Source organism: Crossiella sp. S99.2 (assembly GCF_023094165.1).
In the GTDB taxonomy this organism is placed as follows: Bacteria; Actinomycetota; Actinomycetes; order Mycobacteriales; family Pseudonocardiaceae; genus Crossiella.
This window is the reverse complement of the sequence record NZ_JALMDK010000014.1, coordinates 115,343-173,013: the sequence shown is the minus strand read 5'-3', so window position 1 is coordinate 173,013 and position 57,671 is coordinate 115,343. Positions and strand designations below refer to the sequence as shown.

Annotated in this window: 45 protein-coding genes and 1 riboswitch (2 of these 46 running past the window's edge); of the genes, 32 read left to right on the top strand and 13 right to left on the bottom strand. The window is 71.1% G+C overall.

From position 1 onward, the window contains the following. Nucleotides 1-289: the 3' end of a glycoside hydrolase N-terminal domain-containing protein gene (locus MZC64_RS38695; protein WP_247764644.1), read on the top strand. The gene continues 2,096 nt to the left of window position 1, outside the view; only the last 289 of its 2,385 coding nucleotides appear in the window; its start codon lies beyond the left edge, outside the window; its stop codon occupies nucleotides 287-289. A 79-nt stretch (nucleotides 290-368) separates the two neighbouring features. Then, a complete protein-coding gene (locus tag MZC64_RS38690; protein ID WP_374205844.1) occupies nucleotides 369-1,115 on the top strand; it encodes a cobalt-precorrin-6A reductase in 747 nt (248 codons plus the stop codon). Here MZC64_RS38690 and MZC64_RS38685 read toward each other — a convergent pair. The 3 genes from MZC64_RS38685 to MZC64_RS38675 are packed head-to-tail and all read right to left on the bottom strand — an operon-like array spanning nucleotide 1,090 to nucleotide 4,324. Then, complete coding sequence (locus MZC64_RS38685; RefSeq protein ID WP_247764643.1) at nucleotides 1,090-2,589, bottom strand: precorrin-2 C(20)-methyltransferase; 1,500 nt, start codon at nucleotides 2,587-2,589, stop codon at nucleotides 1,090-1,092. The genes MZC64_RS38690 and MZC64_RS38685 overlap by 26 nt on opposite strands. Next, nucleotides 2,586-3,212, bottom strand: coding sequence for a precorrin-8X methylmutase (locus MZC64_RS38680; protein WP_247764642.1), 627 nt, complete (start codon nucleotides 3,210-3,212; stop codon nucleotides 2,586-2,588). The genes MZC64_RS38685 and MZC64_RS38680 overlap by 4 nt, the downstream gene beginning before the upstream one ends. Then, complete coding sequence (locus MZC64_RS38675; RefSeq protein WP_247764641.1) at nucleotides 3,209-4,324, bottom strand: hypothetical protein; 1,116 nt, start codon at nucleotides 4,322-4,324, stop codon at nucleotides 3,209-3,211. Before MZC64_RS38675 ends, MZC64_RS38680 begins: the two co-directional genes overlap by 4 nt. Before the next feature lie 49 nt (nucleotides 4,325-4,373). Continuing rightward, a riboswitch (cobalamin riboswitch) is annotated at nucleotides 4,374-4,443 on the top strand. Nucleotides 4,444-4,499: 56 nt separating this feature from the next. Here MZC64_RS38675 and cobN point away from each other — a divergent pair. Both cobN and MZC64_RS38665 read left to right on the top strand, forming a co-directional pair. Beyond that, nucleotides 4,500-8,105, top strand: coding sequence for a cobaltochelatase subunit CobN (cobN, locus tag MZC64_RS38670; RefSeq protein ID WP_247764640.1), 3,606 nt, complete (start codon nucleotides 4,500-4,502; stop codon nucleotides 8,103-8,105). A 91-nt stretch (nucleotides 8,106-8,196) separates the two neighbouring features. Then, a complete protein-coding gene (locus MZC64_RS38665) occupies nucleotides 8,197-10,140 on the top strand; it encodes a PIG-L family deacetylase (RefSeq protein WP_247797776.1) in 1,944 nt (647 codons plus the stop codon). 4 nt (nucleotides 10,141-10,144) lie between these two features. On the opposite strand, the gene MZC64_RS38660 is transcribed toward MZC64_RS38665, so the two are convergent. Next, nucleotides 10,145-11,158, bottom strand: a complete 1,014-nt coding sequence (locus tag MZC64_RS38660; protein WP_247764638.1) for a helix-turn-helix domain-containing protein — start codon at nucleotides 11,156-11,158, stop codon at nucleotides 10,145-10,147. A gap of 92 nt (nucleotides 11,159-11,250) precedes the next feature. Between MZC64_RS38660 and MZC64_RS38655 the strand changes: the two genes are divergently transcribed. The 3 genes from MZC64_RS38655 (at nucleotide 11,251) to MZC64_RS38645 (ending at nucleotide 14,524) form a co-directional block, all read left to right on the top strand. Next, nucleotides 11,251-12,201, top strand: coding sequence for an alpha/beta hydrolase (locus MZC64_RS38655; protein WP_247764637.1), 951 nt, complete (start codon nucleotides 11,251-11,253; stop codon nucleotides 12,199-12,201). Between the two features lie 96 nt (nucleotides 12,202-12,297). Then, nucleotides 12,298-13,761, top strand: coding sequence for an NADP-dependent phosphogluconate dehydrogenase (gene gndA / locus MZC64_RS38650; RefSeq protein ID WP_247764636.1), 1,464 nt, complete (start codon nucleotides 12,298-12,300; stop codon nucleotides 13,759-13,761). Nucleotides 13,762-13,918: 157 nt separating this feature from the next. Then, nucleotides 13,919-14,524: a lytic polysaccharide monooxygenase gene (locus MZC64_RS38645; protein ID WP_282106563.1), complete on the top strand. Its 606-nt coding sequence runs from the start codon at nucleotides 13,919-13,921 to the stop codon at nucleotides 14,522-14,524. Here the strand turns inward: MZC64_RS38645 and MZC64_RS38640 are convergent, their stop codons facing one another. Further along, a complete protein-coding gene (locus tag MZC64_RS38640; RefSeq protein WP_247764635.1) occupies nucleotides 14,525-15,358 on the bottom strand; it encodes a hypothetical protein in 834 nt (277 codons plus the stop codon). It abuts the gene before it with no gap. A 158-nt stretch (nucleotides 15,359-15,516) separates the two neighbouring features. Between MZC64_RS38640 and MZC64_RS38635 the strand changes: the two genes are divergently transcribed. Further along, the gene (locus MZC64_RS38635; RefSeq protein ID WP_247764634.1) at nucleotides 15,517-18,696 is read left to right on the top strand and encodes an alpha-L-rhamnosidase; all 3,180 of its coding nucleotides are present in this window, start codon (nucleotides 15,517-15,519) and stop codon (nucleotides 18,694-18,696) included. Between the two features lie 118 nt (nucleotides 18,697-18,814). Here MZC64_RS38635 and MZC64_RS38630 read toward each other — a convergent pair whose 3' ends face one another. Continuing rightward, on the bottom strand, nucleotides 18,815-19,165 hold the full coding sequence (locus MZC64_RS38630) for a hypothetical protein (protein ID WP_247764633.1): 351 nt from the start codon (nucleotides 19,163-19,165) through the stop codon (nucleotides 18,815-18,817). Nucleotides 19,166-19,354: 189 nt separating this feature from the next. Between MZC64_RS38630 and MZC64_RS48315 the strand changes: the two genes are divergently transcribed. Then, the gene (locus MZC64_RS48315; protein ID WP_308301116.1) at nucleotides 19,355-20,566 is read left to right on the top strand and encodes a helix-turn-helix domain-containing protein; all 1,212 of its coding nucleotides are present in this window, start codon (nucleotides 19,355-19,357) and stop codon (nucleotides 20,564-20,566) included. 2 nt (nucleotides 20,567-20,568) lie between these two features. On the opposite strand, the gene MZC64_RS38610 is transcribed toward MZC64_RS48315, so the two are convergent. Beyond that, the gene (locus MZC64_RS38610) at nucleotides 20,569-21,579 is read right to left on the bottom strand and encodes a LacI family DNA-binding transcriptional regulator (protein ID WP_247764632.1); all 1,011 of its coding nucleotides are present in this window, start codon (nucleotides 21,577-21,579) and stop codon (nucleotides 20,569-20,571) included. 160 nt (nucleotides 21,580-21,739) lie between these two features. Here MZC64_RS38610 and MZC64_RS38605 point away from each other — a divergent pair, with 160 nt between their 5' ends. The 8 genes from MZC64_RS38605 to MZC64_RS38570 are packed head-to-tail and all read left to right on the top strand — an operon-like array spanning nucleotide 21,740 to nucleotide 31,070. After that, complete coding sequence (locus MZC64_RS38605; protein WP_247764631.1) at nucleotides 21,740-23,254, top strand: sugar ABC transporter ATP-binding protein; 1,515 nt, start codon at nucleotides 21,740-21,742, stop codon at nucleotides 23,252-23,254. Beyond that, entirely contained in the window at nucleotides 23,251-24,243 is a 993-nt protein-coding gene (locus tag MZC64_RS38600; protein WP_247764630.1) for an ABC transporter permease, read from the top strand. The genes MZC64_RS38605 and MZC64_RS38600 overlap by 4 nt, the downstream gene beginning before the upstream one ends. After that, entirely contained in the window at nucleotides 24,240-25,166 is a 927-nt protein-coding gene (locus tag MZC64_RS38595; RefSeq protein ID WP_247764629.1) for an ABC transporter permease, read from the top strand. Before MZC64_RS38600 ends, MZC64_RS38595 begins: the two co-directional genes overlap by 4 nt. Beyond that, a complete protein-coding gene (gene rhaS, locus MZC64_RS38590; protein ID WP_247764628.1) occupies nucleotides 25,163-26,224 on the top strand; it encodes a rhamnose ABC transporter substrate-binding protein in 1,062 nt (353 codons plus the stop codon). The genes MZC64_RS38595 and rhaS overlap by 4 nt, the downstream gene beginning before the upstream one ends. Before the next feature lie 16 nt (nucleotides 26,225-26,240). Then, nucleotides 26,241-27,413: an L-rhamnose isomerase gene (gene rhaI, locus MZC64_RS38585; protein WP_247764627.1), complete on the top strand. Its 1,173-nt coding sequence runs from the start codon at nucleotides 26,241-26,243 to the stop codon at nucleotides 27,411-27,413. Next, nucleotides 27,410-29,437 carry a bifunctional aldolase/short-chain dehydrogenase gene (locus tag MZC64_RS38580; protein WP_247764626.1) on the top strand — a complete coding sequence of 676 codons (2,028 nt, stop codon included), beginning with the start codon at nucleotides 27,410-27,412 and terminating at the stop codon, nucleotides 29,435-29,437. Before rhaI ends, MZC64_RS38580 begins: the two co-directional genes overlap by 4 nt. A 38-nt stretch (nucleotides 29,438-29,475) precedes the next feature. Continuing rightward, nucleotides 29,476-29,697, top strand: coding sequence for a LuxR C-terminal-related transcriptional regulator (locus tag MZC64_RS38575; protein ID WP_185008067.1), 222 nt, complete (start codon nucleotides 29,476-29,478; stop codon nucleotides 29,695-29,697). Continuing rightward, nucleotides 29,694-31,070 (top strand): rhamnulokinase family protein, encoded by a 1,377-nt coding sequence (locus tag MZC64_RS38570; RefSeq protein ID WP_247764625.1) that lies wholly within the window; start codon nucleotides 29,694-29,696, stop codon nucleotides 31,068-31,070. Before MZC64_RS38575 ends, MZC64_RS38570 begins: the two co-directional genes overlap by 4 nt. A 146-nt stretch (nucleotides 31,071-31,216) precedes the next feature. On the opposite strand, the gene MZC64_RS38565 is transcribed toward MZC64_RS38570, so the two are convergent. Both MZC64_RS38565 and MZC64_RS38560 read right to left on the bottom strand, forming a co-directional pair. Further along, nucleotides 31,217-31,804 carry a TetR/AcrR family transcriptional regulator gene (locus MZC64_RS38565; RefSeq protein WP_247764624.1) on the bottom strand — a complete coding sequence of 196 codons (588 nt, stop codon included), beginning with the start codon at nucleotides 31,802-31,804 and terminating at the stop codon, nucleotides 31,217-31,219. A 43-nt stretch (nucleotides 31,805-31,847) separates the two neighbouring features. Next, complete coding sequence (locus MZC64_RS38560) at nucleotides 31,848-32,786, bottom strand: endonuclease/exonuclease/phosphatase family protein (RefSeq protein ID WP_282106561.1); 939 nt, start codon at nucleotides 32,784-32,786, stop codon at nucleotides 31,848-31,850. A gap of 360 nt (nucleotides 32,787-33,146) precedes the next feature. On the opposite strand from MZC64_RS38560, the gene MZC64_RS38555 reads away from it, so the two are divergent. Beyond that, nucleotides 33,147-36,374 (top strand): GH92 family glycosyl hydrolase, encoded by a 3,228-nt coding sequence (locus MZC64_RS38555; protein WP_247764717.1) that lies wholly within the window; start codon nucleotides 33,147-33,149, stop codon nucleotides 36,372-36,374. A 9-nt stretch (nucleotides 36,375-36,383) separates the two neighbouring features. Here the strand turns inward: MZC64_RS38555 and recQ are convergent, their stop codons facing one another. Then, a complete protein-coding gene (gene recQ / locus MZC64_RS38550; protein ID WP_247764623.1) occupies nucleotides 36,384-38,231 on the bottom strand; it encodes a DNA helicase RecQ in 1,848 nt (615 codons plus the stop codon). Nucleotides 38,232-38,402: 171 nt separating this feature from the next. After that, a complete protein-coding gene (locus MZC64_RS38545) occupies nucleotides 38,403-39,173 on the bottom strand; it encodes a hypothetical protein (protein WP_247764622.1) in 771 nt (256 codons plus the stop codon). Nucleotides 39,174-39,348: 175 nt separating this feature from the next. Here MZC64_RS38545 and MZC64_RS38540 point away from each other — a divergent pair, with 175 nt between their 5' ends. Together MZC64_RS38540 and MZC64_RS38535 are read left to right on the top strand one after the other, a co-directional pair. Next, nucleotides 39,349-40,512, top strand: a complete 1,164-nt coding sequence (locus MZC64_RS38540) for a cytochrome P450 (protein WP_247764621.1) — start codon at nucleotides 39,349-39,351, stop codon at nucleotides 40,510-40,512. Nucleotides 40,513-40,603: 91 nt separating this feature from the next. Then, nucleotides 40,604-42,661, top strand: coding sequence for a helix-turn-helix transcriptional regulator (locus MZC64_RS38535; RefSeq protein ID WP_247764620.1), 2,058 nt, complete (start codon nucleotides 40,604-40,606; stop codon nucleotides 42,659-42,661). A 173-nt stretch (nucleotides 42,662-42,834) separates the two neighbouring features. Here the strand turns inward: MZC64_RS38535 and MZC64_RS38530 are convergent, their stop codons facing one another. Further along, entirely contained in the window at nucleotides 42,835-43,152 is a 318-nt protein-coding gene (locus MZC64_RS38530; RefSeq protein WP_247764619.1) for a hypothetical protein, read from the bottom strand. A gap of 186 nt (nucleotides 43,153-43,338) precedes the next feature. On the opposite strand from MZC64_RS38530, the gene MZC64_RS38525 reads away from it, so the two are divergent. Continuing rightward, nucleotides 43,339-46,887 (top strand): AAA family ATPase, encoded by a 3,549-nt coding sequence (locus MZC64_RS38525; RefSeq protein ID WP_308301115.1) that lies wholly within the window; start codon nucleotides 43,339-43,341, stop codon nucleotides 46,885-46,887. Nucleotides 46,888-47,094: 207 nt separating this feature from the next. Then, nucleotides 47,095-47,718, top strand: coding sequence for a response regulator transcription factor (locus tag MZC64_RS38520; protein ID WP_247764618.1), 624 nt, complete (start codon nucleotides 47,095-47,097; stop codon nucleotides 47,716-47,718). 4 nt (nucleotides 47,719-47,722) lie between these two features. Here the strand turns inward: MZC64_RS38520 and MZC64_RS38515 are convergent, their stop codons facing one another. Then, on the bottom strand, nucleotides 47,723-48,742 hold the full coding sequence (locus MZC64_RS38515; protein WP_247764617.1) for an SAM-dependent methyltransferase: 1,020 nt from the start codon (nucleotides 48,740-48,742) through the stop codon (nucleotides 47,723-47,725). Nucleotides 48,743-48,855: 113 nt separating this feature from the next. On the opposite strand from MZC64_RS38515, the gene MZC64_RS38510 reads away from it, so the two are divergent. The 10 genes from MZC64_RS38510 to MZC64_RS38465 all read left to right on the top strand — a co-directional run. Continuing rightward, nucleotides 48,856-49,437, top strand: a complete 582-nt coding sequence (locus tag MZC64_RS38510) for a DUF1707 domain-containing protein (RefSeq protein ID WP_247764616.1) — start codon at nucleotides 48,856-48,858, stop codon at nucleotides 49,435-49,437. Between the two features lie 73 nt (nucleotides 49,438-49,510). Beyond that, nucleotides 49,511-50,068, top strand: a complete 558-nt coding sequence (locus MZC64_RS38505) for a CGNR zinc finger domain-containing protein (protein ID WP_247764615.1) — start codon at nucleotides 49,511-49,513, stop codon at nucleotides 50,066-50,068. 53 nt (nucleotides 50,069-50,121) lie between these two features. Further along, the gene (locus tag MZC64_RS38500; protein WP_247764614.1) at nucleotides 50,122-50,811 is read left to right on the top strand and encodes a haloacid dehalogenase type II; all 690 of its coding nucleotides are present in this window, start codon (nucleotides 50,122-50,124) and stop codon (nucleotides 50,809-50,811) included. Beyond that, nucleotides 50,808-52,163, top strand: coding sequence for an MmgE/PrpD family protein (locus MZC64_RS38495; protein ID WP_247764613.1), 1,356 nt, complete (start codon nucleotides 50,808-50,810; stop codon nucleotides 52,161-52,163). The genes MZC64_RS38500 and MZC64_RS38495 overlap by 4 nt, the downstream gene beginning before the upstream one ends. Nucleotides 52,164-52,189: 26 nt before the next feature. Beyond that, entirely contained in the window at nucleotides 52,190-53,320 is a 1,131-nt protein-coding gene (locus tag MZC64_RS38490) for a class I SAM-dependent methyltransferase (protein ID WP_247764612.1), read from the top strand. Between the two features lie 92 nt (nucleotides 53,321-53,412). Next, nucleotides 53,413-54,402, top strand: a complete 990-nt coding sequence (locus MZC64_RS38485) for an LLM class flavin-dependent oxidoreductase (RefSeq protein ID WP_247764715.1) — start codon at nucleotides 53,413-53,415, stop codon at nucleotides 54,400-54,402. Between the two features lie 142 nt (nucleotides 54,403-54,544). Next, nucleotides 54,545-55,024, top strand: coding sequence for a hypothetical protein (locus tag MZC64_RS38480; RefSeq protein WP_247764611.1), 480 nt, complete (start codon nucleotides 54,545-54,547; stop codon nucleotides 55,022-55,024). Nucleotides 55,025-55,504: 480 nt separating this feature from the next. Further along, nucleotides 55,505-56,221, top strand: a complete 717-nt coding sequence (locus tag MZC64_RS38475; RefSeq protein ID WP_247764610.1) for a TetR/AcrR family transcriptional regulator — start codon at nucleotides 55,505-55,507, stop codon at nucleotides 56,219-56,221. Next, on the top strand, nucleotides 56,218-57,093 hold the full coding sequence (locus MZC64_RS38470; RefSeq protein WP_247764609.1) for a M24 family metallopeptidase: 876 nt from the start codon (nucleotides 56,218-56,220) through the stop codon (nucleotides 57,091-57,093). Before MZC64_RS38475 ends, MZC64_RS38470 begins: the two co-directional genes overlap by 4 nt. Next, nucleotides 57,090-57,671, top strand: the start of a protein-coding gene (locus MZC64_RS38465) for a CocE/NonD family hydrolase (RefSeq protein WP_247764608.1). The gene runs 1,056 nt beyond the window's last position; only the first 582 of its 1,638 coding nucleotides appear in the window; the start codon lies at nucleotides 57,090-57,092; its stop codon lies beyond the right edge, outside the window. The genes MZC64_RS38470 and MZC64_RS38465 overlap by 4 nt, the downstream gene beginning before the upstream one ends.

The window sequence follows — 57,671 nt, the reverse complement described above, 5'->3', positions numbered from 1 at the left end:
CGACGCGAATTTCGGCGCGCCGACGGCGATGCTGGAGATGGTGCTGTACTCGCGGGTGGGGGTGATCGAGTTCCTGCCCGCGCTGCCGGGGGCTTGGGCGAAGCAGGGTCGGGTCACCGGGATCGGCGCTAAGGGCGGGTTCGAGGTCGATCTGGCTTGGCGCGACGGGAAGGTGACCAGCGCGGTGGTGCGGAGTGTCGGCGGCACGACCACGGAGTTGCGCGCGGGTGGCTGGCGTCGCCAGATCACTCTTCGCGTTGGGGAGACCTTGAGAGTTCGACCGACCTAGCGCCGCGGTGTGTTGGCCGTTGCCGAAGGCTGCGGCCAACACACCGCCGATCTGGTTTGGGGTCCTCTAGGGTGGGGTTGTGGTTGCGCGGGTGGTGTTGGTTCTTGGCGGCACGGGGGAGGCTCGGCGGTTGGCCTCGGTGTTGGGTGGGGTTGCCGGGGTGAGGGCGGTTTCCTCTTTGGCGGGGCGGGTTCGGGAGCCGTTGCTGCCGGAGGGGGAGGTGCGTGTTGGGGGGTTTGGGGGAGTGGCGGGGTTGGTGGCCTGGTTGCGGGAGCAGGCTGTTGATGCGGTGGTGGATGCCACTCATCCGTTTGCGGCGATCATGACTGGGAATGCCGCCGCCGCGACTGCGGAACTCGGGTTGCCGTTTTTGGTGTTGCGTAGGCCGGGGTGGACTGAGCAGCCGGGGGATCGTTGGCATTGGGTGTCTTCGATCGCCGAGGCGGCCGCGCTGCTGCCCTCGCTGGGGCGGCGGGTGTTGCTTACCACTGGGCGGCGGGATTTGCCGGCCTTCGCCAACCCGGAGTTGTGGTTTCTGAGTCGGTCTGTTGATCCGCCGGAGAGTCATCCGGATAATGTGGAGATTGTGCTCGATCGGGGGCCGTACACAGTGGACGGTGAGCTGGAGTTGTTGCGGCAGCACCGGATCGAGGTGTTGGTGACCAAGGACAGTGGTGGGGAGCAGACCTCGGCCAAGCTCACCGCGGCCCGGCGGCTGGGTCTGCCTGTGGTGCTGGTGCGGCGGCCGCCGGTGCCCGCCGCCGACACGGTGGGGACCGTGGCGGCGGCGGTGGAGTGGGTCAGGCGGGGTAGCGGCGTGGGGTGAAGACCACTGGTTCGCCGGCCGGGCCGGTGCGGAATCTGGTGGTGGAGGAGCCGATCAGCAGCAGACAGCGCATGTCCACAGTGGACGGATCGAGGTCGGCGAGGCGGACCACGCGGATTGATTCTTCGGGGCCGCCGACGTCGCGGCCGATCACCACGGGGGTGTCGGGGGAGCGGTGGGTCAGCAGGGTTTTCCTGGCTGATTCGACCTGCCAGGTGCGGGTGCGCGAGGCCGGGTTGTAGATCGCGATCACCAGGTCCGCGCTGGCCGCGGCGGCCAGCCGGGCCTCGATGACCTCCCACGGCTTGAGCCGGTCGGAGAGGGAGAGCACGCAGTAGTCGTGGCCGAGGGGGGCGCCGACTCGGCTGGCCACCGCGTGGGCGGCGGTGAGGCCGGGGAGCACGCGGACCGGGACTTCGGCGAACTGGGCTTCGCCGGCGACTTCCAGTACGGCGCTGGCCATCGCGAAGACCCCGGGGTCGCCGGAGGAGATGACCGCGACCCGGGAACCGGATTTGGCCAGGTCCAGGGCGAAGGCGGCGCGTTCGGCCTCCACCCGGTTGTCCGAGGGGTGCCGGCGCTGGCGCGGGTTGGGCGGGATCCGGTCCAGGTAGGGGCCGTAGCCGACGAGTTCGTCGGCGGTGGCGAGCGCGTCCTGCGCCTGGGGGGTCAGCCATTCGCGGCCGGCGGGGCCGAGGCCGACCACGACCACCTCACCCGGTCCCTTGGTGGATTCGGCGGGGGTGGAGTCGATGGTGCTGTGGGCCTGGCTGGGCAGCAGGGCCAGGGAGAAGTAGGGGACGCCTTCGGGGTCCACTTCGGACAGTGGGGCGACCCGTTGGCGGCCGGTGGTGGCCCGCTCCACGTACCAGGCGTCGTCCAGGCGGCCGGCCGCGTGCAGGGCCTCGCGTACCGCGGTGAAGGTGCGGCCCAGCTTCATGATCGCGGCCGAGTCGGTGGTGGCCAGCCATTCGGCCAGTTCCTCCTGCGGCAGCGTGCCGGGGAGGACGGTGAGGACCTCGTCGCGTTCGACCAGGGGGCGGCCGAGCACGGCGGCGGCGCCGCTCACCGAGGTCACCCCGGGCACCACCTCGGTGGGGAAGCGGTGCGCGAGCCGTTTGTGCATGTGCATGTAGGAGCCGTAGAAGAACGGGTCGCCGGCGGCGAGCACCACCACGTCGCGTCCGGCGGACAGGTGCGCGGCCAGGCGTTCGGCGCTTTCGGCGTAGAACTGGTCGATCTGGCCCTGGTAGTCCTCGCTGTCCTCGGTGGTCACCGGGTAGATCAGCTGTTCCTCGATCTGGCCGGGCCGCAGGTAGGGCTCGGCGATGCCGCGGGCGATGCTGCGCCCGTGCCGCGCGCTGTGGAAGACCACGACGTCCGCCGCGCCGATCAGCCGGGCCGCCTTGACCGTCACCAGCTCCGGGTCGCCGGGGCCGAGCCCGACGCCGTACAGCCGTCCCAGATCACTCACTCTTCGTCACTCGCAATCGCGTTGATCGCGGCGGCGGTCATCGCGCTGCCGCCCCGCCTGCCTCGCACCACCAGGTATTCCAGGCCCAGGCCGTTGGCGGCCAGGGCTTCCTTCGATTCGGCCGCGCCGATGAACCCCACCGGGATACCCAGCACCGCGGCGGGCTTCGGCGCGCCGCCGGCGATCATCTCCAGCAGGTGGAACAACGCGGTGGGCGCGTTGCCGATCGCCACCACCGCGCCGCCGAGCTTGTCCCGCAACAGTTCCAGGGCCGCCACACTGCGGGTGTTACCCAGTGACGCGGCCAGTTCCGGCACCCGTGGATCAGTCAGGAAGCACAGCACCTCGTTGTCCGCGGGCAGCCGTCGGCGGGTCACCCCGGCCGCGACCATGTTGGCATCGCACAGGATCGGCGCCCCCGCCTCCAGCGCGGCGCGGGCCGAGGCGACCACGCCGGGGGAGTAGCCGATATCGGCGACCAGGTCGACCATGCCGCAGGCGTGGATCATCCGCACCGCCACCCGCGCCACGTCCGGGGGCAGTCCGCCCAGGTCGGCCTCGGCGCGGATGGTGGCGAAGGAGCGGCGGTAGATCTCCTTGCCGTCCTTGATGTACTCGGTCACTGCGGTGTCCTCCGGGCCGCGTCGATCGCCGCGGCCGTGTCCTCGTGCGGTTGTCCGTCGATGAGGTAGCCGTCCGCGGTGGCCAGCACGTCGATCGCGCCGCGCGGCCGTCCGCACCGCCGTGCGCAGCCCGACCAGTGCACCGGCCCGCCGGGCAACCCGAGGTGGCGCACGGCGTCGGCGCGCACATCGGCCAGGGATTTGGCGCAGCCGGGGCGGCCGGTGCAGGCGGTGACCGCGTGCCAGGGCGAGTCCGGTTCGGTGATCAGCCCGTGTCCCAACGTGATCTTCCGCGGCAGCACCACACTGCGCCACGGCGTCAGCCGCACCCGCTCCACCGCGAGCAGAGCGCCGGACTGGTCCGGGTCCAACCGCCCGAGCGGCGCGCCCACGACCAGCCGTCCGTCCGGCAGCGGACCGGGGGGCAGCGGCGCTGACCCGCGCACCGCCAGCCGGTCCGCGGACACCGGTCCGCCGAGCCGCCGAGTGATCTCCGCGACACCGCCGTCGATCTCGGCCAGCCGCCAGGCCGTGCCGCCGTGTTCGGCCCGCACCGCCAGGAACGCCAGCGCCGCCCGCAGCACCGCGTCCACCGGGTCCGACACTCGGAGCCCCGAATCAGTCCCGGCCAGCAACAACGCCCAGGACGAGCCAACCAGGTCCAGGCCGATATCCCCACCCAGCCCGCTCACCACGCCGCCGTCGTCCACGACTACCAGGAATCGCCCCGGCAACCCGGCCAGCTCCGGCCGCGCACACAACGCGGCGTCGATCGCGTCCACCAGGTCCTGGTTGTCCGCCAGCGGCGCGGCCACGATGTTCCGCATCCGCTCATGGGTCAGCGAGGGCAGCAGCCCGGCCTCGGCCAGCCGCGCCCCCAGCTCCACCTCGGTCCCCGCCGCAAGCCCTCTGAGCTGCACATTCGCCCGCGAGGTCAGCTCAAGCGACCCATCGCCCAGCTCCATCGCGGCCGTCCGTAGCACCGCCAGCCGGGCCGCGGAGAGCGTGCCGCCTGGTACCCGAATTCTGGCCAGACCGCCATCCGCCGCCGGGTGCACCTCGATCGCGCCGGGACAGGCGTCCGGGCGCTGGCGATGTGGCGAAGCGGGCACCCGCGGGATGCTACGCGGCAGGTAGGGTCGCCTCGAACGGTGAACCACGGAGGAAGCCGGTGTGAGTCCGGCGCGGTCCCGCCACTGTCACCGGGTGCGAGCCCGGGAGCCAGACACTCCGCTCACCGTCCCCGACCGTCATGGGGCGCGGACCCCGAGGGATGTGGAGCCACGCGTGATCCTGCTGCTGTCGACCTCTGACACCGACCTGCTGTCCGCCCGCGCCAGCGAGGCCGACTACCGACTCGGCAACCCGGCCCGGCTGCTCGTGGACGACCTGCCCGCCCTGGTCGAGGGCGTGGACCTGGTCGTGGTGCGCATCCTCGGCGGCCGCCGGATGTGGGAAGAGGGCCTGGACTGGCTGCTCGCCGGACCCCGGCCCGTTGTTGTGCTCGGCGGCGAACAGGCCCCGGACGCCCAGCTGATGGAGCTGTCCACGGTGCCCGGCGGCGTCTGCGCCGAAGCGCACGCCTACCTCGCCCACGGCGGCCCGGCCAACCTGGCCGAACTGCACAACTTCCTCTCCGACACCGTGTTGCTCACCGGTCTCGGCTTCGCCGCGCCGCAGCCCACCCCCACCTGGGGTGCGCTGGCGCGCGAAGCCCGGACCACCAGCGGACCGGTGGTCGCGGTGCTCTACTACCGGGCCCACCACGTGGCCGGGAACACCGCCTTCGTCGAGGCGCTGAGCAGCGCGATCGAGGACGCGGGCGGTCAGGCGCTGCCGGTGTTCTGCTCCTCGCTGCGCACCGCCGAACCCGAACTGCTCGCCGAACTCGGCAAGGCCGACGCCCTGGTCGTCACCGTGCTCGCCGCCGGTGGCACCAAACCGGCCGCCGCCTCCGCCGGTGGCGAGGACGACGCCTGGGACGTCGGCGCGCTGGCCGCGCTGGATGTGCCCATCCTGCAAGGACTCTGCCTCACCTCCAGCCGGGAGAGCTGGGCCGCCAACGACGACGGGCTGTCCCCTTTGGACACCGCGACCCAGGTGGCCATCCCCGAGTTCGACGGCCGGATCATCACGGTCCCGTTCTCTTTCAAGGAGATCGACCCGGACGGCCTCACCGTGTACGTGGCCGACCCGGAACGCGCTGCCCGGGTGGCCGGGATCGCGGTCAAACACGCCCAGTTGCGGCACATCCCGGCCGCCGACCGGCGGATCGCGCTGATGCTCTCGGCCTATCCGACCAAGCACTCCCGGATCGGCAACGCGGTCGGCCTGGACACCCCGGCCAGCGTGGTCAAACTCCTGGCCGCGTTGCGGGACAACGGTTACGACATCGGCCCGGCCGAAGGCGAGGGCGCGCTGCCGGGCGTGGCCAAGCTGGACGGTGACGCGCTGATCCACGCGCTGATCGCGGCCGGTGGCCAGGACGAGAACTGGCTCACCGAAACTCAGCTGTCCGGGAACCCGGTGCGGATCAGCGCCGCCAAGTACCGCGAGTTCTACGACACCCTGCCCGCCGACTTCCGCGAAGAGCTGGAAGGCCACTGGGGTCCGGCGCCCGGCGAACTGTTCGTCGACCGCAGTCAGGACCCCGAGGGCGAGATCGTCCTGGCCGCGCTGACCGCGGGCAACGTGGTCGTCATGGTGCAGCCGCCGCGCGGCTTCGGCGAGAACCCGATCGCCATCTACCACGACCCCGACCTGCCGCCCAGCCATCACTACCTGGCCGCCTACCGCTGGCTGGCCCAGGAGTTCGGCGCGCACGCCATGGTGCACGTGGGCAAGCACGGCAACCTGGAATGGCTGCCCGGCAAAACCGTCGGCATGTCCGCCAGCTGCGGCACGGACGCGGCGCTGGGCGACATCCCGCTGATCTACCCGTTCCTGGTCAACGACCCCGGCGAGGGCACCCAGGCCAAGCGCCGGGCGCACGCCACCCTGGTCGACCACCTGGTGCCGCCGATGACCCGCGCGGACAGCTACGGCGACATCGCCCGGCTGGAACAGCTCCTGGACGAGCACGCCAACATCGCCGCGATGGACCCGGCCAAACTCCCGGCCATCCGGGCCCAGATCTGGACCCTCATCCAGGCCGCCAAACTCGACCACGACCTGGGCCTGGACGACCGGCCGCACGACGCGGAGTTCGACGACTTCCTGCTGCACGTCGACGGCTGGCTGTGCGAGGTCAAGGACGTGCAGATCCGGGACGGCCTGCACATCCTGGGCGCCGCGCCCGAGGGCGAGGCCCGGATCAACCTGGTGCTGGCCATGATCCAGGCCCGGCAGATGTGGGCCGGACAGGTCGCCGCGCTGCCCGGCATCCGGGAAGCCCTGGGGCTCAACGAGGACGGCTCCGCCTCCCGCACCGACACCGACGCGATCGAGGCCCAGGCCCGCGCACTGGTCACCGCGATGGACGCCGGCGGCTGGGTCCAGGGCAGTGCCACCGAGGTGGTGCGTTCGGTGCTGGACAAGGACAACGAGGACGTCGCCAAGGTCCTCGAGTTCGCCGCCGCCGAGGTGGTGCCCCGGCTGGCTCGCACCACCGACGAACTCGGCCACCTGCTGCACGCCCTGGACGGCGGCTACGTGCCGGCCGGACCGAGCGGATCACCGTTGCGCGGCCTGGTGAACGTGCTGCCCACCGGCCGCAACTTCTACTCCGTGGACCCGAAGGCCGTGCCCAGCAGGCTCGCCTGGGAAACCGGGCAGGCCATGGCGGACTCGCTGCTGGACCGCTACCGCAAGGACACCGGCGAATGGCCGCCCTCGGTTGGATTGTCCGTGTGGGGCACCAGCGCCATGCGCACCGCAGGGGACGACATCGCCGAAGTCCTCGCGCTGCTGGGTGTGCGGCCGGTGTGGGACGACCAGTCCCGCCGGGTCACCGGCCTTGAGGTGATCGGGCTGGCCGAACTGGGCCGACCGCGGATCGACGTCACGGTGCGCATCTCCGGGTTCTTCCGGGACGCCTTCCCACACGTGGTCGCCCTGCTCGACGACGCCGTCCGCCTGGTCGCCGCGCTGGACGAGCCCGCCGAGCAGAACTTCGTGCGCGCGCACGCCGAGGCGGACAAGGCCGAGCACGGCGACGACCGCCGCGCCACCATGCGCATCTTCGGCTCCAAGCCGGGTGCCTACGGGGCCGGGCTGCTGCCGCTGATCGACAGCAAGAACTGGCGGGACGACGCCGACCTGGCCGAGGTGTACGCGGTATGGGGCGGCTACGCCTACGGCCGCGAACTCGACGGGCAGCCCGCCCGCGGCGACATGGAATCGGCGTACAAGCGGATCGCGGTGGCCGCCAAGAACGTGGACACCCGCGAACACGACATCGCCGACTCCGACGACTACTTCCAGTACCACGGCGGCATGGTCGCCACCGTCCGCGCGCTCACCGGCAAGGCCCCCGCCGCCTACATCGGCGACAGCACCCGGCCGGACGCGGTGCGCACCCGGACGCTCAACGAGGAGGTCTCCCGGGTCTTCCGGGCCAGGGTGGTCAACCCGCGCTGGCTGTCCGCGATGCGCCGCCACGGCTACAAGGGCGCCTTCGAGATGGCCGCCACCGTGGACTACCTCTTCGGCTACGACGCCACCACCGGGGTCGTGGCGGACTGGATGTATGAGAAGCTCGCCGAGAGCTACGTGCTCGACGAGGAGAACCACCAGTTCCTCACCGAGGCCAACCCGTGGGCGCTGCACGGCATCGCCGAGCGGTTGCTGGAGGCAGCCGAGCGCAAGCTGTGGGAGAGCCCGGAACCGGCCACCCTGGACGCGTTGCGCGACGCTTATCTCGCGACTGAAGGCGAACTCGAGGGCGACAGCTAGATTCGGCTGTGTGACAACTGGGGAAAGCTTGCGGAGGCCGCGCACGGGGGGACCGTGCGCGGCCGTTGCATTCGGGGGCCACCACCTGCACGTGGTGGCGCATCAGGACGACGACATCCTGTTCATGAACCCGGACCTGGCCAACGCGATCACCGCGCGGCTGCCGGTCACCACCGTGTTCCTCACCGCGGGCGAGGGCTACGCGACACCGAGTCCCGAACCGGACATCCCGGCGCCAAATTGTCGTCCCGGGTACAAACTGGACCGTGAGCAGTACTCCGCCTGCCGTAACGACGGGGCCCGGGCCGCCTACGCGCTGATGCTCGGTTTTCCCGATGCCGACGCGGCGGACTGGCGGACCGGGGCGCTGACCGTCAACGGCCCCAACGGGTTGCGCCGCCAGGTCGAGTTCAGCCGGGCCGAGCGGGACGGCCGGGTGGTCAACCTGATCTTCGTGAACTTGCCCGAGTGGGCGGACAAACACGCCGACACCAAGGCCGATCCGGCCGATCCGACGAGCAATGCCGCCTCGCTGTTCCATCTGTGGCAGGACAACAGCCGCCGGGTCACCGTGGTGCCGGCGGGCAGTCCGGTGCGGGCGCGGCAGAGTTACGACCGCGAGGACCTGATCAACCTGCTGATCGGGCTGTGCCAACGGTTCCAGCCCACCGTGGTCCGGGTGCAGGACCCGCGGCCCGACCTCCGGCACGGGGCGGCGGACCGGTTGCACGACCACCGCGACCACGTCAGCGCCGCCCGGCTGGCCATCCTGGCGGTGCGCCGCCTGCCCGCCACCCAGCGTGTCGCGGTGATCACCTACCGCGGCTACAACATCCAGCACAGCCCGGTGAACCTGGACGCCGGTCAGCAGCGGGACAAGGACGCGCAGTTCGCCGCCTACGCCCAGTTCGACCAGCAGATCACCAACACCGCCGGGTATCGCGGCTGGCCGCAACGGCTGTATCACCGGTACTGGGGCGGCACGAACTGGGTGGCGCGCACCGCAGCCGGCCGGTTGCAGGCGTTCGCGGTGCACAGCGGCGGACTGCGGACCTGGTGGCAGGACGGCGAATCCGGCTGGCTGGGCCCGCGCGATCTGGGTGACCCTGGCGGCCCGCTGGCGCCGGCGGTGTCGGTGACGCGGGAGGAGGACGGGCGGCTCCGGGTGTTCGCGCTGCGGCTGGACACCTTCCAGGTGGTCTGCCTGACCCAGTCCCGGCCGGACGGCGACTGGCCGCGGCGGTGGGCGAGTCTGGGCAACCCGCACGGGAAGTCCAGGCGGGCCAGGCAGATCGGCCAGCCGGTGGTGGTCGCCGTCGTCGACGGCGGATTCCAGGTGTTCCTGCAGAACGGCGACGGCGGACTCAGCACCCGGACCGCGCGAGGCTGGCAGGACCTGGGTGGTGGCCCCGGTGTGCAGGACGGCCTGGCCGCGATCACCGATGCCCGCGGCCGGATCGAGGTCTTCGCGCTCGCCGTGGAAGCCGGGTCCGGGGTGCTCAAACGCTGGCACCAAACCGAATCCGGCGCCGCCTTCCGTCTCGACCCGGACTTCCCCGGGCTGGAACCCGCCGGACCGCCCACGGTCGCGCTCAGCGCTGACGGCACCCTGGACGTGGTCTACCGCCTGGCCGGCGAGCACGCGGGCAAGATCGGCCACACCTGGCAGACCCGCACCGGCGAGTGGATCGGCAAACCGGAGATCCTGGACGGCCACGGCGGCATCGGCCCGATCGCCGCGGCCAGCGCACCGCACCCGCGGCACGGGATCGCCGAGACCCCGTCCCCGCGGATCACCTTGTGCGCCACCAATCGCTACGGCGGGGTGAGCGCCACCCGGCAGTCCGCCCCGGACCTGGGCTACCTGGACTGGACCGACCTCGGCGGCCTGGTCGTGCACCAGCCCGCACTCGCGGTAGATCCGAGCGGCCGCACCCACCTGTTCGCCGTGTCCGGAGACGGAAAACTGTTGCACCGCAGGCAGATCGACCCGGGTGGGGACGCGCCGTACACCGGCTGGACCCGGCTCGGCTGAGCACTCAGTCCGTGTTGTCCCGCAGCCGCCGCAACAGCAGGGCCAGCCGCAGCCGGAACCGGCCGTCGGGCGTGGTCACCGGGAAACCCAGTTCGGTCTCGGCCTGCGCCAGGCGGGCGGTGACCGAACTGTGGTGCCGGTGCAGCGCGTAGCCGGCCTTGCGCACCGAATCGTGCCCGCACACCGCGGACAGGATCAGCAGCAGGTCCGGCACGGCCGCCAGCCGGTCCAGCGCGCGCACGTCCGGGATCTGCTCGATCTCGTTGGCCCGCAACCCTTCGGCGACCGCGGCCAGCGAACCCAGCCACTCCCACCAGCACACCGGCGGATCCCAGGGCAGCGAGCCGGCCAGTCGCACCGCGAGCCGCGCCTGCCGCCAGGAGGTCCGGGCGTCGATCGCGGCCACCTCGCCGCCCACCCCGACCCGCGTCGGCGCCCGCACCAGGTCCAGCTCCGGCGGTCCGGCCAGCAACACCGCCCGCGACCGCCCCAGCGGCGCCGACCAGCCACCCAGTTCCACCGCGCCGTCAGCCACCGCCAGCACCCGCACCCGGGTTCCCGGCGTCAGCCCCAGCAGGTGCAGCGCCCTGGACCGCTCGGCCTCCCCGGCCCGTTCCGCCAGCACCAGCTCCACCAGCGCCGGATCACCCAACTCCGGCAGGGCGCCGCGGGCCAGCACCAGCTCGGCCGCGATCGCGAACCGCTCCAGCACCATGTCATCCAGGGGCAGTGCCGGCCCGGTCCGGGCCAGCCACACCCGGGCCCCGTCCGGCAACTCCCGCACCCGCGCGCCCCTGGGCGTGGACACTCCGGCCCGCACCACCGCCTCCGCGGCCAGCGCCAGTCCGCGATCGGCCGCGTCCAGGCCGACCCGGCATTCGGTCAGCTGGGCAGTGGTGCGCAGCAGGGTGTCCAGGTCGACCCGGCGGGCGATCAGCGAGTCGAAGAAGGCGATCACCCGCACCTCGCTGGCCGCGTCGGCGTCCAACGCGGACAGGCGCAGCAGCAGGCCCTCCATGCGATCAGCGTAGCCAGGCGGCGGGTCCAGGGCCGGGGAGCACCGGCGGTTGGCGGTGGGCGCGGCCGGTGCCGCCCGCGCAGACTGCGATCATGAGTTACGCGATCGATCCCGAACTGGCCACCTGGCTCCCGCTGATCCCGCAGGTGGACTTCGCCGACCCGGTGGCCACCCGCGCGCTGAGGCGGGAAATGGCCGCCGAATTCCCGCCCTACGTGCCGGTGAACCCGGTCGAGGTGCGCGCGCTGAACATCCCCGGCCCGGCAGGCGGGCCCGAGGTCGCCATCCGGGTCTACACCCCGGCAGGCGACGGCCCGCTGGGCGCGCTGGTGCACATCCACGGCGGCGGCTTCGTGCTCGGTGACCTGGACCTCGCCGAGCGGTCCGCGCTGCGGGTGGCCGACGTGGTCGGCGTGGTCGTGGTCGCCATGGACTACCGCCTGGCCCCGGAAAACCCGTACCCGGCCGGGCTGGAGGACTGCTACGCCACCCTGGAGTGGACCGCGAAGAACGCGGCCGAGCTGGGCGTGGACCCGGCCCGGATCGCGATCGGCGGGGACAGCGCGGGCGGCGGCCTGGCCGCGGCGGTCACCCTGCTGGCCAGGGACCGCGGCGGCCCCGCGCTGGCCTACCAGGTGCTCAACATCCCCGAACTCGACGATCGCCTGGACACCCCGTCCATGACCGCCTACACCGACACCCCGATGTGGCACCGGCCCAACGCCATCCTGAGCTGGGACTTCTACCTCGGCGTCGGCAAGCGCGGCACCGCCGAGGTCTCCCCGTACGCGGCCCCGGCCCGCGCCACCGACCTGTCCGGACTGCCGCCCGCCTTCGTCGCGGTGTGCGAATTCGACCCGCTCCGGGACGAGGGCCTCGACTACGCGCAGCGACTGGTGCAGGCCGGGGTGTCCACCGAACTGCACCTCTACCCGGGAACCTTCCACGGCTCGGGCTTCATCACCGAGGCCGCGGTCACCGTCCGCATGGGCCGGGATCTCACCGACGCGCTCCGCCGTGCACTGCGCGACGCCCCCGCGTGAACGATCCTTGATCCCGCACGTTGAAGAGGGAGTACAGGTGGCAGGGTTGGTGTTGCGCTAGGTAGCACCAGCCACAGACACGGAACGGTGGGCAGGATGAGCAGCGAGACCTCCAGGACCGCGACGGCACGCATCGGGGTGACCGGGTTGGCGGTGATGGGCCGCAACCTGGCCCGCAACCTGGCCCGCAACGGCTACCCGGTCGCCGTGCACAACCGGTCGGTGGAGCGGATGAAGAGCCTGGTCGCCGAGCACGGTGACGAGGGCACCTTCGTCCCGGCGGAGACCCTGGCCGAGTTCGTGGACGCCCTGGAACGGCCGCGGGTGGCCATCGTCATGGTCAAGGCGGGCGGCCCGACCGACGCGGTCATCGACGAGCTGGCCGAACTCCTGGAGCCCGGCGACATCGTGGTCGACTGCGGCAACGCGCACTTCGCCGACACCCGCCGCCGGGAGGCCGCGCTCAAGGAGAAGGGCCTGCACTTCGTCGGCACCGGGGTCTCCGGCGGCGAGGAGGGCGCGCTGCTCGGGCCGAGCATCATGCCCGGCGGGTCGAAGGAGTCCTACGCGCGGCTCGGCCCGGTGTTCGAGTCCATCGCGGCCAAGGTCGACGGCCAGACCTGCTGCGTGCACGTGGGCCCGGACGGCGCCGGTCACTTCGTCAAGATGGTGCACAACGGCATCGAGTACGCCGACATGCAGCTCATCGCCGAGGCATACGACCTGCTCCGGGCCGGTCTGGGCGCCACCCCGGCGGAGATCGCGGAGATCTTCCGCGGCTGGAACGAGGGCGACCTCGAATCCTTCCTGATCGAGATCACCGCGGACGTGCTCGCGCACACCGACCACCGCACCGGCAAGCCGTTCGTGGACGTGGTGCAGGACCAGGCCGAGCAGAAGGGCACCGGCCGCTGGACCGTGCAGAGCGCCCTCGACCTGGGCGTGCCGATCACCGGGATCGCCGAGGCCACCTTCGCCCGGTCCCTGTCCGGGCACGCCGACCAGCGCGCGGCCGCGGCCGCGGCATTCGGCGGCGAGGCGGGCGCGGGCTGGGTCAAGGACAGCGACCGGGACGCGTTCATCGAGGACGTGCGCAAGGCGCTCTACGCCTCCAAGGTGGTCGCCTACGCCCAGGGCTTCGACCACATCCGGGCGGGCAGCCAGGAATACGGCTGGGACATCGACCTGGGCTCCACCGCCACCATCTGGCGCGGCGGCTGCATCATCCGGGCCCGGTTCCTGGACCGCATCCGCGAGTCCTACGACGCCAACCCGGACCTGCCCAGCCTGCTGGTCGCCCCGTACTTCGCCGAGGCCGTGGCCAGCGGCGTGGACAGCTGGCGCCGGGTGGTCGTGGACGCGGTGCGCGAAGGCGTGCCGTCCCCGGCCTTCTCCTCCTCGCTGGCCTACTACGACGGCCTGCGCCGCGACCGGCTGCCGGCCGCGCTGATCCAGGGCCTGCGGGACAACTTCGGCGCGCACACCTACCGCCGGGTGGACGCCGAGGGCTCCTTCCACACTCTGTGGGCCACCCCGGACAAGGCCGAACAGGCCGAGTAATTCCGGTGCCGGGGCCGGGTGTTGTCCGTTTTTCGACAACGCCCGGCCCTTCGTGCGATTCATGGCCTGATTCCGACGATAGTCGCTGACGCGTTATGTGCGGCCGCTGTCATCATGAGGTGCAACCCCCGCCGCCGGAAACATCGCGGAGGTTGCCTTGCGTACCACTCCGATCAAGCGATCAATTCTGGTCGGCTTCCTGAGCCTGGCGCTGATGGCGTTGTCCGTCCTGGTGCCGGCCACGGCCAGCGCGCATGGATACACCAACGGTCCGAACAGCCGGGCCTACTTCTGCAAACTCGGCACCGCGAAGAACTGCGGGCCGATCCAGTGGGAACCGCAAAGTGTCGAGGGACCCAAGGGATTCCCGGCCCGCGGACCGGCCGACGGCAGTATCTGCTCCGGCGGACTCGGGCAGTTCGCCCAGCTCGACGACCCGCGCGGCGGGAGCTGGCCCTCCACCAACCTGACCAGCGGCGCGAGCCGCACGTTCAGCTGGTGGCTGACCGCGCCGCACGCGACCACCTCGTTCAAGTACTTCATCACCAAGAACGGCTGGAACTCCACCGCGAAACTCACCAGGGCCGCTCTGGATCCGAACCCGTTCATCAGTGTCAACAACGGTGGCGCCCGGCCGCCGAACGCGGTCTCGCACACCGGCACGGTGCCCGGCGGCAAGTCCGGCAGGCACCTGATCCTCGCGGTGTGGGATATCGCGGACACCGGCAACGCGTTCTACCAGTGCATCGACGTCAATTTCTGATCATTCCGCCCACCGTTCCGCGGCCGCGATCACTTCCAGGGTGAACTCACCGGCCAGTCGCGGTAATCGGCCGGGCTCCGGGAATTCCGGGCCCGGCTCGCCGGTGCGCTGGGCGAGCGCGGCCCGCAACATCGGATGCCAGCGCGAGTCGAAGGTGTCCAGGGCGTACTCGACCGCGGTTTCCTTGGCGATCACCTGGCCGGTGGCGATGGTGTGGTGCAGCCGCGGCGGACCGAGCACCCTGGCCAGGGCCTGCCGGTGTGCCGGGATCAGCGGCTTGTCCCTGGGCGGATCGGATACGCACCGGTGCGCCCAGTGCTGCCAGTGACCGCGGAGCTGGTCCAGGTTCCAGGCCCGCAGCAGGTGTGGTTCCGGGTCCAGTCCGAGCCGGTCCGGAGAGTCGCCGCGGACCGGGATCCCGCCTTCGCGGAGCACCTTCCACATCACCGGGTTCACGTCGAAACCCGCGCCCCGCTTGAAGGATCGCCCGCTGTGCGCGGCCAATGGGCGGATCTGCGTCACCGGCTTGCCCAGGTCCGCGGCCGCGACGAACGCGCCGTTCATGGTGCCGGGAATGCTCGGATCGGCCCTGATCAGGGCCCGACCGGCGGTGCGGAGGTTGCCCGCCACGTGCAACACCCGCAACCGGCGCAGTTCCCGCGCACCGCACTCCCCGGCCGGCACCGCGATGAAGTCGACATCGCTGCGCCCGGCCCGCCAGGCGCCCAGCGCGGCCGAGCCGATCAGGTAGCAGCCGACGATCTTGCCGGGTAGCAGGCGATCGGCGGTGGCCAGGTAACGAGCGGCGATGCGGATGGCTTCGGCAGGCGGCATCAGCCCAGTCTGCCAGCCAAGCTCACCCGTTCGCGGCTGACCAACACCGGTCAGCGTGATTGTTGCCGCGCACCAGTCTCCCTATCGTCCGTGTCCGGGCGGCACCGGACCAGCTTCGTCCACTGTGGACAGAGCGGCCGGGGTCACGGGAGGCGGGCATGGCCAGGCGGGTGAACCGGCGGAACTTCCTGCGCGGTGCTGGCGCGGGCGCGGCGGCGGTGGCACTGTCGAGTGGCGAGATCGCCGAGGCGGGGGAGGACACGGCCGTGAGCGCGTTGACCATCGACCGGCTCACCGTGGAGTACGCGACCAACCCCCTGGGCACCGATGTCGAAGCGCCCAGGCTGGCCTGGATCCTGCGTGCCGACCGCAACGGCGCCACCCAGACCGCTTACCAGGTCCAGGTGGTCACCGACCCCGGGCAGTTCGGGGACCGCCGCCCGCACTGGGACAGCGGACCGGTCCGCTCGGCCCGCACCCTCGGCATCCGCTACGACGGTCCGGCACTGCACCCGCGTACCCGCTACCACTGGCGGGTCCGGGTCTGGGACGGCGACAATCGGCCCTCGGCGTGGAGCAGTCCGGCCTGGTGGGAAACCGGCCAGCTCGGCCGTCCCTGGGCCGCGGACTGGATCGGCGCGACCGCCCCGCCCCCGCCGCCCGGGGTGGACCCGGCCTCCTGGATCGGCGGCCCCGGCTGGACGCTGAGTACCGCGCCGCTGGGCTCCCGCTGGTTCCGCGCCACCCTCGACCTGCCCGGCGAGGTCCGCAAGGCCACCCTGGTGGCCACCGCCGACGACAACCTCACCGTGCACCTGCATGGCCGGGAAGTGTTGTCCGCCATGGCTTCCGGCAACTCCTGGGCCGCCGCGCACCTGGTCGACGTCACCGAGGTGGTGCGCGCCACCGGGTCCGCGCTGACCCTGGCCGCCGAGGCCGCCAACCGCGGTGGCCCGGCCGGTCTGCTGCTGCGCCTGATCGTCGAACTCGCCGACGGCGGCACCGTCGAACTGCGCACCGGCCCCGGCTGGCGGGCCACCGACACCGCGCACCCCGGCTGGACCAGCCCCGGCTACGACGACAGCGCCTGGCCCGCCGCCACCGTGCTGGCCCGCTACGGCGAAGGCCCGTGGGGCCGCAACGTCGCCGTGCCCGCCACCCAGCTACCGGCGCCGTTGCTGCGCAAGGACTTCCGCCTGGACCGCCCGGTCCTGCGGGCCCGCCTCTACCTCAGCGGCCTGGCCTACTACGAGGCCCAGCTCAACGGCGGCCGGGTCGGCGACCAGGTCCTGGACCCGGGCTTCACCGGTTACGACAAGACCGTGCTCTACGCCGTGCACGACGTCACCGGGCAGCTCCGCCAGGGCGACAACCAGCTTGACGTCACCCTGGGCCGCGGTTTCTACGGCCTCACCACGATCAACGTGTGGGACTGGCACCTGGCCAAGTGGCACGGCGAACCCAGACTGCTGGCCCAGCTGGAAATCGAGCACCCCGGCGGCGCCCGCACCACCATCGGCACCGACGGGACCTGGAAGATCACCGACAGTCACACCCAGGTGAATTCCCTGTATTCCGGCGAAACCCACGACGCCCGGCACGCTCCCGGCCCCTGGACCGCGGCGCGAACGGTGCCCGCCCCCACCGGAGAACTGCGCGCCCAGCCCAACGAACCCATCCGGATCACCGAGACCATCCGCCCGGCGAGCATCACCGAACTACGCCCCGGCGTGCACATCGTCGACATGGGCCGCACCATGGCCGGCTGGACCCAGATCACCGTCCGCGCCCCCGCCGGCACTCGGATCTCCTTGCTGCACGGGGAGAAACTCAACCCGGACGGCAGCGTGCAGTCGGTCAACGAACACGTCAAGGACCTCCGCCAGCAACGCGACGAGTACCTCACCGCGGGCACCGGCGCGGAGACCTGGGAACCCCGCTTCTCCTACAAGGGCTTCCGCTACGTCGAGATCACCGGCCCGCGACCGGAACAGGTGCTCGGCAGGCTGGTGCACAGCGATGTGCCCGAGGTCAGCGAATTCCGGTGCAGCGAACCCATGTTCGAGCAGCTGGACCGGATGATGCGGCGCACCATCGTGAACAACCTGCACGCGCTGCCCACCGACACCCCCAAGTACGAGAAGAACGGCTGGACCGGCGACGCCCAGGTCGGCGCGCCCAGCATGGCATACGCCTTTGGCATGCAACGGTTCTTCGCCAAATGGGTGGGCGATCTGGCCGACGCCCAGGACACCGCGGGGCAGGTCCCGGTGATCGTGCCCAACGGCGGCCGCTGGGGCTACCGGCAACTCGCCCCCACTCCCGAGTGGACCACCGTGTTCCCTTTCCTGGCTAGGGAAATGCACCGCTGGTACGGCGACGACCGGCTGGCCGCCGAGCACTGGCCCGCGCTCACCGGCTACCTGGACTGGGAGATCAACCGGATGCGCGACGGCCTCGCGCTGACCGCCCTCGGCGACTTCCTGCCCCCGGACGCGCCCTGGGGCGTGGCCCCCGAGGACAACCGCCTCACCGCCACCGCCTACCTGCACCGCGCGCTGATCGGCGTCGCGGAGATGGGGGAGATGCTGGGACACCAGGACATCGCGGTCCGTTACCGCGCGGTCGCCGCCGCGGCCAAGGACACCCTCAACCGCACCTTCCTGCGCAACGGCCACTACAACAGCGACCGCGACCAGGGCTACCGGCAGACCAGCAACGCCATCCCACTCGCCTTCGGCCTGGTGCCAACGGAGTCCGTGCAGTCCGTTGTGGACAGTCTGGCCGCCGACATCCGCAGGCGCGGCAACCATCTCAACACCGGCTGCCTGGGCACCAGCGTGCTGCTGCCGGTGCTCACCGCACACGGCCACGCCGACCTCGCGCACGCCATCGCCACCCAGCGCACCGAACCGAGCTGGGGCTACTGGATCGACCAGGGCGCGGACACCATGTGGGAGATGTGGCACAAGGACTCCCGCTCCCGCAACCACTACTTCCAGGGCACCGTCACCCAGTGGCTGTACGAGAACGTCGGCGGCCTGCGCCCGCTGTCCAACGGCTACGAACGGATCCTGATCCGCCCGGACGCCCGCACCGGCGTGGACTGGGCCCGCACCGGCATCACGACTGTCCGCGGCCAGGCCGGCGTCAGCTGGGCGAAAACCGCCACCGGCCTGACCCTCACCGCCACCGTCCCGGTCGGCGCCACCGCCGAGATCCACCTGCCGCTCGGCGAGACCACCGCCCCACCCGGCGCCACCCGCCTCCGCGTCACCCCTCGCCACGCGGAATACCAGGTCGGCTCCGGCACCTGGACCTTCACCACCACAACCTGACCCGAGTGTTGGCCGTTCTGGTACGGAGTCTCGGCCGTTTTCGTACCACTTGGGCCAACTGGTACGCCCACTTGGGCCAAATTGGCGTACCAGTTTGCCCAACTCGCCGGTGGGTGGGCTAGGTGGTGCCTGCGAGCGGGAAGGCGCTGTGCCCCGGCGGCGGGGGCAGCGCCAGGAGCTGTCCGGCCACATCCAGGAACTCGCCGCCGTGATGCCACATCCGCTGATCCGGGTCCACTGTGAACGGATCCGCCACGTCCGCGTCGCCCGTGCGCACCCGGTAGGCCAGCGCCTCGGACTCGGAGTAGGCCAGCACGGTCTCGCGCACCCCGCGCCACACCCGGTTGAACATCACCGCATCCGTCCTGGTCACCTCGTCCCGGACCAAGCTCTGGCGAAAACCCTTGCGCCGCAGTAATTTCATGCACTCGGCCACTGACTTCGGCACGGCCCCGTCATCCTGTCGCATCGTCCTCCCGCCGCCTGGAGCCCACGATTCTGCCTCCGGCGCCCGCAACGGAAGTCGCGCATCGCTCGATCAGGGGAGGACTGCTGGGCAGCTGCACAATCCGGGCGGTCACCGTTGGTGCGGCTGCCTACCTGGGTAGCACCCCGGGAGTGGATTGCGCTTACCGCAACGGTCGGCAAGGCTCAGGCGGTGGTGGACTTACCCGCGCCCGATCCCCGGGCGGCGCTGTACCGGCGGGCCGAGGAACAGATCCCGCGGATCGCCGAGCAGGTGCTGGCCGCCTTCGTCGCCAGGGCGGCCGGTTACCAGCAGCTGCCGCCGCAACTGGTCAACCAGGAGATCAGCGCGGCGATCGCGCTCAACCTGCAGCTCTACCTGCGCTGCCTGCGCGAACAACGCCCGCCCCGGCCCGATGAGCTGACCGGGCAGATCGCCGCCGCCATCCGCCGCGCCCAGCAGGGCGTGCCCCTGGACGTGGTGCTGAGCACCTACCACATCGCCGCCCAGGTCGGCTGGGAAGCAATGGCCGCCCTCGCCGAACCGGAGGAGATCCCCGACCTGGTCGCCGGCGTGCCCGGCCTGTTCAGTTACCTCAGCGTCGCCGTGCCCGCCGTGGCAGCCTCCTACCTGCACGAACAACAGGTCCTGGACGCCGAACACCGCGAGGCCCGCCGCGCCCTGGTCACCGCCCTGCTCACCGGCGCGCCCGCCGAACCCCTGGCCGAACGCCTCGGCCTGGCCCTGGCGCACACCCACCTGGTGCTGCACCTGCGCCTGGGCCCGCCCCCGCACACCGACGGCGCCGACCTGCAACTGGCCGCCCGCGCCCTGGTCCGCCGCCTGCAGGCGGAACTTCCCGCGCACGCCCTGGCCGCCTTCAACCACACCGGCGGCACCCTGTTACTGCCGGCCGACGACCCGGACACCCCCGACCAGGTCGCCGCCGCGCTGACCCTGGCCGAACGCCTGCACCTGGCCGCGGGCACCACCCTGCTCACCGGCCTGGCCACCGCGCTCAGCCGGGCCGAGATTCCGCACGCCGTGGACGAGGCCACCGACATCTCCGACCTGGCCACCCGCCTGGGCCGCCCACCCGGCGCCTACCAACTCGACGATGTCCTCCTCGAATACCAGCTCTGCCGCCCGGGCCCCGGCCGGGAACGCCTGCACCGCATCCTGGACCAGCTCACCGCGCACCAGGACCTGCTGTGGACCCTGCGCACCTTCCTGGACACCGGCCACAACCGGCACCGCAGCGCGGCCGAACTGCACATCCACCGCAACACCCTGAACTACCGGCTACGCCGCATCGCCACCCTCACCGGCCACAGCCCGGCCGACCCGGCGGGCGCCCGGATCCTGGCCGCCGCCCTGACCGTCCGCGACTTCGCGCCCAGGTGACCTCACCCGCGGCTGGACTCCCGCACCACCAGCTCCGGGGTGAAGAACACCCGCTGATGCTCGTGCTGCCCAGGGCTCGACGTCTCCGCGATCACCAGCTGCGCCGCCGTCCGCCCGATCAGGTGCCGGGGCTGCCGCACCGAGGTCAGCGGCACCGCGGCGGCCGCGGCGAACTCGATGTCGTCGTACCCCACGATCGCCAGCTCACCCGGCACCCGCACCCCCGAGCGCACCATCGCCTGCAACACCCCCAGCGCCAGCAAATCGTTGGCGCAGAACACCGCCCGCGGCCGGTCCGGCCGGGCCAGGATCTCCTCCCCGGCCCGCAACCCGGCGGCCACCGTCAGCGAAGGCACCTCGATCACCTGTAGCGCCGACTCGGCGAGCCCGGCCTTGCCCAGCGCGTCGTAGGCGCCCAGGCGCCGTTCCGCCGCCTGCCGCACATGCGCTGCCCCGGTCACCATCACGATCCGCGCGAACCCCTGTGCCAGCAGGTGATTGATGGCCAGCGCGCCGCCGGTCCGGTCGTCCACCGCCACCGAGCAGATGTCGGAAGCCGTGGCCGGGTGGTCCAGCAGCACCACCGACACCCCGCGCTGCTGCAATCGCCGGATCGCCTCCAGCGAGTCCCGGCTGGGGGTGATCAACACGCCGTGCACCCGTTGCTGGGCAAGGACTTCCAGGTGCCGGTGCTCGCGGTCGGGGTTGGAGTCGCTGTTGCACAGGATGACCGAGTGGCCCGCCTCGGTGGCGGCCTCCTCCACGCCGCGGGCGACGTCGGTGAAGAACGGGTTGCTGACGTCGAGGACCACCAGGCCGATCGTTCGCCCGGTCCCGGCCCTGAGCTGGCGGGCGGACTCGTTGCGCACAAAGCCGAGTTCGCTCATCGCGGCCAGCACCCGTTCCCTGGTGCGTGGCGCGACCCGGTCCGGCGAGTTCAGCACATTCGACACGGTGCCCAGGGAGACTCCGGCCAGCTCGGCCACCTCACGCACGCTCACCGAATGGCCCATGGTCCGCCTTCGCTCCGTTCGGCTGGCCGGGTGCACCGGATCAAAACCCCTCCGGCTGTCCTTGACAGGGCACTGTAACCCTCCCAAACTGGCTGGCACCGCAGGATTGAAACGTTTCATCCCGATCGGGGGCAGGGCCTAGGAACAAGGGAGCTGCCGGGTGACATCGTCGTCTGATCGGCCGCCGGTCCTCGCGTTGCGCGGGATCGAGAAGAGCTTCGGCGCCGTCCGCGCGCTCACCGGCGCGGGGCTCGAACTGCACCCCGGCCGCGCGCACGCGCTGCTCGGCGAGAACGGGGCAGGCAAGTCCACGTTGATCAAAGTTCTCGGCGGCGTGCACCGGCCGGACCGCGGCGACCTGCTCGTCGACGGCCAGGTGACCACGCTCGCCGACCCGGCCGCCGCGCGGGCCGCCGGGATCGCGGTGATCCACCAGGAACCCGCGCTGTTCCCGGATCTGTCCCTGGCGGAGAACGTGTTCATGGGTCGCCAGCCACGCCGCCGCGGCCGCCGGATCGACCACACCGCCTTGCACCAGGCGACAAAAGACCTGTTCACCCGCCTCGGCGTGACCCTGGACCCGGCCGCGCCCGCGCGCGGGCTGTCCATCGCCGACCAGCAGGTGGTGGAGATCGCCAAGGCGCTGTCCTTCGCCGCCAGGGTGATCGTGATGGACGAGCCGACCGCCGCGCTGTCCCCGGCCGAGGTCACCCGGCTGTTCGAGGTCACCCGCGCGTTGCTGCGCCAGGAGGTGGCGGTGCTGTTCGTCTCGCACCGCCTGGACGAGGTGTTCGCGCTCTGCCAGGACGCCACCGTGCTACGCGACGGTGGCCTGGTGTGGACCGGCGAACTGACCGGGGTCACCCCGGCCAACCTGGTCCGCCGGATGGTCGGCCGCGACCTCGCCGCCCTTTTCCCACAAGCTGACAACGTTGTCGGCGAGGTCCGGCTGCGGGTCGACCGGCTGACCCGCGAGGGCGTGTTCACCGACATCTCCTTCGAGCTGCGCACGGGCGAGATCCTCGCCCTCTCCGGACTGGTCGGCGCCGGGCGCAGCGAGGTGGCCAGGGCGATCTTCGGCATCGACCGGCCGGACGCGGGCACGGTCCAGATCGAGGGCCGCCGGTTGCGCCCGGGATCGCCGCGAGCCGCGATGACCGCCGGAATCGGTTTCGTACCAGAGGATCGGCGCGCCCAGGGCCTGGTACTGGCCGCCTCGATCGAACGCAACATCGCGCTGGCCTCACTGCCCGAGCTGAGTCGCGGCGGCCTGCTCCGCCGGAGATCCGAAACCGCCCTGGCCACCGACTGGGCACTGCGGCTGCGGCTGAAGTACGCCCGGCTCGGCGATCCGGTCGGCCGGCTCTCCGGTGGCAACCAGCAGAAGGTGGTGCTCGCGAAATGGTTGTCCCGCAAGCCCAAAGTGCTCATCGTCGATGAACCCACCCGCGGCGTGGACATCGGAGCCAAGGCCGAGGTGCACCGGCTGCTCGGCGAACTCGCGGCCGAGGGCGTGGCCATCCTGATGATCTCCTCCGAACTGCCCGAGGTGCTCGGCCTGGCCGACCGGGTGCTGGTCATGCACGAGGGCCGGCTGGCCGCCGAACTTCGCGGCGAACGCGCCACCGAGGAGAACATCGCGCTCGCCGCCACCGGACAGGCGGTCCCGGCATGAGCGCCCTGGCCCGGTTCCGCGAACTCGGCATCCTCGCCACCCTGCTCGTCGTCGTACTCGGCACCGCCCTGGTGAACCCGCGTTTCCTTACCGGGCAAAGCATCCAGGACCTGCTGCTGAACGCCTCGATCATCGCGCTGCTCGCGGTCGGGCAGACCGCGGTGGTGCTCACCCGCAACGTCGACCTGTCCGTCGGCTCGGTGCTCGGCCTGTCCGCCTTCCTCACCGCGAGCACCGCCGCCGCCAACCCGAACCTGCCGTTCCCGCTGATCCTGGTGCTGGGACTGGGGATCGGCCTGGTCTGCGGCGCGGTCAACGGCGCGGTGGTCGCACTCGGCCGGGTGCCCAGCCTGGTGGTCACCCTGGGCACGCTCTACGTCTTCCGCGGCCTGGACTACCTGATCGCACAAGGACACCAGGTCAACGCGGGCGACCTGTCCGAGGCCCTGCTCGGCTTCGGCGGCGGCGCGCTGCTCGGCCTGCCGAACCTGGTGCTGCTCACCCTGCTTGTGGTGCTCGCCGCCGCCTACTACCTACGCAACTACCGCTCCGGCCGCGAGCTGTACGCCATCGGCTCACACCCAGAAGCCGCGATCCTGGCCGGTATCCCGGTGCGGCGCAGGGTGTTCGGCGTCTTCCTGGCCTCGGGCCTGATCGCCGGACTCGCCGGCGCGCTGTGGACCGCCCGCTACGGCACGGTCGACGCCGCCGCGGGCACCGGCCTGGAACTCCAGGTGGTGGCCGCGGTGGTGGTCGGCGGGGTGGCCATCTTCGGTGGCTCCGGCAGTGCGCACGGGGCCGCGCTCGGCGCGCTGCTGCTGGGCACCATCGCCAGTTCGCTCGCCGTGCTGGGCGTGCCCGCGTTCTGGCAGCAGGCGATCACCGGCGCGCTGCTGCTGGCCGCGATCACCGTGGACCGGCTGCTCGCCCTCCGGCTGGCCGCCGCGCTACGCCGCGCCGCCCGCCGCCCGACGGAGGTGACCGGGTGAAAACCCTGCTGCGCTGGGAAACCGCGCTCGTGTTCGTGCTGCTGGTCATCGCGCTGAGCGCGGGCAGCGGCTTCCGGTCGAGCCAGAACCTGTTCTACCTCGGCCTGGACATCGGTGAGATCGCGCTGATCGCGTTGCCGCTCACCATTGTCGTGGTCGCTGGCGAGATCGACCTGTCGGTGGCCTCGGTGCTCGGCCTGTCCAGCGCGCTGATCGGCGTGCTGTGGCAGGCCAACTGGCCCCTGGAAGCCATCCTGCCGGTGGTGATCCTGGCCGGGGCGCTCTGCGGCGCGGTCAACGGATTCCTGGTCACCGCACTGGGATTGCCCTCCCTGGCCGTCACCATCGGCACCCTCGCGCTCTACCGCGGCCTGGCCCTGGTCCTGCTCGGCGACACCGCCGTCGCCGATTTCCCGCCCAGCTACACCAGTTTCGGCACCGAGCCGGTGCCCGGCACCGGAATTCCCTGGCCCATGCTGCTGTTCGCGCTGCTGGCCGTGGTCTTCGGGGTGCTGCTGCACGCGAGTTCCTACGGCCGCGCGGTGTTCGCCATCGGCGCCAACGCCGAGGCCGCCCGGTTCGCCGGCATCCGGGTGCGCCAGGTCAAGTTCCTCGCCTTCACCCTGGCCGGCGCGGTCGCCGCGCTGGCCGGCATCGTCTACACGCTGCGTTTCTCCAGTGCCCGCGCGGACAACGGCACCGGCCTGGAACTCGCCGTGGTCGCCGCCGTGCTGCTCGGCGGCGTGTCCATCTTCGGCGGCCGCGGCACCCTGTTCGGCGTGATCGCCGGCGTGCTCGTGCTCGGCGCGCTGCGCAACGTGTTGATCCTCAACGACGTCCCCACCGAAGTCCTCACCATCGTCACCGGCCTGCTCCTGCTGGTGAGCGTGCTCGCCCCTCTCCGCGGAAGGCAGGACCCATGAGACCACTCAGTTTGCTCGCGACCGTCCTCAGTGGAGCGTTGCTGCTCGGCGCCTGCGGCGGCACCACCCGGGAGAACTCCACCGGCAACGGCGGCCCGACCGGCAGCGCCAGCACCGCCAACCCGCAGGCCCCACTCCGTACCGGCCTCAAGATCACCTACCTGCCCAAGCAGGTCAACAACCCCTACTTCACCGTGGTCCGCGGCGGCGCGGAGAACGCGGGCAAGGAACTCCAGGCCGAGGTCAAGACCACCGGACCCTCCGACGCCAGCGCCGCCTCCCAGGTCACCTACATCAACACCGCCGCCCAGCAACGCCAGGACGCCCTGGTACTGGCCGCCAACGACCCCAACGCGGTCGCGCCCGCGCTGAAAACCGCCCGCGCCCAAGGCATGAAGGTGGTCACCCTCGATTCCGACGTGGCCGCGGACGCCCGCGATCTGTTCGTGAACCAGGTCAACTCCACCGACATCGCGGTCAAACAAATCGAACTCCTTTCCGAAGCCATTGGCGGAGAAGGGGAGTTCGCCATCCTCTCGGCCACCGCCAATGCCACCAACCAGAACACCTGGATCGAGATCATGAAACAGGAACTGGTGAAACCCAGGTACGCCAAGCTGAAACTGGTCGAGACCGCCTACGGCAACGACGACGACCAGACCTCCTTCCAGAAAACCCAGGCCCTGCTGGCCGCGCACCCCAACCTCAAGGGCATCATCTCGCCCACCACGGTCGGCATCGCCGCCGCGGCCCGCTACCTCAGTTCCTCGGCCTACCAGGGCAAAGTCGCGCTGACCGGGCTGGGCACGCCGAACCAGCTGCGGGCTTTCGTCAAGAACGGCACGGTGAAGTCCTTCGCGCTGTGGGAACCGGCCAAACTCGGCTACCTCGCCACCCAGGCCGCGGCGGCGCTCGCTTCGGGCAGGGTGACTGGTTCACAAGGGCAGAAGTTCGCCGCGGGCAGCCTCGGCGAGTACACGATCGGCCAATCGGGTGAGATCGTATTGGGGCCACCGACGGTCTTCAGCACGGACAACGTCGACCGCTTCGACTTCTGAGAGGGGGGAGCCGACCATGAGTGAGAACACCTTGCGGCACAACGCCAAACGCGTGCTGCGCGCCCAGCGGATCGAAACCCCCTCCTGGGCATACGGCAACTCCGGCACCCGGTTCAAGGTCTTCGCCAAGGCCGGGGTGCCGCGCACGCCGGAGGAGAAGATCGACGACGCGGCCTGCGTGCACGAGTTCACCGGCGTCGCCCCCAGCATCGCCCTGCACATCCCCTGGGACCGGGTCGAGGACTACCCGGCACTGGCCCGCTACGCCGAGAGCCGCGGCATCCGGCTTGGCGCGATCAACCCGAACGTCTTCCAGGACAACGAGTACAAGCTGGGCAGCATCTGCCACCCGGACTCCGCCATTCGCGCCAAAGCAGTGGACCACCTGCTGGAATGCGTGGAGATCGGCAGGCAGACCGGGTCCGGCGTGCTCTCGGTCTGGCTGGCCGACGGCACCAACTACCTCGGCCAGGACGACATCCGCGCCCGCCAGGACCGCCTCGCCGTCGGCCTGGCCGAGGTGTACGCGGCCATGCCCGCGGACATGCGGCTGTTGCTGGAGTACAAGTTCTTCGAACCGCACTTCTACACCATGGACGTGCCGGACTGGGGCACCGCGTTCGCGCACTGCCTCCGGCTCGGCGAGCGGGCCCAGGTGCTGGTGGACACCGGTCACCACGCGCCCGGCACCAACATCGAGTTCCTGGTGGCCGTGCTGCTGCGCGAGCGGCGACTCGGCGGCTTCCACTTCAACAGCCGCAACTACGCCGACGACGACCTCATGGTCGGCGCGGCCGACCCGTTCCAGCTCTTCCGCATCCTGCACGAGATCCACGGTGCGGGCGGCCTGGCCCCGGACTCGGGCATCGAGTTCATGCTCGACCAGTGCCACAACCTGGAACCCAGCGTGCCCGCGCTGATCCGCTCCATCCTCAACGTGCAGGAGGCCACCGCCAAGGCCCTGCTGGTGGACCGGGACGCGTTGCGGGAGGCGCAACGCGACGGCGATGTGCTCGGCGCGCACGCGGTGGTGATGGACGCCTTCAGCACCGACGTCCGCCCGCTGCTGGCCGAGGTCCGCCAGGACCAGGGCCTGGACCCGGATCCGCTGGGCGCGTTCTACCGCAGCGGGTACCAGGAGCACATCGAGGCCGAGCGGATCGGCGGCGGGCTGGGGTGGGGCGCGTGACCCACCCCGAGGTGACCGCCCTGCTGGCCCGCGGCCACGCGCTCGGCGCGGACCCGCGCAACACCAACTACGCCGGCGGCAACGCCTCCGCCAAGGCCACCGCCGTCGACCCGGTCACCGGGACCGACGTGGAACTGTTGTGGGTCAAGGGATCCGGCGGCGACCTGGGCACCCTCACCGAGACTGGCCTGGCCGTGCTCCGCCTAGACCGCCTGCGTGCCCTGACCCAGGTCTACCCGGGGGTCGAGCGCGAGGACGAGATGGTCGCCGCCTTCGACTTCTGCCTGCACGGCAAGGGCGGCGCGGCCCCGTCCATCGACACCGCCATGCACGGCCTGGTGAACGCCCCGCACGTGGACCACCTGCACCCGGACGCCGGGATCGCGCTGGCCACCGCCGCAGGGGGAGCGGCCCTGGTCCGCGAATGCTTCGGCGGCCGGGTGGCCTGGGTGCCCTGGCGGCGCCCCGGTTTCCAGCTCGGCCTGGACATCGCCGCCATCCACCGCGAGCACCCCGAGGCCATCGGCGTCATCCTCGGCGGCCACGGCATCACCGCCTGGGGCAAGGACTCCGCGGAGTGCCAGGCGCACTCCCTGGAGATCATCCGCCGCGCCCAGGAGTTCATCGCGGACCGCGGCCGCCCCGAACCATTCGGTGCCGTACGTCCGGAGTGGACACCGCTGTCCGAGGCCGAACGCCGTGCCAGAGCGGCGGAACTGGCCCCGCTGCTGCGCGGCCTGGCTTCCACCTCCAGCCGCACCGACACCGGCCGCTTCCAGGTCGGCCACTTCACCGACACCCCCGAGGTGCTGGACTTCCTCAGCCGGGACCGCCTGCCCGCACTGGCCGCGCTCGGCACCTCTTGTCCGGATCACTTCCTGCGTACCAAGATCCGGCCCCTGCTGCTCACCGACCCGGCCAACGCCGCCGCCGAGTTCGCCGCCTACCGCGACGACTACCGCGCCTACTACACCCGGCACGCCACCCCGGATTCCCCGCCCATGCGCGGCGCGGACCCGGCCATTGTGCTGGTGCCCGGCGTCGGCATGTTCTCCTACGGCCCGGACAAGCAGACCGCGCGCGTCGCCGCCGAGTTCTATGTCAACGCCATCAACGTGATGCGCGGCGCGGAAGCCCTCTCCAGCTACCAGCCGATCCCGGAGGCGGAGAAGTTCCGCATCGAGTACTGGGACCTGGAAGAGGCCAAACTCCGCCGCCGCCCCGCCCCGAAGCCCCTGGCGGGCCGGGTCGCGCTGGTCACCGGTGCCGCCTCCGGCATCGGCAAGGCCACCGCCACCCGGCTGGCCGCCGAGGGCGCCTGCGTGGTCGTGTCCGATGTGGACGGTGACAAAGCGGCGGCAGCGGCCAAGGAGATCGGCGGCCCGGACATCGCGGCGGCGGTCGTCGCCGACGTCACCGACTCAGCCTCCATCGAGGCCGCGTTCGCCAAGGCCTGCCTGGCTTTCGGCGGCGTCGACCTGGTGGTCAGCAACGCCGGCCTGTCCATCTCCAAACCGCTGACCGAGACCACCGACGCCGACTGGGACATCCAGCACCGGGTGATGGCCAGGGGCTCGTTCCTGGTCGCCAGGGCCGCCGCCCGCACCATGACCCGGCAGGGCCTCGGCGGCGACATCGTCTACATCGCCAGCAAGAACGGCGTTTTCGCCGGTCCGAACAACATCGCCTACGGTGCGGCAAAAGCCGACCAGGCACATCAGGTCCGCCTGCTCGCGGCGGAACTGGGGGAGCACGGCATCAGGGTGAACGGGATCAACCCGGACGGGGTGGTCCGCGGTTCCGGGATCTTCGCCGGCGGCTGGGGCGCGCAACGCGCCGCCGTGTACGGCGTCCCGGAAACCGAACTGGGGAGCTACTACGCGCAACGCACCCTGCTCAAGGCAGAGGTGTTGCCGGAACACGTCGCGGCCGCGGTCTATGTGCTGACCGCGGGCGAACTCAGCCGCACCACCGGTGTGCACATACCGGTGGACAGCGGAGTGACGGCGGCGTTCCTGAGATGAGCTACCAGAGGATCAACGAAACGCCAGGAGGGACCACCATGGTGGTAGCCGACAACATCCGAGACCACGCCGTGCTCAGCGACGAGGAGGTCACCCTGCTCCGGCTGCTCTCGACCGGACTGCCGATCGACGCGGTCGCCCGCAGGCTGGAACTGTCCGAGCGCACCGTGCGCAGGCGCACCCGCGCGATGTGCAACCAGCTCGGCTTCTCCAGCTCCATCCAGGTGATCGTATGGGCGGTACGCCGGGGCCTTGTGTGAGGGTCGCGGCGGTGGACCTCGGCGCCTCCAGCGGCCGGGTGATGTCGGTTGAGGTCGGCTCGGGCGGGCTGACCCTCACCGAGGTCCACCGTTTCGCCAACACCCCCGTCACCCTGGCCGGCACCCTGCACTGGGACCCGATCCAGCTTTACCAAGGCGTGCTGCACGGCCTGCGCGAACTCACCGCCGACGGAAACCCCGTGCACAGCATCGGAATCGACTCCTGGGCCGTGGACTACGCGCTGCTGGCGCCAGACGGCGGCCTGCTCGGACTGCCCGTGCACTACCGCGACCACCGCACCGAAGGCCAACTGGACCGGGTACTCGCCAAGATCCCACCGGACCAGCTCTACGCCCACACCGGCCTGCAACTCCTCCGCATCAACACCCTGTTCCAGCTGATGTCCGAAGTGGACGGCCACCGCCTGCCCGCCGCGGACTGCCTCCTGCTCATCCCGGACCTGCTCACCTACTGGCTCACCGGCGACCGAGCCGCCGAACGCACCAACGCCTCCACCACCCAGCTCCTGAACGTCCACAGTGGACAGTGGCTGACCGGCCTCATGTCAGAACTGGGCATCCCACCCCACATCTTCCCCCCACTACGCGACCCAGGAACCCCAGCAGGCCAGCTGAAACCCGACCTCGGCTTCCCGAACCCCATCCCGGTAACCCGGGTCGCCAGCCACGACACCGCCTCTGCGATAGCCGCGGTCCCCGCCCAAACCCCCCACTTCGCCTACATCTCCTGCGGCACCTGGGCCCTGGCCGGCGTAGAACTGGACCACCCCGTCCTCACCCCCGCCAGCCGCGAAGCCAACTTCACCAACGAACGCGGCCTCGACGGCACCATCCGCTACCTGCGCAACAACATGGGCCTCTGGCTACTCCAGGAATGCCTCCGCACCTGGAACGCCCAAGCAGACCTGACCCCCCTGCTCACGGCGGCGGCCGACCTACCCACCCACACCCTGATCAACCCAGACGACCCGATCTTCCTACCCCCAGGCGACATGCCCACCCGCATCCGCCAGTGGTGCGCCACCCACGACCAGCCAGTCCCGCACGCCCGCCCCCAGCTGGTCCGCTGCATCCTGGACAGCCTGGCCAACGCCTTCCACCACACCATCACCGAGGCCGCCCAGCTGTCCGGCGCGCGGGTAGAGGTCGTACACCTGGTCGGCGGCGGCGCGGCCAACGGCCTGCTCTGCCAACTCACCGCCAACGCCTGCCAGCTCCCGGTCATCGCAGGCCCAGTGGAAGCAGCCGCCCTGGGCAACGCCCTGGTCCAACTCCGCACCGACCAAACCCTGCCCGAACTCCGCGACCTGGTCCGCACCAGCGCCACCCTGACCCACTACCCGCCCCGCTAGAAACCGCGACGAGCCCGGCCAGTCCTGCGGCGCCCCGCCATCGCCCGCGGCCAGTCTCCGCAACATCCTCGGCTGGCTGCCGCAACGCCCCCACGCTGCCAACCGCGCCCTGCTCGGCCCGCCCTCGGCGCCCACCCCCTCCCCACCTACCGCGGGAAGTTCGCCAGCACCATCTCCACCACCCGGCGCAATTCCTCGCGCCCCACCCCATCCGCAGCGTGCACCGACATCCCCTGACTGACCACCATCACCAGCCGCGCCAAGTCCGCCGCACTCGCCGACCCGGGCAGATCCCCCTCGGCCTGAGCCCGCTCGAACCGCTCCCGCAGCTGAACCTCCGCCGCCATCCGGTGCGCCGAGATCTCCGCCCGCACCCCGTCCGCGCCACTCCCGGTGGCCAGTGCGCCCTGCACCACCAGGCAGCCGCGCGGGCACCCCTCCGCGGTCACCACGTCCACCGTGCCGTAGAGCAGCCGCTCGGCCGTGGCCCGCGCGGTCGGCTCGGCCAGCGCCTCGGACACGTGCCGTGCCGGGCCGGTGGTGTAGCGCTCCAACGCCTTGCGGAACAACGATTCCTTGTTGCCGTAGGCCGCGTACAGGCTCGGCCGGTTGATGCCCATGGCCGCGGTGAGGTCGGACATGGCCGCGCCCTCGTAGCCATGCCGCCAGAAGACCTCCAGCGCCCGGTCCAGGGCCTGGTCGAGGTCGAATTCCCGGGGCCGCCCGATCGCCATACCGGCCTCCTTCCGTACCAGCCGATACTGTACTCCGTGCAGGTCAGGACAAGGCCAGCTCGGCCACCACCATGCGGTGATCCGTCCCACCCAGGCTGTGCTCGGCCACCGAGACCCCGGTCAGCCCCGCCCCGTGCAACACATGATCCAGTTCCACCACCGGCGGCACCCAGCCATCAGCCGGCCAGGTCGGCGCCCAGCCTCGCCCCAGCTCCGCGTGCGTGTCCACCATCCCCGCCGACAACAGCCCGCGGAACGAGGCGTGATCCAGCGTCGCGTTGAAATCGCCCAGCATCACCACATCCCGCCCCGCCACCGACCGCAACGAGTCCAGATCCCGCGCCCACCGCACCGGATCCCCCACCGGCCAGAAGGTGTGCACCCCGACGAACTGGATCGACCGCCCACCCACCTCGGCCCTGGCCACCGTCTGCGGCCACTCGGTGGGCGCGGCCAGCAACCCACCGCCACTCAACGGCAACCGCGAGTACAGCGAGGTATCCGCCTCCGGCCGCAACTCCTGATGCGGCAACACGGAATCAATGCCCGCCGCCGCCAACGCCCGCACGCCCGCCGCGGGCAGTTCCTGTACCGCGAGCACATCCAGCCGCTGCGTCCGCACCAGCTCCACCAACGCCCGCGCGTCCACCTGCCCCACCAGGCTGTTCACCGTCCCCACCCGCAACCGCACCGGCCCGGCCTCGCCCCCCGTGGCGACAAACCGCGGCACGATCACCACCACCTGCATCAACGCCAGCACCGCGGCCAGCCAGGCCGCCCGCAACCGCAACACCCCCAGCACCACCGCGACCACCACGGTCCCCACCGCCACCAACGGCAACCCCGCCATCGGCAACGCCAGCACATTCCCGTCATCCAGCCCCGTGACCCGAACCACGACGAGTAATGTCACCGGCGCCAGCCCCACCCAGCCCAGCCAAGCCAGCACCCGCCGCCGCGGCCGAACATCAACAACGGTCATGCCCGCCAGTCTGCCCGAGCACCCCGACCAGCCAACCAACGGCCGCCCGCCCCGGATCGCCGTCGGCCGCGGATCGCCGTCGGCCGTGGCGCCTCCTGCCGGATCGCCGCCCGCCCCGGTCGTCCGATCTCCTGCCGGCCCTCGTGGGCACGGGGCCGGTTTCCGGCAGTCAGGGCCAAAATCGGACAGTTCCCCGGACAGGCCCTTTTCGTGGGTCGGCCCGCCGTGGCATGGTCGCTCTGACTCCGACAACGTTGTCAGCGAGGGGGCGGAACCTTGTCACCATCTCCCGGCAGAACCGTCGCGCACGCCAGGAAGCCCGCATCCGCCCGGACGCGCTCGCTCGCGCCCGCGCTGGCCGTGGCGCTGCTGGCCGGCGGGCTGTTCGCGCCCGCGACCGCCTCCGCGCAGCCGGTGGCCGACCCGACCACGCTGGTCAACCCGTTCGTCGGCACCCAGAACTTCGGCAACACCTTCCCCGGCGCGAGCGCCCCCTTCGGCATGGTCCAGGTCAGCCCGGACACCGGCGGCCAGGGCGGCTACGACTACAAGCAGGACCAGATCCACGGGTTCAGCCAGACCCACCTCTCCGGGGTCGGCTGCGGGGTGGCCGGTGAACTGCCGATCATGCCCACCACCGGGCCGGTCGACTCGGTCGAGCACACCGGCTACCGCTCCAAGTACTCCCACGACGACGAACAGGCCAGCCCCGGCTACTACCGGGTCGGGCTGTCCCGCTACGGGATCAACGCCGAACTGACCGCGACCGAGCGCACCGGCTGGCAGCGCTACACCTTCCCGGCGACCGCCGCGGCGAACGTGCTGTTCAACACCGGCAAGGCCAATCAGGGCGTGCACGACTCGGAGATCCACGTCGTCGGCGACCGGACCATCGAGGGCCGGGTCCGCGCGGGCGGGTTCTGCGCGGGCAAGGACGACCACACCGTCTTCTTCACCGCCAGTTTCGACCGTCCGTTCAGCGCGTTCGGCACCTGGCGCGGCACCGCCAAACGCCCGGACACCCGCGACGCCGCTGGCGCGGGCGGCAACGGCGCCTGGGTGAGTTTCGACGCCGCCACCGACCGGGACGTCGTGGTCAAGGTCGGCCTGTCCTACACCGGCCTGGACGGCGCCCGCCGCAACCTCACCGCCGAGACCGGCGCCGCGCACGACTTCGACGCCGTGCGCGCCAAGCTGCACCAGTCCTGGCAGCAGCGGCTGCGCTCGGTGAGCGTCGGCGGCGGCAGCACCGAACGGCAGACCGCCTTCTACACCGCGCTCTACCACTCCCTGCTGCACCCCAACCTGGCCGGCGACGTCGACGGCAAGTACCTCGGCTTCGACGACAAGGTGCGCACCGCCACCGACTTCACCCCGTACCAGAACCTGTCCCTGTGGGACACCTACCGCCCGCAGAACCAGCTGCTGGAAATGCTGGAACCCCAGGTGGCCAGGGATGTCGCGCTGTCCGTGCTGGCCGCGGGCCGGGACGGCGGCTGGCTGCCGCGCTGGGCGCTGGCCAACAGCGAGACCAACATCATGACCGGTGACCCGGTCACCCCGTTCCTGGTCGAGGCGTGGTCCAAGGGCCTGCTCGCCGGGCACGAACGCGAGGCGTACACCTTGCTGCGCAGGAACGCCACCGCCACCCCGCCGGCCAACTCCGTCTACAATGGACGGTCCGGCGTGGACTACTACAACAAGCGTGGCTACATCCCCTCCGGTCTCAAACTCGGCGTCGACTGCGCGCACAAGGGCGGCGACAACGACTGCGTGCACCCGGCCTCGGCGACCATGGAGTACGCGGCCGCCGACGCCTCGCTGGCCCTGCTCGCCGACGCCCTCGGCGTACGCGCCGACGCGCGGATGTTCGGCGAACGCGGCCAGTGGTACCGCAACCTGTGGGACAAGGGCATCAGCCAGTTCCGCCCGCGCACCAAGGACGGCACCTGGGTCACGCCATACGACCCGGTCGGCGCCGGGCACCAGTTCCACGAGGGCGGCGCCTACCAGTACCAGTGGCTGGTGCCCCAGGACCCGGCCGGTCTGGTCGAGTTGATGGGCGGCCGCAAGGCCACCGAGCAACGACTGGACCGGTTCTTCGCCTACGACAAGCTGCTGCGCGACCCAGCGGGCACCGCGCGCAAGGACTGGATCACCGATCCCTACGACTACTACGGCAAACCCACCTACAACCCGAACAACGAGCCCGACCTGCACGCGCCCTACATGTACCTGTGGGCAGGCGCCCCGGCCAAGACGGCGACCGTGGTCCGCGCCGCGATGACCCTGTTCACCACCGGCCCGGACGGCATGACCGGCAACGACGACCTGGGCACCATGTCAGCCTGGTATGTCTTCTCCTCTCTCGGGCTGTACCCGACCATGAGCGGCGCCAACTTCCTCGCCCTGTCCAGTCCGCAGTTCCCGACCGCGACCGTGCGCATCGGCGACTGGGGCGGCCGCCAGGGCGGCACGCTCACCGTCACCGCGCCCGGCGCGAGCGATGCGAACCGTTACGTGCAACGGGTGTCGCTGGACAACCGGCCGGTCACCCGGACCTGGCTGTCCTGGGCCGACCTCGCCCGCGGCGGCACCCTGGCGCACACCCTGGGCAGCACCCCGTCGCAGTGGGGCACCGGCCGCCAGGACGAGCCGCCGTCGATCAACCGCTCGGCAGCCGACCCGCGGCACCACCTCGACGCGTCCCTGCGCCAGCCCACCGCGGTGCTGCCCACCTCGGCGAGCCCGCAACAGGCCACCCTGCCGCTGGACGTGCTGGGCCAGTCCCCGGGCGTCCTGGCCGCCCAGATCCGAACCACCGCCCCGGCGGGCTGGCGGCTCGACGGCCCGCAGGCGCCGATCCTGTTGCGCTCCCAGCGGCTGCCGACCCAGCAGACCGTGCCACTGGCCCTCACCGTCCCGGCGGGCACGCCGCCCGGCAAGTACCCGGTGCTGGTGCGGGTGGAGTCCCTGGACGGAAACAAGGTCGTCCGCGAACTCACCGTCGAGCTGCGCACCGCCGCCACCTGCGCGAGCACCAGCGGCACCCAGTGCGCGGTGAACCTGGCCACCGTGGCCGACCACGACGGCACCGCCACCGTGACCGCCTCCGCCGAAGGCGACTTCGACGGCGGCGGCTGGAGCTACGACGCCGCCCTGCTGCCACCACCCGGCCCGGTCACCTGGGCGGCCACCACCTACGCCGCCCCGGATCCCACCGGGACCAAGCCCAACTTCGTCGAGTCCCGCGGCCAGTCCCTGCTGCTGCCCGAAGGCAGGCACAGCAGCCTGAAACTGGTCTCCGCCAGCCACAACGGCCCGGTCACCGCGCCACTGACCATCCGCTACGCCGACGGCAGCACTGTCGAGGCCGCGGCCGCCGTCGGCGACTGGGCGGGCTCGACCCCGGCAGGCACCACCGTGCTGCTGGAGATGCCGCACCGGATCAAGGCGGGCACCGGGATCGACGGCCCACCGGTCAGGCTGTTCGGCCAGACCGTGCCGCTGGATCCCGCCAAGGCGATCCGCTCCATCACCCTGCCCAACGATCCGCGTATTGAGTTGTACGCGCTCACCCTGTCCTGAGTCATAACCTCATTCGGCGCCTCCGTGCAGGACGTCGAGCACCTGCTGGCCGTAGGCCTCCAGCTTCGCCTCGCCGATACCGCTGATGCCGCCGAGCGCCGCCAAAGTGGCCGGGCGCTCGGTGGCGATGGTGCGCAGCGTGGCGTCATGGAAGATCACATAGGCCGGCTTGGCGATCTCCTTGGCCACCGCGCCCCGCCAGGCGCGCAGCTGCTCGAAGACCGCCGTCGCCTCCGGTGACAGATCCGCCGCCACCGCGGCCTTCTTCGCCTTGGCCTGACTGGATTTGCTGACCGGCCGCTCCGGCTCGCGCCGCAGCAGCACCTCGCGCTGACGGCCGAGCACCTGCCCGCTGGCCTCGGTGAGCACCAGCGTGCCGTAATCGCCCTCCACCGCCAGCAGGCCCTGCGCCAGCAGTTGCCGGACCACCGACCGCCACTCCTGCTCCCGCAGATCGGCCCCGATGCCGAAGACGGTCAGCGCGTCGTGGTCGTGCTCGATGATCTTGGCGGTCTTCTTGCCGAGCAGGATGTCCACCACCTGCCCGGCGCCGAACTTCTGGTTCCGCTCGCGCTTGAGCCGGTACACCGTGGACAGCAGCTTCTGCGCCGCCACCGTGCCGTCCCAGGACTCCGCCGGGTTCAGGCAGGTGTCGCAGTTGCCGCATGCCTGGCCCTGCTGCCCGAAGTAGTTCAGCAGCTGCACCCGGCGGCATTCCACCGTCTCGCACAGCGCGAGCATCGCGTTGAGGTGCTGGCCCAGCTTGCGCCGGTGCGCGTCGTCGCCCTCGGAGGTGTCGATCATCTTGCGCTGCTGCACCACATCCTGCAGCCCGTAGGCCAGCCAGGCCGTGGACGGCAGCCCGTCCCGCCCGGCGCGACCGGTCTCCTGGTAGTAGCCCTCCACCGACTTCGGCAGGTCCAGATGGGCCACGAAACGCACGTCGGGCTTGTCGATGCCCATGCCGAAGGCGATGGTGGCCACCACGATGAGCCCGTCCTCGCGCAGGAACCGGGCCTGGTTGCGCGCCCTGGTGCCCGAGTCCAGCCCCGCGTGGTAGGGCACCGCCTCGAAACCGTTGGCGGAGAGGAACTCCGCGGTCTTGTCCACTGATGCCCTGGACAGGCAGTAGACGATGCCCGCGTCGCCCTTGTGCTCGGTGCCCAGCAGGTCCAGCAGCTGCCGCTTGGGATCGTTCTTGCCGACGATGCGGTACTGGATGTTGGGCCGGTCGAAGCTGGCCACGAAATGCCTGGCCTCGGCCAGGTTCAACCGGGTGGCGATCTCGGTGTGGGTGGCCTCGGTGGCGGTGGCGGTCAGCGCGATTCGCGGCACGTCCGGCCAGCGTTCGTGCAACTGGGACAGATTCAGGTATTCCGGCCGGAAATCGTGCCCCCACTGGGACACGCAGTGCGCCTCGTCGATGGCGAACAAGGACACCCGGCCGCGGTCCAGCAGCCGCAGGGTCGACTCCATCCGCAGCCGTTCCGGCGCCAGGTAGAGCAGATCCAGCTCCCCGGCCAGGAACAACGACTCCACGAGTTGCCGCTCGTCGGGCAGCTGGGTGGAGTTGAGGAACCCGGCCCGCACCCCGGCCGCGGTCAGCGCGTCCACCTGGTCCTGCATCAGCGCGATCAGCGGCGACACCACCACGCCGACGCCGGGCCGCACCAGGGCGGGAATCTGGTAGCACAACGACTTTCCGCCGCCGGTGGGCATGAGCACGAGCGCGTCGCCGCCCGCGACGACATGCTCGATGATCGCCTGCTGCTCGCCGCGGAACGAGTCGTAACCGAAGACACGGCGCAGTACCTGCGTCGCGTCCGTCACGTCCGATCCGGCTTCCGTCGAAGTCACGGGGCCGAGATTACCGACACCCGCCGACACGCTGTGCCGCACCGCGTTCCGAACGGGTGGGCCGGGCCGGTGACCGACGGTGAGCTTTCCGTCGGCCACCCCGGTTGACCTGCCCCTGGACCAAGATCCGCGGCGAAAAAAGAGGCTGCACGGGTTTCCCCGTCGGTGGACTCAGGCCGGGCCGACGAAGACCGCTTTGTCCCGGCCGAAGCCCGGCTGGAAGGCGAGTTGCATCTCGCCCGGCTTGGCGCTGACGGCGTAGGCGACCTCGTAACTGAAGCTCTTGCCCGGCAGCACGGTGCCGGTGTCCGTGCCGGTGCCGCAGGGGCCGTTGAAGTCGGTGATCGGCCTGGCCTCCCGCCCGTCGAACTGGGCGTCGCTCAGTCCGAGCAACAGACTCGTCTCGACCGGTTCCCTGGTGCCGTTGACCACGGTGACGGTGAACTTGGCCGCACGGTCCACTGTGGACGGTGAGGAGTGCTTGCCTGGCTTGCACGTGGCCGGCTTGGCCACCTCGACGGCCAGCCCGTCCTTCCAGGTGTAGCGTTTGCCCCAGGTCGGTGCTTCCGCGGGTGGCGGGTTGTCGGCCGGTTTCGCCTTGCCCGGGTCCCCGTCGCTGACCTGGCCCTGGTTGGCGGTGTCCTGGAGTGCCTCATCCAGTGCCTTGACCGCGGCCGCCTGCACCACCACCGTGATGACGATGGCCAGCACGCACAGCCCGGCGCCGATGGCGGCCATCATCTTGCGGGTGCCGAACACCGCGATCACCCCGAGCACCAGGCCGACTCCGGCGGCGATCGCGGTGACGTTGTTGAGGATGATGATCGGCGAGCCGAGCAGCCCGACCAGGCCGAGGATCAGCGCGGTCAGGGCGAGTCCGCTGAACCTGGGCGGAGGCGGCTGCGGCGGCGCTTCGGGCATGATGGGCAATTGGTGGGTCATGGTCGCTCCCTGGGCGAAGGCTGGTGCCCGGTGGTCGCGGGGTGACGCAATGTCGTTAGCGCACACCGGGTTCGTTCACCACTACGGGCGATGGGCTGCAACGAACCGGGGAAGCGGCGGTCACGACTGGGCCACCACGTAACGTTCCGGCAGGGACCGCGAGACAGGGTGTGACATGGGCGGCGAGGCGGGCACGGGCCAGGACCGGCGGCTCATCCGAGACGGTGCCTCCGACTGCCCGGTCACCCAGGTGGCCGCGGGGCACTGGTCCGTCCGTGGCCTGGCCGCGGGCCGCACCGTGTTGCGCAGCACCGAGACCCGGCAGGCCGGACTGGCCATCGAACGGATGGACAAGCTGCCCAGTTCGCTGCGGCGTCCCGTGCTCTACCGCGACGGTCCCGAGCACCGCGAACACCGCAGGCAGACTGCCAGATTCTTCACCCCGCGCCGGGTCGAGGAGCACTACCGGCCGCTCATGCGCCGGGTGGTCGAGCAACAGATCGCCTTGCTGCACAAGGAGAAGAGCGTCGACCTGGGCCGGCTCAGCTTTGAGCTGGCGCTGACCGTGGTGGCCGAGGTGGTCGGCCTGACCGACAGCAAGCCCGGCATGGCGGGCCGGCTGGAGGCGTTCTTCCCGGTCCGCCCGCCCGGGTTCCTGGCGCTCAACCTGGCCTGGCTGCGGTTCCACTTCGGCGACGTCCGGCCCGCGGTGCGCGCCCGCCGCCGCGCGCGCCGGGACGACCTGATCTCGCACCTGATCGACGAGGGCTGCCGGGACAGCGAGATCCTCGGCGAATGCCTGACCTTCGCCGCCGCCGGCATGGTCACCACCAGGGAGTTCATCAACCTGGCCGCCTGGCACCTGTTCGCCGACCCGGACCTGTGCGAGCGCTACCGCACCGCCGAGGAACCGGACCGGCTCGCCATCCTGCACGAGTTGCTCCGGCTGGAACCCGTGGTCAACACCCTGAAGAGACGGACAATCGCCCCGATCGAGCTAGCCGGCGAGGCCGGGCCGGTGACCATCCCGGCCGGTGATCTGGTGGAGATCGAGATCAGCGCGACCAACGTCGACCCGGCCGCGGTCGGCGACCGTCCGGCCGACATCTGCCCAGGTCGGGAACTGGTCGGTGGGCCAGGGCCGGTGGCACTCGCCTTCGGTGACGGGGCGCACCGCTGCCCAGGCGCGTACATCGCGATGCTGGAGAGCGACCTCTTCCTGCACGCCCTGTTCGCCCAGCCGGGGATCACCCTGGAGAGTGCGCCGACGGTGGCGTTCCGACCGGAGATCGCCGCGTACGAGCTGCGTGGCCTGCGCGTCTCAGTGCGGGGAACCTGAAGTCGGCTCGGCCCGCGCCCGCTGAAGGACTACGGTCGGAACCGGGTCTAGGTGGGAGCGTGACGTGGCAGGGTCGCCCCGGTCGGGACGGATGGGACTGAACGTCGACGCGCTGCGCGCGGTCGACGGGGTCCCGGACGTCCGCCAACCCCAGCGCGAGGTCAACGGCCCGCCGGGTCCGCCGGTGTTCGAGGGCCTCGGACCGCACGCGGGCGCGGTGGCGGTGGCGGTCGCCGTGCTCGGTCCGGACGCGCCGCTGCGGGACACCGCGGAACTCGCTCAGCTCAGCCTGCCGGACACGCTCGCCGCGGTGGACGTGCTGACCGCGGCTGGCGTGCTGGTCAACCAGGTGCCGCTGTCCTTCCGGTCGGCCGAGACCGCGCGGACCGTCCTGTGTGGACTGCCGGTGGGCGCGCGGATCACCGTGCGGCTGCGGGCGGCCGAACTGCTGCGCGCGCTGCCCGGCGCGGCCGAGCGGACCGCGGACCAGCTGGTGCTGATCGGTCCGGTCGGTCTGGACTGGGCGGCCGACGCGCTGCGTGCAGCCTCGGTCCAGGCGCTGGACCGCGGGGACTGGCGGGCGGCGGCGGAGTACCTGCGACAGGCGCTGGCCGAACCGCTGCCGGTGGCCGAGCGGGTGGACTACACCCAGCGGCTGGCCGCGATGCTCACCGACACCGACCCGCTGGCCGCGGTGACCTGCCTGCTGCAGGAGCTGCGGTGCCCGGACACCCCGGCCGAGGTCACCGCCACCACCGGGTTGCTGCGGCGGCTGGCGACCCGGTTGCCCAGCACCCAGGACGTGCTGCGCCTGTTCGACGAGGCCGCCGACCGGGTGCACCAGCACGATCCGGCCGCCGCGGTGCGGTTGCAGCTCACCAGGGCTGGGTTCGCGCTGTTCCGCCCGGGTGGCACGACCCGGCTGAGCAGGCTGGAACGCTGGCTGTCCGAGGCGGACCTGGCCGATCCGGTCGCCCGCCGGGGCCTGGCCGCGGTCCGCTCCTGCCTGGCCGCGTTGCGCGAGCCCCGGGCAGGCGACGCGATCGAGCTGGCCACCGCGGTGCTGGCCGAGGCCAACGTCAAACGGGAGTGGGACGCCTGCTGGCTGGCGTTGTCCGCGCTGCTGCTCGCCGGGGACGACGAGGCCACCGAACGCGCCTGCCGCCGGCTGGACGCCGACCTGCCCGCCGACGGCGCCGAGATCCAGCGCTTCGGCTGCGAACTGACCAAGGGCTATTACCTGCGGCGACAGGGAAAACTGCGCGCCACAGTGTCCACTTTGGACAGTCTGCTGACCGCGTGCGCGGAGTACGGCCTGGCCCGTAACCACCCGATCGTGGCCACCGCGGCGGCCAACCTGGCCGAAACCCTGGTGCACACTGGAGCACTAAGGCGGGCGGAACAGGTGCTCGCGGAGTACCGCCTCAACGGGGACATCCGCGACACCGGCTCTTCGATGTGCCTGCTGCGCGGCCGAGGCGCGGTCGCCGCGGCCAACGGCGACCTGGACACCGCGCTGGCCGCCCAACTTGACTGCGGCCGGCACGTCACCGGCTGGGCCGAACTGAACGCCGAATTCCTGCCCTGGCGCTTCGAGGCGGTGCTCACCCTGCTCCGCGCCGACCGCCACGACGACGCGGTCGCCCTCGCCGAAGCCGACCAGGCCGCCGCGACCGCCTGGGGCACCCCACGCGCGCTGGGTTTCGCCGCCTACGCCAGGGCGCTGACCCGCCGCGGCGCCCAGCGGATCGCGTTGCTCACCGAAGCGGCGCAACACCTCTTCGCCGCGGGCGCCGCGTTGTCGGAGGCGCACGCCCGCTACGACCTGGCCCTGGCCCTGCACGAGGCGGGATCCGCCGAGGAAGCCGTGCCCCACCTCGCCCGCGCCCGCGAACTCGTCGACTACTGCGGCGCCGCGGCCCTGGGCGAACGCCTGGGCGCCCTCACCCCGACCGACCGCCCCCTGCTCACCCCGCAGGAACGCCGGATCGCGCGCCTGGTCGCCCGCGGCCACACCAACACCGAGATCGCCGAAGACCTGAGCCTGGCCCGCCGCACGGTCGAGTTCCACCTGTCCAGCGTCTACCGCAAACTGGCCATCACCGGCCGCGGTGACCTGCTCGCCTGGACCGGCCCGGAAATCGACTGACCGGCCGGGAGATCGACTTGGCCGATCGTCACCACCAGCCGGCCCGAAGATCGACCAGTCAGCCCGAAGCTCGACTCAGTCCGAAGCTCGACCAGAGGCGGCGGAAACCGACTCGAAGCGGCGGCGATCGGCCAGCAGCAACGACGATCGCGGCCGGCAATGGCGACAACCGGCTAAGAGGCGGCGGCCCGATCCCGCACCAGTCGAAACGCCTCGATGTACTTGGGCAGTTCCCGCCGCGCCGCCTCCAGGCTGCGCCGGTCGACCGCCACCGCGGCCACCCGCTCCCCGGGAATCAACCAGTCCGCGGCCGACTCCCGCTCGTCCTCCCCGGCACACCGCAGCAGCAGGCACACCGAGTCCAAGGTCCGCACCAACTCCGCGACAATCCCCGCCGCCTGCTCCGCGTCCAACGCCAGCAAGCCATCAGCGGCCAGCCGAAGGAAAAGATCACCCGCAAGCCCGCCGTACCCGGTGTCGCCGCTCGCCATCCCGCGCCTCCACAACCCGCCGATCGGACCGCTCAGAAGTCCACTACTCCCCAGCCCCCGCCCGATACCCCCACCCGCCAAGATCTGCCCAGACACCCGACCGGTCTTGCCCGCACGGACACCCCGAAGTCCGCTTCTGGACACATCCGCCCCTCGACCGGACACAATGTCCACCACAGACCACCGATGTCTCCGCCGCCGACCACTGCCGCCGACCCTGAACACCAATTCGCCACACCTTCGGGTGACTGCTGCTTCTTGCCCTGGTATCGCAGGGTGGGTGAATTCGCTGGTCAGGTAGGGTGGATTGGGTTCGGGTGGGGCTGGGTTGGGCGTCCGAGACCGGGTTTCCCGGGCAAGATCCAGACGGCAAGGAACCGAATCGGCGTTACCCGCGTTGCGCAGGAGAACAGCGGCGCCGGCAAGCGCGGCACACCCGTGTCAGCAGAGCGGCCGATGTCAGCAGGGCAGCCGACGCGGCGAGCAAGAGGGTTCAGCGGCGGAGAGCCCGGCCTGCACGCGGAGCGTACGGACGTGCCGGGTAAGGCGGGGCTGTGCTGGTTGGGCAGGCCGCCGGCGGTCCGAGGACACTCCGCACTCGGGACACATGAAACGGGCGTCGGACACGCCGGAACCGGGCATCCCGGCAACTTCGAAGCCCGTTCGCAGCCCATCGGCCGAGCCGCCGCGCCACCGGCCGGGCCTCCAGCTTGTCGGCCAGGATTTCAGCTCGCTGGTCAGGGCCCGATGTGCAACGGCTGGACGCCCGCAGTTGGCCCGCGCCGGTCCCGCACCCGCAACCCGCCTGACCTGCATGTCCAGAACCAGCCACACCCCCGGCCCGACCCTCAGCCTGCTGGCCCTCGACATCCGCCGGGTCGTAAGTTACTGCGCATGCTGCCCGGACCCCCGTCGGACATGTGGATCGGTCGCGACAAGGAACTCGAGGTCCTCCGGTCGGCTGTGGACGCCCTGGGGCGGGGGACGGGCGCGGTGGTGTGGGTTGAGGGGGAGCCGGGGATTGGGAAGTCAGCGCTGGTCGCGCGGGGGTTGGAGGCGGCGCGGGGGGCGGGGTATGACGTGTTGGCTGGGGTGGCGGATCCGATGTCGCAGCGGTCGCCGTTGCGGGTGATGTTGGACCTGCTGCAGGTGGGGCCTCGGTCGGCGGATCCTCGGCGGGCGCGGATCGCGGGGATGTTGCGGGAGCGGCGGTTGGGGTTGTTGGAGGCCGCCGATGTCGCCTGGGTTGAGATTGAGTTGCTGGCGGGGTTGGTGGACGAACTGTGCACGGCTGGGCCGACTGTGCTCGTCGTCGACGATCTCCAGTACCTCGATGAGGCCTCCTTCCTGTTGTGGCATCGGCTGGTGACGGCGGTCGACCAGTTGCCGTTGTTGCTGGTCACCACCTGTCGGCCGGTGCCCCGCCGGCGGGAGGTGCTCGAACTGCGGGCGGCGTTGGCGCGGCGGGGGCATCCGTTGCTCGTGGTGGAGCCGTTGGGGGCGGATGAGGCGGCGGCGATGCTGGCCGGCCTGGTGGGGGAGGTGGACCCGGGGGTGCTGGACCGGTTGCGGGAGCTGGCCATGGGGAATCCGCTCTACCTGCGGGAGTTGGCTGACGCGGTGCGGCGCAACAGTGCGGTGGCGGATGGCGAGGTGGAGTTGCCGACCTCGTTCGCGGAGGCGTTGACCGGGCGGTTGCGGGTGGTGCCGGAAGGATCAGCGGAGATCCTGCGGATGGCCGCCTTGCTGGGCGGGCGGTTCGCGGTCACCGAGTTGGCGGTGCTGATGCGGCGGTCGGCGGCGGAGTTGGTGCTGGGGCTCCAGGATGCGCTGGCGGCCGGGATCGTGGTGGACACCGGTGGGCAGATGGCGTTCCGGCATCCGTTGATCCGGCAGGCGCTCTACGACGGGATGCCCGCGGCGTTGCGGGCCGCGCTGCACCGGGAGGCGGCGCAGGCGCTGGCGGTGTCCGGGGCCGGGGCGTTGCGGGTGGCCGAGCAGTTGCTCGCCTCCGGGCAGCCGGGCGACGCGTGGGCGCGGGGATGGCTGGCAGGGACGGCGACCGCGCTGGCCGCGCACGCGCCGGAGGTGGCCATCGAGTTGCTCTGCCGGGATGTGGATCAGCCCCTGGTCGAGGACGAGCACGGCGAGATCCTGTTGGTGGTGCTGGCCTGGGTGTTGCTCGGGGTGGGCCGCCACGACGACGCGGTGGTGCGGGCGCGGCAGGGGCTGGCCGCGGCGACCCGGACCGGGCACCGGGCGGAGATGTACTTCGTGCTGGTGCGGGCCTTGTTCAGCCTGGGGCGCAACACCGAGGCGGTCGAGGCGGTGCGGCGGGCGTTGTCCCGCACCGATCTGCCGGTGGCCTGGCGGGCCCGGTTGCTGGTGTCGCTGGCCATGTTCCAGCGCGCGGGCGAGGGCGACGTGGACGCCGCCGAGGTCACCGCGCGGCAGGCGCTGAACCTGGCCGAGAGCGTCGGCGACTCCTTCGCCACCGCCTACGCGCTGACCGTGCACTGGCTCAACCAGTCCATCCGCCGCGATCATCTCGGTGCGCTGACCAGCATCGACCGCGCCTTGGAGGTACTGCGCGGCGGACCGGACCACGCCGATCTGCACGCCTACGCCCAGGACGGGCGGATCTTCAGCCTGCAGAACCTGGGGCGCTGGCCGGAGGCCGCCGCCGCGCTTCGCCAGGAACGCGAGGGCGCCGCGCACCGCTCCACCGGCACCAGGCTCGGGGTGACCGCGGCGGTGCTGCTGTACTGGCTGGGGGAGTGGGGCGACGCGCTGGCCGAACTCGATCCGAATCACCTGGACGTGGTTGGCTTCACCTATTCAGGGCTGCGCGAACCCGGTCCGTCACTGCTGTGGCACGGTGTCGCCGCGTTGATCGCCGCCCGCCAGGACAACCGGGACACCGCGCGCGAGCACCTGCGCACCGGCGGCGCGCTGCCGATCACCACCATCGGCGACCGGGAGAACCGGGACTTCCTGGTCGCCGCGCAGAGCGTGGTGCTGGAACAGGACGGCGACCCGCGGGCGGCCATGACCACCCTCGCCGGGATGCTGCTGGACCGCCGCTCCGGTGAGATGTCGCTGATCCACCAGTGGCTGCCCGACCTGGTCCGGCTGGCCACCGAACTCGGCGAGCCGGACACCGTGCGCGCCGCGCTGGCCGCCTGCCGGGCCGAGGCCGAGGCCGAGACCATCCCCGGCCGGGCCGCCGCGGCCGTGCTGCGCTGCCAGGGCCTGGCCGAGGCCGACCCTGGACCGCTGCGCGCCGCGGTCCAGCGCTACCGGGACACCGGCCCCACGATCGAACTCGCCGCCACCCTGGAAGACCTGGCCGCCGTGCTCGCCGCCCGCGGCGAGGTCGCCGAGGCCAGGCAGGCGCTGCACGAGGCCGTCACGCACTACGGCGAGTTCGGCGCCGACTGGGACATCCGCCGCGCCGAGGGCCGTCTGCGCGAGCACGGCGTCCGCCGGGGTGTGCGCGGCCGCCGTGCCCAGCGCGAGGTCTCCGGCTGGGCCGCGCTCACCCCCACCGAACTGCGCATCGCCGACCTGGTCGCCGACGGCCAGTCCACCCCGGGCATCGCCGCGGGGCTGTTCCTCTCGCCACGCACCGTGCAGACCCACATCTCGCACATCCTGGGCAAACTCGGTGTCCGCGGCCGGGTGGAGATCGCCCGCGAGGTCTTCCGTCGTCGGGCGGCTGACCAGGCCGGATGACATCCGCGGAGGACACGGGCTGTCCTCCGCAGGTCACCTCCGCAGGTACCCGCAGGTTGCCCGAGCGCACCACCGGGTTTGCCCGTTCGTCCCCCGGTCCCCGCAGGTCAACACCCTGTCGAGAGCACACCGTCAGGTGGCCGATGTCTCTAGCGTCACTCAGCGTCAGGATTGCGGTGTCGGTCCACCAGGTACGGGGAGAACGCTGTGGAAGCAATTCGCGTGGCGGTGTACGCACCTGATCCACTCACCGCCGCAGGCCTGTCCAGCACCCTGCGCACCCGTCCGGAGATGGCGGTCGAGGAGGGCCTGCAATCGCCGCGCTCGGACGCCAGAGTGGTCGTGGCCGACTCGCTCACCCCCGACCTGCTCTCCGTGCTGCGTCGCGCGGCGGCCAACGGCGGCGTGCCGGTGGTCCTGGTGGTCAACCAGCTCGACGAGTCCGAACTGCTCGCCGCGGTGGAATGCCGGGTGGTGGCGGTGCTGCCCAGGGCCGCGGCCACCGGTGACCGGCTGGTGCACAGCATCCGCGCGGCCGCCGCCGGCGGCGGGGTGCTGCCGCCCGCCATGCTCGGTGAGCTGCTCAAACACGTGGAGCGGCTGCAACGCGAACTGCTCGCGCCCAAGAGCATGAACGCCGCCGGGCTCAGCCCGCGCGAGGTGGACGTGCTGCGCCTGATGGCCGATGGCTGGGACACCGCGGAGATCGCCACCCAGCTCTGCTACTCCGAGCGCACCGTGAAGAACGTGATCTCCGGCGTCACCCAGCGGCTCAACCTGAAGAACCGCCCGCACGCGGTCGCCTACGCGCTGCGCGCCGGGATGATCTGAGCCCTCAGCCGAGCCTGCGCCCCACCACGGTGATCTCGTGCCGGTTGTGCTGCAACTGCCGGGCTTCCAGGATCTCGTAGCGCTGCCGCAGCCGATCGAGGGCCACCCGCACTGTGTCATAGGGCCGGTTGGTGCCGACCTTGAGCGTCACCACGCACAGCGCGCCGGGCAGCAGGCGCTCGGCGGCGTCCACCATCACCTGAGCGGAGAGCACCGCGTCCATCCGCATGTCGTTGACGGCCAGCGCGAACCGCTGCCGGGTGCGCTCGAAGAACCGGCCCGCGGTGGTGCGTTCGTGGTGCACCAGCGGATCGGCCAGCAGCCGCGGGTCCAGGTCGCCGGGGTCGACCGCCCACACCTCCAGGCCGCGCTCGCGCAGGATCCGGGTCCAGCCGCCAGGGCTCGCGCCCAGGTCCACCGCGGTCCCGCCGCGCGGCAGCGGCAGGTCGACCAGTTTGAACAGCTCCTCCAGCTTGAACTCGGCCCGGCAGATCTGCCCGGCTGGCTTGGCCAACCGAACCCTGCCTCCCGGCCAGTCGCTGAGCGCGTGCGCGGTCCCGGCGAGGCCCAGTGACACGTGCGCGTCCGAGATCACCGCCGACAGCACCTGCCCGGCCCCGGACCGGCGGACCGGGAAACCCTGCTCCGCCAACGCTTTCCCGAGTTCGGTGTACAGCTCCTGGGAACCGTAGGCCACCGCCCGCTTACCGCTCACCCACGCCTGCACGGCCACCTCGGCCCCGGCGTCCAGCCGCTCGGCGAGCAGCGGGCCGGCTGCCGCGGTCAGCGCGTCCAGAGAGGCATCGGCCGCGGGCAGCCGCAGCAGCTCCTCGGTGAGGTGCCGCACGAACACCACCGGTTTGGCCCGCGCCGCGTCCGCGATCTCCGCCAGCGTGCCGTCGGTGGTCAGACAGCCCAGGTCAGGGCCGATCCGCTCGACCTTCCCGCCCGGCGCCAGCTCCCGCAGCCCGCGCGAGGCGGCCGCGAAGTACTCCTCCGAGGCCGAGAACAGCACCCGCGTCACCCGTGCTCAACTCCCACCAGACGATCCACCCGCCCAGGCTAACCGGCGGCCTGGCAGCCGTCGCCCGGAGCAGGCATCCTCGAACTCGGCGACCAGACATCCGGGGGGAAGTCATGTCCATGCCTGACGAGTCGGCCGAGGTGTCGGACAACGAGCGAGAACACCTCATCAGGCTGTTGCAACAGGGAGTCGGGCTGGGGCTGCTCAGCCTGGACGAGTGCACCGAACGGACCGAGAAGGCCCTGCGCGCGCACAACCGCGACCAGCTCCGCGCCGTGCTGCTGGACTTGCCGGAACTCGCCGCCCAGGTGATCGACGTGGCGAAACCGGTCGAACTGGAGGTCGTCGGCGGCCGGCTGATCCGGCAGGGCCGGTGGACGGTGCCGGGGCGCCTGCGCGTCCAGGCCTGCCGGAGCCAGGTGGTCCTGGACTTCACCCAGGCCGAATTGCTGCGCCCGATCGTCCGGCTGGAGCTGCGGCTGGACCGCTCCGCCGCCCGGCTCACCGTGCCCAGGGACATGGCGGTGCACACCGACGAGATCAAGGCGACGACCTGGGAACTGACCGACCGGACCCGCCTGACTCAGCCGGCGACCCGGCGCCTGGTGCTCTCCGGTGAGGTGAGCCGCGGCATGCTCGAGGTCCTGCCCGCCCAACGGAGCCTGTTCCAGCGGATCTGGCACTCGATGACCTGACGCCGCTCGGCCGATGTCAGCTCTATACTAGGCTGAACTACTGATAGTCCAGTCGTGCTGATGGGGAGTGTCCATGGCCCTGAGTGATTACACCGGGCGGGCCGTGCTGACCGCGGTCGACCTGGTCAACAGCCAGCAGGTGCTGACCGGGCAGGACACCCTGACCGCCGAGGCCGAGCTGGCCGGACTGCTCGGCGCCCGCGGCTGGGTGCTGGACCGGCCCCTGGTCACGACCGACCTGGAGCGGCTGCGCGCGCTGCGGCCCCGGCTGCGGTTCGTCTTCGGCGGCACCCCGGTGCGCAAATCGGTCGAGGACCTCAACGCGCTGCTGCGCGAGCTGGGCGCACAACCGCAGCTCACCGACCACGACGGCGGCTGGCACTGGCATTACGTCCGGCCGAGGGCGCCGCTGGCCGAGCGGGTGGCCACCACCTGCGTGGTCGCGCTGCTGACGGTCATCGCCGACGGTGGCGCGGCCCGGTTGCGGATCTGCGAGGGCACGGGCTGTGGCAACGTCTTCGTCGACGCCTCCCGCCCCAACTCCCGCCGCTTCTGCGACACCAAGGGCTGCGGCAACCGCGCGCACGTCACCGCCTACCGCGAGCGCCGCAAGCAGCGCAGCCCAGAATGACAGTAGTATGAAGTCATTGACTGATGACGTCAGTCCTACCTACTGTCATGGGTATGGCTCTTAACACTGCTGTCCGGCTGGTCACCTTCGACACCTACGGCACGTTGATCGACTGGGACTCAGCCCTGCGCGCCCAGTTCGCGAAGTTGTTCGCCGCCAACGGAATCGAACTGGACGTCGGGGAGTTCCAGCACCGCTGGTACCACCGGCACGCGCTGCCCGCGGTGTCCGGCCCGTTCCAGCGCTACCGCGAACTGCTCGCCACCACCGCCGCGGCGGCCCTGGCTGAAGACGGAATCGTGCTGCCGCAAGCGGATCTGGCCACCCTCGGCGACGCGATGGCCCAGGCGGACCCCTTTCCGGACACCGTCCCGGTGCTCGCCGAGTTGCGCCGCCACCTCCCGCTGGCCACGATCTCCAACAGTCAGCAGGACATCATCGAGGTCAGCGCGCGCACGCTGGGCGACCCGTTCACGCACGTCATCACCGGCGAGGTGGTCGGGGCGTACAAACCGCATCCCGCCCTGTTCGAGCTGGTGCTGGAACGCGCGGGGGTGCGGCCGCACGAGGTGGTGCACGTGGCGCAGTCCCAGTTCGTCGACCTGCCCCGCTCGGTGCCGATGGGCATCCCGACGGTGTGGATCAACCGCCAGTCCCAGACCCGCCACCCGGACACCCCGGAACCCGCCGCCGAGTTGCCGGACCTGCGCGGTCTGCCCGCACTCCTGGGGTACGCCCGATGACGCCGACCCAGCAACTCCTCGACGCCCTCACCGCCTTCGCCCCCGACCGGCTGCCCGCCGAGGTCCTCGCCCAGGCCGGCACCGCCCTCTATGACTGCCTCGGCGCCCAGCTCGCCGCCACCTCCGGCCAGTACCCGATCATGCCGTTGCTGGCCCGGCTGGTCCGCGAGACCGGCGGCACCCCCGAGTCCCGCCTGGTCGGATCCTCCTTACGTACCAACGCTGCCACCGCGGCGCTCGCCAACGGCACCCTGGCCTACTACTGCGACATCGAGAGCCACCACCCCGCCGCCAACGTGCACGCCATCGCCGTGATCGGCCCGGCGGCTCTGGCCGTCGGCGAACGTCAACACGCCACCGGCGCCGAGGTACTCGCCGCGATCGTGGCCGGCGTCGACATCGCCGCCCGGGTCAGCTACGCGCTGGGCCCCGGCGCGCAGTACGCCCGCGGCTTCCACCCGACCACGGTGGCAGGCACCCTGGGCAGCGCGGTCACCGCGGGTCTGTTGCTACGCCTGGACAACGACCGGTTCCGCAACGCACTGGGCCTGGCGGGCACCAGCGCGGGCGGCCTGCTGTCCTGGGTCGACGACCCGACCGAACAGTCCCGCCCACTCAACATCGGCCTGGCCGCCCAGGCCGGCGTGCAGGCGGCGCTGCTCGCCGCGACCGGGTTCCGCGGCCCGGCCGACATCCTCGGCGGCAAATACCCGTTCGGTCAGGCGTTCACCGGCCAGTGGGACCAGCACGCGCTGCTGGACGGCCTCGGCACCCGCCACGAGATCACCCGACTCTTCTACAAACGCAACGCCTGCTGCGTCTTCATCCCCGCCGGCCTGGACGCCCTGCTCGACATCATGGCCACGGAATCCCTGTCCCCACAAGACATCGACAAGATCACCATCCGCGCGCCCGAATCGTCCTACCGGGTCATCGACAACAACCCACTGCGCTCGCACAACGTCCAGTACGTCCTGGCCGTCGCCGCGCACCAGGGCCACGTCGCCTTCGCCGACATCCTCACCGACCGCCGCGCCGACCCGGATATCGCCGCCCTGTCCCACAAAATCACCATCACCGGCGACCCCGGATTCGACCGGCACGCCCACCAGTCCATTGGCTCAACCGTCCACCTCACCACCAACACCGGCGTCACCCACCACCGCGAAGTCGAGCACCCCCTGGGCAGTCACGAAAACCCACTGTCCACACAGGACCTGGACGACAAGTTCGCCGCCCTCACCGCCGGCATCCTCACCCCAGCCCAAGCCGTCGAACTCAAGTCCACGATCGACACCCTGCACACCCTCCCCGACATCAACAACCTCACCCGCCTGCTAGAACTGGGTTAGGGAAGCGACATCAGGGGGGAAACACCATGTCAACCGACCTCAGCCGACTCATCTCGGCCGCAGGTGGCCACCCGGCCGACCTCACCACCGTGATCAACGAGGTGGGCCCGCCCCGCTGCACCGAGATCGCCGCCGACGAAATCGCCTACCGCCTCGACCCACCCCGCCTGGACCCGGACACCACGATCGAGGTCCAACTCCACCTGTCCCACCACAACACCGCCACCGACCACCTGGTCACCATCACCGACGCAGGCGCCACCCACACCCAGGCCCGATCCGCCAACCCGCACGCCACCATCCACCAGGACCTGGGCGAACTGCTCCGCCAACTCCTGGGCCCCCGCAACGCCGCGGGCCCCGCCACCCGGCAGGTGGAACTCCGCGACTCCGGGAACATCGAGTCCTTCCGCCGCCCACCGGTCGCCTTCGCCGCCACCCAACGCCTGCTGGCCACCCTGGACCACCGCGACCAGCCCACCCTGACCGAACTGGCCAGCCGCCACGAGTCGGACAAATGGGGAATCCACCAGTACACCCAGCACTACCCGCGCTACCTCGAACCGCTGCGCGACCGCCCGCTGACTGTCCTGGAGATCGGCATCGGCGGCTTCGACAACCCCACCGCGGGCGGCGCCTCCCTGCGCATGTGGAAGCACTACTTCCCGCGCGCCACCATCTACGGCGTCGACGTGCACGACAAGACTCCCCATGCCCAGCAACGCATCCACATCCTGCGCGCCGACCAGTCCGACCCCCAGGCCCTGCAGGAGGTCGTGGCCCGGACCGGCCCGCTGGACATCGTCATCGACGACGGCAGCCACCAGAACGCCCACGTGCTGACCACCTTCCACACCCTGTTCCCGCACGTCCGCGACGGCGGCTACTACGCGATCGAGGACCTGCAGACCTCCTACTGGCCCCGTTTCGGCGGCACCAGCGAGGACTTCACCTCCCCACACACCAGCCTCGGCTTCCTCAAAACCCTGGTAGACGGCCTCAACCACGAGGAAGTCCTGACGTCAAGCCCCCGCGATCGCGCCCCTACCGACCGGTCGGTAAGAAGCCTGCACTTCCACCACAACCTGGCGGTCATCGAGAAGGGCGTGAACCTGGAGGGCGGCGGCCCGGACTGGGTCCGCTACGGCCCCCGGTAAGCCCCCGGTGTCGTTGACCACCCCCACCCACCCCACGGGAATCTCCCCAGCCCACCAGCGTTGTTCCCGACGTGACCAGCGGAACGCGTCCGATCCGGCTCTCCATCCTCGACCGGTCGAGCACCCGGCAAGGCCAGAGCGCCGCGCAGGCGTTGCGGGACACCGTGCGCTTCGCCCAGCAGGCCGAAGAACTGGGCTACCACCGGTTCTGGGTGTCCGAGCACCACAGCGTCCCCGGCCTGGCCGGTTCGGCGCCCACGGTGCTCGCCGCGGCCATCGCGGCCGCCACCGGCACCATCCGGGTCGGCACCGGCGGCGTCATGCTGCCCAACCACCAGCCCCTGGTCGTCGCCGAACAGTTCGGCGTCCTGGAAGCCCTCTTCCCCGGCCGCATCGACATGGGCCTGGGCCGCTCAGTCGGCTTCACCAACGGCGTCCGCCGCGCCCTTGGCCAGGACAAGGAAGCCGCGGACACCTTCACCACCCGCCTGACCGAACTACTCGGCTACTTCACCGGCGACCAGCAAGTCCACCCCGGCGTGCACGCCCACCCCGGCGAGGGCCTACCGATCTCCCCCTTCATCCTCGCCACCGGCGCCGGCGCGGACCTCGCCGCCACCTTCGGCCTCCCCCTGGTAGCCGGCGGCCCCCGGGCCACCGAAGCGATCACCCGCTACCGCACCAACTTCCGCCCCTCCACCTGGTCCCCGCACCCTTACGTCATCGTCGCCGCCACCATCGCCGCGGCCGACACCACCGAACAGGCCCGCCGCCTACTGCTCCCCGAAGCCTGGTCCACCGCCCATTCCCGCACCCACGGCGAGTTCCCGCCACTGCACACCCCAGCAGCCATCCTCGCCAAGCCGCTGACCCCACGCGAACGCACCCTGCTGGAGGAGGCCATGCGCGGCCAGCTCCACGGCACCCCCACCGAGATGGCCACCGCCCTGGAGGACCTGATCAACCGCACCGGAGCCGACGAGGTCCTGGTAACGCTGAGCACCCACAGCCGCGAGGACATGCTCAACTCCTACCGTCACCTGGCAACGGCAACCAGAAACAACGCGACAAGTACGCGCTAGGCGGCGCCATAGTCGACTTCGCTCTGGTCCGGTGGCGGGACGCGCCGTGGTTGCTGCTCGCGCTGGAAGGACCGCACATCACACTGATCGCGGGCACCATGAGCTACCCGAACGTGCTGACCCTTCGCCGCCGCCGGCCGGAATGCCGAACTGGACGGCCTTCCAACGTTCCTGCTACCCGGTGCTCCCGGCCCCGATGGCCTGGGCGATCACCCGGGAGTTCGCCAGTCTCGCCGCGGTGCTCCGCCTGCTCCCGGACTGCCTCGTGCCGTGGTCCGGGCACGACGTGGTGGCGGTGGTGCCCTTGCGCGGCAACATGATCACCGGCAACGAGCGACAGGGCGCCCACCCGGAACTCGACCTGGCCGAGGGAAGGTTGGTCCTGCCCAACGGCCGGGGCACAACCTCTCTGGTCATCCGGCCGGCCGCACCGGTCCGGGCACGGCTGGGACGGCGCATCGGACCGGCGCGGGTCATCCCTCTCGGTGTTGATGATCCGCGTGCCTTCCGGCGCGCCGCCGCCGAGTCCGGCAAGGATGCAGGCCAGGTGCAGGCGCAGGCCCCAGAAGAATCGGGAGTGACTGGAGCAGTAACCGTAGCCAGCCCATCCTGCCAGTTCTGACCGTGTGGCCGTTTCGCGGGAGCGGGCGCACTCCACCGGGGTGGAGTCGACCACCCAGGTTGTATCGGTCCACAGGTCGGTGTCGGCGGCGAGTGTGCGGATGAGATGTCTGAGCAGCGGGACGGCGTTGGGTAGGCGCTTGTTGTAGCCGGATTGCTGGGGCAGGTAAGGAAAAGCTCCGGGCAGCTGCCGGGGCAGGAACCGGAGCCAGCGGGCTTCGGAGCGGATGCCGAGCAGGGCTTGGGCCACGGCCAGGGTGAGCAGTTCGGCGTCGGTCAGCCGGGGTGAGCTCGATGGCGGGGTCAAGAGAGCGAGGTCCACGGCGGAGTATCCGCGCGGCGGCGAAGCCACCGTGGCAGCCGCGGGCCTGCGCCACCGTGGATTGGTCGAGCACGCGTCCGGCAAGTCTTGGACCTGCAGAAAGGTTCATAGTAGAACGTCATACTATTAATGTAACGTGATTCTTGTTAGCGTCCTGGTATGCACACCGTCGAGACGACCTCCCGCCAGGACCGGCGCAAGGCCAGAACCAGGGCGCGGATCATCGACGCGGCCGAGGGGTTCTTCGCCGCGGCCGACGCGGACGCCGCGACCATCGCGCGTATCGCGCAGGCGGCCGATGTCGCGGTGGCGACGGTGTATCAGCACTTCGCGGGTAAGGACGAGCTGCACCTCGCCGTGGTGGAGCGCGCGCTGGAGCGCAATGAGCAGCACATGATGGCCGTCTACCTCGCCGACGCGCCGCCGCTGGACAAGCTGGTCGACTCGGTCGGCGCGTACCTCGCGTTCTACCTGACCTCGCCTCCGCTGTTCCGGCTGATCGCGCTGCGGCAGGGAGTGCTGAGCGACGAATCCGCCGACAACCCGGTCGCGGTGATGCTGGCCGAGCGGGTGGACCGGATGACCCGGGCGCTGGCCGGCGTGGTCGAGGCCGGGGTCGCCGACGGTTCCTTGCGCACTGTGTCGCCGACGGACACCGCACGGTTCCTGTGGGGCTCGATGAACGGTGTGATCGCGCTCGCGCAGCGGCCCGACCGCTTGCGGTTGTCCCACGACGAGTTGCTGGCCACGTTGTCGCAGGGCGTCGACATCCTTCTCGCCGGATTGGTCGCCGACCCGGACAACCGGCTGCCCGACGCGGTCCGGGAAGTGATCACCCGTGCCGCCGAACTTCACCGCCCCGAGGGGGAGTCATGACCATGTCCCGCTTCACCTCCACGCCGCTGGCCCGCGCACTGTCCCGGTTGCCTTCCTCCTCGACCCGGCCGCCGTCGGCCGTCGATGTGGAGGCGTTCGGCCGGGCCCAGCGGCTCGCGTTCGGCTGCGCCCAGGCCTGCGCCAAGGAGATGCGAGTCGGCTGGACCGAGGGCCGGACGGCGAAGTGGATGTTCGACTACCTGCACGACCACGGCGTCCGTTCCTTCCTGCACAAGCCGATCGTCGCTTTTGGCGACCGGACCCTGGCGCACGACGACCATTGGGGACCGCCGAACGGCCCTGGCCTGACGCTCAAGGAGGGTGACGTGGTCATCCTCGACTGCGCGCCCGTGCTGGAGGGCTACACCGGCGACATCGCCTACACCCTCGCCGTCGGCGATCATCCGGGGCTGGACGCGGCCCGGGATTTCCTCAGCGAGATCCGCGCGGAACTGCCCGAGCGGATCATGGACCCGGCCACCTCGGCGACGATCTTCGACTGGGTCGACAAGCGCATCCGCGACGCGGGGTACGAGAACGGGGCCGGCGGCTACGGCGAGCACATCCTGGGGCATCGGGTGTACAAGCACGGCAAGTTCTTCACCAGGCACGCCGGGTTTCCCCCGCAGCGGTTCTTCGGCCACTTCCTGAGCTGGCACGGCGCGGGCTTCCTGCTCAACACGGCGCGCCACGCGATCAACCCCGAGGTGCTCAACGTCAACCACCGCGGACTCAAGACCGGGGTGTGGGCCGTCGAGCCGCACCTGAGGGTGGACGGCTGGGGCTGCAAGTTCGAGGAACTCCTTGTCGTGCAACCGGATCGGGCCTACTGGCTCGACGACATCAGCCAGGAACGGATCGTGATCGAATGACGTTGCAGGGCCGAATCGTCGAGCGGGTGCTGACCCTGCCTCCGGCGGTGACCCGCACCGTGAAGGTGACGAGGGATCTGCGGATTCCGACGCCGGACGGGGTGGAGCTGCTGGCCGACCTGTACACGCCGAGCCGAGTGCCGGGCGCACCGACGGTTCTGATCCGCACGCCGTACGGGCGGCGCGGCATGGTCAGCCGGCTCACCTCCGTCGGTTTCGCCGAGCGCGGGTATCAGGTGCTGGTGGCCACCTGCCGCGGCACGGACGGATCCGGTGGCGTCTTCGACCCGTTTCGGCACGACGAAAAAGACGGAATATCCACATTGGACTGGCTGGAAAACCAGCCGTGGCACAACGGACATGTGCTGACCTTCGGCCCAAGCTATCTCGGCTATGTGCAGATGGCGCTCGGGCCGTCCGCGGGCGACCGGATCACCGCGATGATGCCCGTGATCTCCACTTCCGGCGTTCGCGATCTCTGGTACGGCGGCGGCTCGTTCGAACTGGCGGCGCTGCTGGCCTGGACCGCACGGATGGTGACACTGGAACGCGTCCGCAACCCGTTGAAGGCCGATGTG

Coding starts and splice junctions, on each gene's coding strand:
- MZC64_RS38660 (WP_247764638.1), bottom strand. CDS start 11,158: ATGGAGGGCCTGCTGCTGCGCCTGTCCGCGTTGGACGCCGACGCGGCC.
- MZC64_RS38655 (WP_247764637.1), top strand. CDS start 11,251: ATGAGTTACGCGATCGATCCCGAACTGGCCACCTGGCTCCCGCTGATC.
- gndA (WP_247764636.1), top strand. CDS start 12,298: ATGAGCAGCGAGACCTCCAGGACCGCGACGGCACGCATCGGGGTGACC.
- MZC64_RS38640 (WP_247764635.1), bottom strand. CDS start 15,358: ATGCCGCCTGCCGAAGCCATCCGCATCGCCGCTCGTTACCTGGCCACC.
- MZC64_RS38635 (WP_247764634.1), top strand. CDS start 15,517: ATGGCCAGGCGGGTGAACCGGCGGAACTTCCTGCGCGGTGCTGGCGCG.
- MZC64_RS38630 (WP_247764633.1), bottom strand. CDS start 19,165: ATGCGACAGGATGACGGGGCCGTGCCGAAGTCAGTGGCCGAGTGCATG.
- MZC64_RS38610 (WP_247764632.1), bottom strand. CDS start 21,579: ATGGGCCATTCGGTGAGCGTGCGTGAGGTGGCCGAGCTGGCCGGAGTC.
- MZC64_RS38600 (WP_247764630.1), top strand. CDS start 23,251: ATGAGCGCCCTGGCCCGGTTCCGCGAACTCGGCATCCTCGCCACCCTG.
- rhaS (WP_247764628.1), top strand. CDS start 25,163: ATGAGACCACTCAGTTTGCTCGCGACCGTCCTCAGTGGAGCGTTGCTG.
- rhaI (WP_247764627.1), top strand. CDS start 26,241: ATGAGTGAGAACACCTTGCGGCACAACGCCAAACGCGTGCTGCGCGCC.
- MZC64_RS38575 (WP_185008067.1), top strand. CDS start 29,476: ATGGTGGTAGCCGACAACATCCGAGACCACGCCGTGCTCAGCGACGAG.
- MZC64_RS38565 (WP_247764624.1), bottom strand. CDS start 31,804: ATGGCGATCGGGCGGCCCCGGGAATTCGACCTCGACCAGGCCCTGGAC.
- MZC64_RS38560 (WP_282106561.1), bottom strand. CDS start 32,786: ATGACCGTTGTTGATGTTCGGCCGCGGCGGCGGGTGCTGGCTTGGCTG.
- MZC64_RS38545 (WP_247764622.1), bottom strand. CDS start 39,173: ATGACCCACCAATTGCCCATCATGCCCGAAGCGCCGCCGCAGCCGCCT.
- MZC64_RS38540 (WP_247764621.1), top strand. CDS start 39,349: ATGGGCGGCGAGGCGGGCACGGGCCAGGACCGGCGGCTCATCCGAGAC.
- MZC64_RS38535 (WP_247764620.1), top strand. CDS start 40,604: ATGGGACTGAACGTCGACGCGCTGCGCGCGGTCGACGGGGTCCCGGAC.
- MZC64_RS38530 (WP_247764619.1), bottom strand. CDS start 43,152: ATGGCGAGCGGCGACACCGGGTACGGCGGGCTTGCGGGTGATCTTTTC.
- MZC64_RS38525 (WP_308301115.1), top strand. CDS start 43,339: ATGTCTCCGCCGCCGACCACTGCCGCCGACCCTGAACACCAATTCGCC.
- MZC64_RS38510 (WP_247764616.1), top strand. CDS start 48,856: ATGTCCATGCCTGACGAGTCGGCCGAGGTGTCGGACAACGAGCGAGAA.
- MZC64_RS38505 (WP_247764615.1), top strand. CDS start 49,511: ATGGCCCTGAGTGATTACACCGGGCGGGCCGTGCTGACCGCGGTCGAC.
- MZC64_RS38500 (WP_247764614.1), top strand. CDS start 50,122: ATGGCTCTTAACACTGCTGTCCGGCTGGTCACCTTCGACACCTACGGC.
- MZC64_RS38495 (WP_247764613.1), top strand. CDS start 50,808: ATGACGCCGACCCAGCAACTCCTCGACGCCCTCACCGCCTTCGCCCCC.
- MZC64_RS38490 (WP_247764612.1), top strand. CDS start 52,190: ATGTCAACCGACCTCAGCCGACTCATCTCGGCCGCAGGTGGCCACCCG.
- MZC64_RS38480 (WP_247764611.1), top strand. CDS start 54,545: ATGCCGAACTGGACGGCCTTCCAACGTTCCTGCTACCCGGTGCTCCCG.
- MZC64_RS38475 (WP_247764610.1), top strand. CDS start 55,505: ATGCACACCGTCGAGACGACCTCCCGCCAGGACCGGCGCAAGGCCAGA.
- MZC64_RS38470 (WP_247764609.1), top strand. CDS start 56,218: ATGACCATGTCCCGCTTCACCTCCACGCCGCTGGCCCGCGCACTGTCC.